Raw genomic sequence first — 57,671 nt, forward strand, 5'->3', positions numbered from 1 at the left:
CGGCAGCTCTTGTTGTATGCCAATGACAAGAGTTAGAATATTAACAAGTTTGGGTGTTTTTGTTAGTATTCAACCGTGCTCCCCTCTGATGACTAATCGGAGGGGTTTCTGGTTTTATGCAGGTACTACTTTCTCAATGTTCGCTATCGAAACATTCTCTGCAGTTGGCTAAACAATCTGGATGAAATAGACTTTAATAGGAGTGAATCCAGTTAATTGAAGAAAGCACGATGGTAAAACTCAGGAAGTACCGCAACGAGGATTTCGATAAGGTAGTAGGATTGCATCAAAAAGCGCTAGAAGCTATTGGAATGTACCGGGGAGAAGGCCCCTGGGACGATGATTTACCCTATTTGGATACGATATATGGTGGCGATAACGGCTATTTCCTGGTAGGCGACGATGGAGGTCGGATTGTGGCGATGGGAGCTTTTCGGAAAACAACCGGGCATTTGGCGGAGATTAAGCGAATGCGCGTCGATCCGGATTACCAGGGAACGGGACTGGCGCGGGAATTATACCTTCAATTGGAAAATGAGGCCGTATCGCGTGGCTATGAGAAATTCCATTTGGAGACTTCAGAACCGCAAATGGCAGCCCGGAAATTCTACCAAAAGGTTGGTTTTCGGGAAACCGGAACAGCCATCATTGATGGGACATTAAGTGTTCTAATGGAAAAGGATTTGCCTCAAAAATAAAACAGCCACCCGAAGCAGGAACGGGCAGCTGTTGGTGAACTAATTTTGGGGTCAGATTTTTATTACTCGTAAGCCTGTTGGTGAACAGTTTTCACTGCGCGCCCGCTTGGGTCGGCACTGTTCCGGAATGACTCATCCCATGCAAGAGCTTCAGCCGTGCTGCAGGCGATTGATGGTACCGACGGAACACAGGCAGCTGCCTGGTCCGACGGAAAATGCTCACTGAAAATGGCCCGGTAAAAATATTCTTCTTTCGACATCGGCGGGTTAACCGGGAAACGGAATTTGGCATTGGCCAACTGTTCGTCCGTTACCTCCTCTGCTGCGATGGATTTCAGGGTGTCAATCCAGCTGTAGCCTACACCGTCGGAGAACTGCTCTTTTTGGCGCCACACAACGCTATCAGGCAGGTAATCCTCAAATGCTTTGCGAACAACCCATTTTTCCATACGGCCGTCTTTTGCCATTTTTGCTTCGGGATTCAGGCGCATAGCCACATCCAAAAACTCTTTGTCGAGGAATGGAACGCGTCCTTCAACTCCCCAGGCGGCTAATGATTTGTTTGCTCTCAAACAGTCGTACAAGTGCAGTTTGCTCAGCTTTCGGATGGTTTCTTCGTGGAAAGATTTGGCATCGGGTGCTTTATGAAAGTAGAGGTAACCACCGAAAATTTCGTCAGCGCCTTCTCCTGAAAGTACCATTTTTACGCCCATCGATTTGATGACCCTCGACATGAGGTACATTGGAGTGGAGGCCCTTACAGTAGTTACGTCATAGGTTTCCAGGTGATAAATCACATCTTTCACCGCGTCTAATCCTTCCTGGATGGTGAAGTGAATTTCATGGTGAACGGTACCGATGTGATCAGCTACTTTTTGCGCAGCAGCCAAGTCAGGTGAACCTTCCAGTCCAATGGCAAACGAGTGCAGCTGTGGCCACCACGCATCTTTCTCATCCTGTGTTTCCACCCTGTGCGCTGCGTATTTCTTCGCGATAGCGGAAATAACCGACGAATCGAGACCACCGGACAACAATACGCCGTAAGGTACGTCGGACATCAACTGACGGTGAACCGCTGCTTCCAAAGCGTCGCGCAGCTCGTCAATAGAGGCTGGGTTGTCTTTCACGTTTTCATACTCCATCCAGTCGCGTTGGTACCAGCGTTTCATCTCGCCTTCTTTACTTGACCAGTAATGGCCCGGCAGAAACTCTTCAATCTTGTTGCAAACGCCTTCCAGCGATTTCAGCTCGGAAGCAACATAAAAGTTTCCATGCTGATCCCAGCCCATATATAGCGGAATAATACCAATATGGTCACGGGCAATTAGGTATTCATCTTTTTCTTTATCGTAAAGAGCAAAGGCGAAAATTCCGTTTAACTCTTCCAGAAAGTCTTTTCCTTTTTCCCGGTAAAGGGGAAGGATTACTTCACAATCTGATTTGGTGAGGAACTCGTACGAGTCTTTGTAGCGGTCGCGAATCCCCTGATGATTATAAATTTCACCATTCACAGCCAGAACCAAATTACCGTCTTTGCTGTACAACGGTTGTCCTCCGGATGAAGGATCGACAATGGATAATCTCTCGTGAGCCAAAATGGCTTTGTCCTCGCAGAAAATACCGGACCAATCCGGACCGCGATGGCGAATCTTCTTGGACATTTCCAAAACCTGGGGCCGCAGCTGCTGCGAATCTACTTTCAGGTCAAATACACCGACAATTCCACACATAATAAATCGATTGTTTGGTATTTAATAATTCGTTTATCTGATATCTACAATAACTCTTTTTGAAAGCTTTTGTTGTTGTAAATATACATATTTCTTTAAAAAACCACCAAACACATGACAAAATGTAATGTAAAAATGAAAAATTTAATATTAATGTAAGGATTTGTGAAAATGAAAAAGGGGACTTGGATAGATAAATCTTCTTTTTTTATATGAGAAAAATCAGATAAAAGGGGGGAGTAACGGAGATTAGGGCAAAATAAACCCGGCATTTTACGCAAACGCCGGGGGGCTAAATTTTTTTGAAGAATTTATTCGAATTTGTTGATGATTCCCTGATCAAGCATGGATTGTGTGATTCCTAAATCCTGTTCGAGAAATTCATCCAACTCTTCTTCACTGTTAAAGTCGGAAACCAGGCCATTATAGACCAATGTGATTCTATCGGGAGCCTGAAGGATTTTCAACCCGGGAAGTTCTTTATTGAAGTCTTTAACAGGATGTCCCGGCTTTTCGCCTTCATCTTCAGCAACCTGGTCCAGGTAGCTGACATAAAAATCGTGTCCTCCCTGGAGCAATACCTGGAGAATATCGTCATCATCGGCGCGGTCGTAAAACTCAGTGACAGTCAGACGATAAATTTCCATTATTCCTTCGCTATTGATATAAAGAACATCGCCGAAAGGCTTATCGGGTCGGGTCTCCAGTTCTTCGAAATCGAGTGCTTCTGCTTTCGCGAGAAAACGAGGCTGGGCGTTATGCAAAACGAATTCAGCCGGTTCATCTTCCGAAGCAAATGGTTGATGGCATATTAAAAATCGAGGTGTTTTCATCTGATTATATTTTTTAGACCTTTCAAGTATTCGTTGAAATATGTCAGCAGAATGTCTGTTAGAGTATCATTGTGACATGTTGCTGAATTCATGTTCTTTTGTGCTGCCAAGTTAGGGATTTTTGTCCCTTTGGCACTATTCGTTTGTTTCTTTGCGGTACTTTTGTTCCATGTTTTCCGATGTATACCTCTATAATCCGACGAATGAGCTGGCGATTGCGAATGGCGATCCCAATTATATGCCTCCTAAACGATTGGTTCAGTTTGAGAAGGATTTGAGCACTTTGCCAATGTTCTTTGCTTCCCCCAGGGATGTTGTCCTCGTCCACGAAGTTCCCTCTGACGATTTTGTAAACTTATGGAAAAGAACAGGGAAGGAGCTTCCAACCTTTCTGAAAGAAGATGCGGCACTTGCTGATCAACAATTTTGTCAGCAACCGAAAGGATTTTTGTATCCGTGGGGATGGAGTCCGGCGGTTCATCGAAGACTGGCGCCTTTGAAAGATAGTTGTTCCGATGAATTCCAAAACTCGCCGGTGGCCAACTGGAACCTGGATTCTCGTGATATATACAGCCGGAAAGCAGCAGCCGGAGTATTAACGAAAGTTTTAAACGCTGTCGGGAAGAACGACTGGTTGTTACCGGAAGAAAGATGTCCGGTTTCTTGCACCGAATTAGATGAAATCATCGCCTTACAAAGTCGGTGGGGACGGTTGGTCGTTAAATCTCCCTGGAGCGCATCAGGAAGGGGAATTCAAATGTTGAGAGAAAATGAGTTCAACCAATCGAATCAACAGGTTATTTCCGGATTTTTGAAACGGCAGGGCTTTGTGATGGTAGAACCATGGCTGAACAAAGTGGCCGATTTGTCACTGCAATTCTATTCGGAAGGGAAGGGAGAAGTTGCTTATCACGGACAGACTTCGTTTTTAACTGATACTTCCGGACGTTACCAGGGAAACTATATTCGTGATATACCTCCCGGTCTCTCAACTGGGGAGATCAGCTTTTTGTCAGAACATTTGCCGCTTGTCAGGCAGTTGTTGCAGGAAAAGCTTTCCGGGAGTGATTTCTCTAATAAATATGTTGGTTGGCTGGGCGTCGATATGCTTCTTTATCGTGATACTGAGAATGCTCTCCGGGTGCATCCTTGCCTCGAAATCAACTGCCGTTACAACATGGGAGCGCTGACGCTAAAATTGCGCGAATTGATTTCTCCCGAAAGTGCCGGGCGTTGGGAAATTAACTTTGGCAAACCGGGTAGGTTTAACCGTGATATGACGGAACAAATGTCCCGATTTCCGGCCAAAATAGTTGACGGGAAAATTGTCGAAGGGATTTTGCCTATGGCCCCGCCGACCGATAGTGCACAATTTAGCGCCTGGTTAAAGGTGACACGGAGCTAACTGACGGGCGTTTCAACAGGTGCGTATGGAATACTGAACCGGAAAGTCGTTCCGTTTCCGGGACTCGATTCCAGGTCGATATTACCACCCATTTGCTCGATAAGCGCTTTGCATATCGAAAGTCCCAATCCGGTTCCCTGAGCAAACGGATCGAGTTTAGTGAAGCGTTGAAATATTTTCTGGCGGTTCTCTTCCGAAATGCCAATGCCGGTGTCGCTTACATCGAATTCCAGCAGGCGCTCCCGTTGGTTGATGCCATATCCGACCTTGATTTCTCCTTTTTGCGTATACTTGATAGCATTCGAAATCAATTGCTTCAGGATTTGAGTCAACCGGTCGCAATCGGTCTTAACATCCGGAATGATTTGTTTTTCCGATTTTTCATCAATGATTAGTTCGACTTCAGGCAACAGTTGCTTCCTCATCGTTTCAGTTACATCCTGGCATATATCTTTAAGATTGCACTGAACAAAGTCGATCTCGTATCTTCCGCTTTCAATCTTCGAGATCTCTACGATATCATTGATTTGGCTGAGCATCTGATCGGTTTGCTGATGTATGATTCGTTGGTATTCGAAGCGTTCTTTCTGTTCAATATCGTCGTCGGACAACAGATAGGCAAATCCGATAATAGAGTTCAGTGGCGTACGTAGTTCGTGACTCAGGTTGGTGATAAAAGCTGTTTTCAATCGATCAGATTCTTCCGCTTTTTCTTTTACACGAATCAATTCGTTTTCAATAATCCGACTGCGTTCCAGTTCGTGTTCCAACCGGTTGTTTCTTTGTTTGAGCTCAAGTGTGCGCTGTTGAATTTCCTTTTCCCTGTTTTGGTGAGCCTCGTTGAGCAAGTTTTGCTGCTCCAGACTTTGCTGATGCTGAAAGAAATTCCTTCTCGAGTAATACTCGAGATAGTAGGAGCCGAACATGCCAATCAGATTCATGGCGGTGAAAAAGAAAATAGAGATGACCAATAGTTCCGAGAACGTCTGTTGTGCAATGACTTTTCCAACAACAAAAGCAAGCAGTACAATCCATCCTGCGATGGAGGCATACAAAAAGCGTAGTTTAATGAAGAAGTAACCGGCCGCAAACACCAGCATCAGGCCACCATAGTAACTAAAATTTTGCGGTTCGAGAATGAGCATATAACTAATTCCCGCACCGGCAACAATGTAGCAAAGGGTCAATAAGCTCTGCCATACTCTTTCAAAATATTGGGAATAGGAAAGAAACAGAGTACCGGCCATCAGGGGCAGTACTATACCAAACCGGATGAACAGGAACGTTGTTAAGCGATTGGGAATATACAGGTAGTCCACAATGCTGAATCCGGCATACAGAATCGTTAACAGCAGAAACGCAAATCGAAATTGTGGTAACGACTCGATGAAATACTGTTTCTTAAATTTGGATTCTGTCTCTTCCTGACCTGTAAACAGCAATGTAACCGGATGAAGCCTCATTCGTCTTTCAGTTGTCTGGGGGTAAAGCATGCTATTGAAAAAGGGTTAGAATTTATTTATGTACATCTTCAAGTTACGGCATTCTCCTGATTTAAAACAGTCTTCCCACAAAAAAATAACATTTTGATTAATAAAATCTCCGCGATTGAGGTAAATTTTTCATCAAACTGTATTTGGGCGGACGCACAAACTTTATAAAGTTTTCTACGGAAAACAAGGTATTGTGTAGTTTTGAACATAGCGTTTGCCTGACAAAGGAAAACCTCGGCAGTGGTAATACAAATGAGAGAAAAACAGTAATACATGAAATTTGCAGAAGAACTGGTACATGGTCGTTTAATTAAGCGTTACAAACGGTTTTTAGCTGATGTGGAGTTAGATGACGGGACTGAAGTAACGGCCCATTGTACCAATTCGGGGACAATGAAAAGTTGCCTGGAAGAGGGGGCAGAGGTGTACCTTACACCGGTCAACGATCCGAAAAGAAGGACAAAATTCACTTGGGAGATGATTAAAATCGACGGACGTTGGGTCGGAATCAATACCAATAATCCTAATAAAATTGCTTTCGAAGCGGTTCGGGACAACCGAATTCCGGAATTGAGCGGATACGATACCGTGAAGCGGGAAGTAAAATTCGGCGACAGTCGTTTCGATGTAATGGCGCAAAAAGAGGGAGAAACCTGTTTCATTGAGGTAAAGAATGTAACCATGAAAGTGGGACCAGATGCACTTTTCCCGGATGCTGTGACCACACGCGGGCGTAAGCATCTGAATACACTAGTGGAAGTGAAGAAACAGGGGATGCGTGCGGTGATGCTGTACATTATTCAGCGCATGGACGTAGAACACTTTGGTCCGGCTGATGAAATTGACCCGGAATATGGTAAGGCACTTAGAGAGGCCTACCGGGAAGGCGTAGAAATCATTCCGATGCAGGCCGAAGTGACGCCGGAGGGCATTGAACTGATTCGAAAACTCGATTTTGAATTGTAATATTCTTAACCAAACAATTGTTGAATCATATGAAAAGAAGCTTTCTTTATCTGTTGGCTCTATTGCTACTATCGTCGTGCGGGCCAAAACAAATACCGGCAGTGGGAGACCAGACGTATCTGGTTTTCGATAACCAGGTGATCAATTTTGTGCCGGGGAAATATCCGAAAGACAGCATTCAACCGGATGCCAATGGTATCATCCATCTGGGCGACGGACGCTTGTTGCTGAAGAAAATCCATGTGCCTAATTTTCAGAGGTCGGTGAAAGTAACGGCGACGGTTACCCTGAAATCGCATGGCGACCGGTGGGACAAGTCCGGTTCGCTGTTTGTGATACCGCAGAATTCGTCGACCAATTTTATGAATATATGGACCGGAAAGAAGAAGTTTCCCGAACCGGGAAAAGAACTGGAAGGTTTGCAGGGCATTGTTTCCGGTGACGATTACCAGCCGGTTCTTGAACTCCTTCGTTTCATGACGCCGTTTGGCGTAGGTTTTTACAGCGACTCTACGTCGGCACGAAAGCCGGTTTATATCGATAAATGGGCGAAGGAAGTTCAGTGGAAAGAAGATGTCACCGACCGTATCTCGCAGCTGGAAGGCGACGTGTGGATTGGTGTGTGGGTGGATACCTGGACGAAGGAAGGCTACCAGCTGAGTGCCACGCTCGACTTCGACGAAAGTTATATTCCCTGCGATGTGCAAAAGCCAACCCACGCTGAGCCGGTGCTGAATACCGTTTATTACATCGGTCCGCAGGGATACCCGGATATCTTCGCCCGAAAGAATATCAACGTCAATGTCGACATCCCGGAAGGAGCAAAAAATGTGCGTTTGCAATATATCGTTACGGGGCATGGTGGCGATGACGGTGGCGACGAGTTTGTTCAGAAAGAGAACATTATCTCGCTGGACGGGAAAAAAGTATACGATTTCATTCCCTGGCGTACCGACTGTGCATCGTTCCGGCGCTATAATCCCAGCTCGGGTGTTTGGCTCGAGAAACGAAAGGTACAATACCTTGATTGGAAAGCGGGCAAATACAAAGTAAAGGAGATGGAAGAGCCGATCGCCTCGTCTGATTATTCGCGCTCCAACTGGTGCCCCGGAACAGATGTGCCACCGGTTACTATTCCGCTGGATTCCATTGCAGCCGGCACGCATCAGATTACCTTCAGCATTCCCAAAGCACAACCTCGCGATGGAGACAAAATGAATTTTTGGCTGGTTTCGGCCTGGCTCGATTGGGACGAATAAGTTTCTATCAAAAAAAAAGAATTTGGCCCCGGATACGAAGTCGATATCCGGGGCTTTTTTGTGCATACATCCAATTCACCGGTTTTACTCCTTTTTAACGGTATATGCCGAAACCTAACCGGGGCCTCTACTCGTAGCAATTAGTAGAAGCTAAAAGTAATTGGTTATGAAAATTATGCGTTCCATATCTCCCTTTATTACTACGTATCACGTTGTCCGCGAGAAAAAGCCCGTTACGTTTGCTTACCGGACACCCAGGGGCGAGCTGTTTTTGCTGAGCCGCGATGCGATTCGGAGTGAAAACGATTTTGTACGGAATGTGAAATGGGAAGATTTGCTCGCTGTCGATGAAAGTCTGAGCGAATTGAAAAAGTTATCACCGAACTATGCCGCTTTCCGGAATACCCCAACTGAAATGTGGCAGGTGAGTAAAATTGACCGGCAAACGGAAACCGGAAGTTACATTGATCAGCACCTCGAATGGATTAGCAAAATGTACGTGGATGGCTATTTTACGGGCGGAACCTATCCACACTGGATTTATATTCCGCGGAGTTCGAAGAAGTATGCTTATGTCAATTTCACTATTGGCGGCCTGTTGGCTGTGCTCGGATTTTATATTTTCTTTTCCGGGGGACAGCTCATTAACGACAACGTGGTGGTAGCATGGCTGGCCGGTGTTATTTTCATCCTGATGGGCGTACGGGTGTTATCCCGTAGCCGGAAGCGGTAATTTATTCCTTTTTCTTCTTGAAAACCGCTCGTTTCAAGTCTGATTCGTGCCTGTATGATTACCTTTAGCCATCGAAAAATCATGATGAGAATTATGCGTCCTGTTTCTGTTATCCAATTGTTTCTGGCGTTAACCCTTTCCGGCGTTACTTTTGCCTGCCAATCAACCCATAAAAGCAATAAACCGGTTCCGGCGATGGAACGAACCGATTCCTGTCTGTCGAAACCGGGGCATACCTACGAGGTATTTGTTCCTGCCCGTTCGTCAGCGGATACTCGTTTACCTCTGTTGATTGCCATCGACCCGCATGGCTCGGGACAAACGGCAATGAAACATTTGAAGGAAGCGGCCACAACTTATCCGGCGGTGTTGGTGGCTTCCAATCTCATTCAGAATGATGACCCGCATTACATGAAGGAAATGAGTCAGTTGATTGCTGATGTACAAAAGCGTTTCCCGGTTGGAAAGCAAATCTACCTGGCCGGTTTTTCGGGCGGAGCTCGCATGGTGCTGGGATATGCAGCAAAACATCAGGTCGACGGGGTAATGGCCTGCGGAGCTTTTGCCAGCCCGGACCAACTGACGGCAATAAGCTGTCCTGTTATGGGACTCATTGGGATGGATGATTTCAATTTTCCGGAGATGGTTCAGTATATTCTCAAGCCGGCGTTAACACCTTCCAACGTCCACATCGAACTGACAGAAGCGTCGCATGCCTGGCCGGATAAAAGCAGGTTAAATAACGTGTTCGGATGGTTCCGGTTGTCGGCTGAATCAGGAAAAAAAGACAATAAGCAGCAGATTCGACGGTTTACTAAATTACAGCATGCACGAATCGATTCCTTGGCCGGAGCAGGAGCCCTGTTGCAGGCTGCCTGTATCTCCCGCAACATGGCATCGGTGAAAGCTTTTGACAATGCTGGTTCGTTCGATACCCTGACAAACGAACTTTCCCGCCGGTCTGCCTATCAGGAACAAATTTCGCAGTTAACAGCTAGCCTGCAGTTTGAATTCAATCGGCGACAGGTGTTCCTTCAATCTTTGTTTTCGAAAGACGAAAACTGGTGGAAGAAGGAGATTTCGGCTTTGCACGGAAAAATGGCTACAGAACCGAATACGATGCAGCGCATGGCCTACAAGCGTCTGGGGGGCTTTCTGGGCATTGTTTGTTACTCGTATGCCAAACAGTTGGCGGGGCAGAAAGATATTCCTCATCTGGCGAAAATACTGACGATTTACCGCCTGGCGGAACCGGATAATAAAGATATGCAGCACTACACCGAAGTGCTTAAAAGTTTAGAGGAGAAATGATTTCGTGTGGCGGACTTTTCGTGATTTAAGGTAGTGTTGATGATAATTTTGCACTTAACACACGAATGTTCGTTTCCTTAGCTGGTAATTAAGCAAAAGAAAAATAATGATTGATTTTTGGCTGATTAGGCATGGTGAGACGATTGAAAATGCGCAGGGCATTTGTCAGGGACAAACACCCGGAACCCTCAGTGAAGAAGGAATGATGCAAGCCCGGGCTTTGGCTGAATATTTAAAGAATGAAGAATTCGATGTGATATATTCCAGCGACCTGCGACGGACGATGAAGACGACGGAAGAAGTTACCCGGTTTCATCCCGGATACGAGATTATACCGGAGCCGCTTTTACGGGAGCGTTACCTGGCAGCATGGCAGGGAAAGCCGTTTCCGAAAAACTGGAATGAGATGGACTTGCCGGAAGGAGCCGAAACCTCGGAAGATTTGATTGTGCGTGCCAAAGCTTTTCTTTCCCTGCTAAAGGAAAAACATGAAGGGCAGAAGGTTTTTGCCATGAGTCATGGTGGTTTAATCCGTGCTTTCTGGACGGCATTGCACAATCTTGACAATGATTCGTATTCCCGCTGGGATGCGCCGGAGAACACCAGCATTAGTCGTTTCGAGTTAAACGAGGACGGTTCGGTTAATGGACTGGTTCGCAACCTTGCCGAACATTTGGAGACCGTACCGGTGAGCAGCAAAGGCAAAAACAAAAACGACTGGCAGTTGTAAAAAAAGAATCAGCCGACAGAAGTGGTATCTATCGGCTGACTTTGTTTGAATAAACGATACTCTTCTATTCGACTTTTCTATTGAAAACGTCTTTGTCAATCACGGATTCATCGCCAAGATAGTTCCAGTTAATTCCATTGACATATTCGCTGAATATTTTTTGCATTTGCGGCAATGTTACTGCATCGATGTGGTCGATAAAGTGAGTTGTCATGTCTATCGAACCTTTTATTTTGGCAACGCCCAACGAGTAGGCCGTGTTGTAGGTCGATTGTTTTCCCATGAAATAGTAAGTAGTATACTCACTTTTCGAATTTCTCAAATCGACGTCGGTAAAGCCGTCGTTTTTCAAAGTATCCATTTCGTTCACCATTACGGTTACCGCTTCGTTGGGTTTGGTTGTGGTGACATACACTGCAGAATAGGGGATAAAACCGGTCGAGGAGAACGCTTGCGGAGCATACGACAGATTGCGTTTGGTCCTTACCTCTTCGAATAATTTATTCCTCAGGATATTGAACGCTAACCGGAAAGCGTAGCTATCGGGAGAGGTAAAAGCCGGTGCGCCCAGCATTCCCTGGATATAATTGGTCGACAATTTTCGACTTTCGGTATTCAATGAGTTGGTATCGATGGTGGTTGCAATGGCTGCAGGCATTGGCTTAACCGGAGTTGATGGCAAGTTGCCGAAATCCTTCTCGACCATTTTCCTGATGTCCTGTTCCTTCAAATTCCCCACAATAACCAGTACCATTTTGTTGGCATTTAGTAGTTTGTTGTAGTAGTTTTTGACATCATCCTGTGTGAAAGCCTTCATTGTTTCAACGGTTCCGGGAACCTGGTAGGCATAACGTGTACCCTGAAATGTATTTTTCATACACATATCAGACAGTGTATTGTCCGGATTGCTTTTCCTGTTTTGGATACCTGCAATCAGCTTTTGCTTCAATAAGGCCAGTTCTTTTTGCTCGAATACGGGATGATTGACAGCTTCTGAAAACAACTTCCATCCCTCTGAAAAATAAGGTTTAACGCATTCCATGCTGATGGCTCCATAGTCATATCTCGCCGAACCGTTTACACTAACGCCATATTTGTCGGCCATATTCTTAAAGGCATCTTTTGCGTATTTCTGCGTACCACAATCGGAAGTAGCAGCCAGGGTTAGCGCCCCGATTCCTTGCTGTTTTGCATCATAGTTTGCGGTTCCCCCTTTGAAGAACATAATAGCTGCAACGGTTTGTTTCGACGACGGCATAAAAACAACCTTTAAGCCATTTACCGTCATTTCTTTTACCGAATTTCTGGCCTGTACCCCCAGTGATAAGGACACAAGCAACATAACGAATATATATTTTTGAATTTTCATAGTGTTTTAATTTTGATAATGGCAATTGTGATTATTTCTTCCAAAAAGTCGCAGGATGCAACAAGGCTTCCGACTTGGTATTAATCAACAATCCGGCAGCGTAGGGCTTGTCTTTAATGTATTTATCGACATAATTAATCAGATCCTGTTTGGTCACTTTCTTGATGTTCGGGATGTAATTATAGTAATAGTCCAAAGAAGCGGAACACCAGAAATAAGCCATCGTATGCGACAGATCGGAAGTTACATCCGATTCCTGCAGATGGTTAATTTCGAGCTGACGTTTGGCGTTTTCCAATTGTTGATCGGTGATGTAGTCGGGCGAGTCCCACATCGAAATTTGCTTTTTTACTGCTTCGGCGCAGGCCGCTACTTTCGTTGGATTAGGAACGACGATAGCACTAATCGGTCCGGTATATTTTAGTGTTTGATAACCAACATTTGCCTGCAGGGCCAATCCGCTATCGACCAGCATTTTTTGAAATTTGCTCGAGTTTTGGCTCAGGATAGTAGAGAAAACATCGGCAACATACGTGTCGTGCACATCGCGACGGGTATCGGGTCCCTGCCATTCCAACATCATGATAGGAACACGTGCGTAGGGTGATGTAACCACAAAATAGTTGGTGGAATCAAGCGGTTGGAATTCAGGAATGGGCCATTTCTTAAACGGGTCAAAACCTGAGGGTTTCCAACTGGAGAAAATATCTTTGACTTTAGCGAACACCTCTTTGTGGTTGACGTCGCCGCTAACGATTAGCATGGAATTATTGGGCCAGTAATATTTATGCTGAATGGTATGCATTTTTTCAGGTGTAGCGGTCCTGATGATGTGATGGATACCGATAGGATTCTTACGAGAGTATAAATTTCCCCACAGCACATGCTTCATTGAATCGGATAGTAAAAAGAAGGGATTCGATTCGAGTCGCTGAAACTCGCCGTCGACAACAATATTTTCTTTTTTGATTTCTTTCGGAAGAAACAGGGGATAACGGATGGCGGAATTCATGAAGTGCAAACCTTGCGTCCATTTGCTCTTGGGAAGGGTGAAAAAGTAATTTACCCGCTCGTTTCCGGTTGTGCCGTTGAAAACAATACCGAGCTCGTGAACTTTGGCCATAAAGGCTTCCTGGCTGGGATAGTCTTTATTGGCTTTAAAAAACATATGCTCGTACAAGTGGCTTAACCCGTTGAATTCGGGCGGTTCGGTGTAGGAGCCGTTTTTGGTTGTGATTTCAACGGTAGCTAATGGCACGCTGTGGTCTTCAATAACCAGCACTTCCAATCCGTTGGAAAGTTTAGTAGTGTAAAAATTAGATGGTTTTTGAGCCTTTGCAACTGATAACACCAGGAAGAAGCTCAAAATTAATAATGCTTTTTTCTTCATTTTATAGGTATTTTATGTAAAATATTCAAACCTTATGAAAGATAAGATTTACGTATAAGTGCAGGCTGGAGTGTTAGATAGCTGTGCTTTGGTCGAATTGAAAATAAAGCTACCGTTTTTTCTTCTAACAACAAAGAGCTGAATAACCTTAGTGAATTGCTGATTTAAATTCAATGTTTCAGGCTCGGAAATAAAACTAGTTTTGATAACAAAAGGGATGTACTTCTTGTTTGCGCTGATTGTCATTATATTTCAACTACGAGGAATATGTGTCCGGCAGGATAATGAATATCAATGGTGCTGAAAAACAGAAATCACACCATTACTAATTACTCATACCTCAATGCTTCTACCGGGTTACGCCTCGAAGCCTTAAGGGTTTGGTACCCGGTTGTTATCAATACGATTAGCAAGATCAGAAGTACTGAGACACCCGGAATCCAAATTTGCAGCGGAATTTTAAATGTTCCCGGGAACGAACGGTAAACCATGTAAGCGCCCGGCCAGGCAAGCAATAGAGAAATTCCCATCAGGATAAAGAATTCTTTATTCAGGATGAAGAATATTTGTATTACAGAACTTCCATTGATCTTCCGGATGCCGATTTCCTTGGTCCGCCGAAGAGTGGTGAATGAAACCAGCCCCAGTAATCCAATGGCCGCAATCACGATGTTGAAGAAGGTGAATATTAAAATGGAATTTTTAATTACCTGGTAGATTTTGAACGTAGACTCATTCGCGAAAGCTGAATTCAGATTATGAAATTCAAATGGGTCGTTGGGGAATGACTGATCGAACTCTGTATCCAGAATTTGTTTGACTTTCTTCAAATTTCCCGGAGCATAGCGAAAAGCAAAGGTCCAGTCGCCTGCCATATCTCCTGAGGCAAGCAAGAGTACGGCCGGCTCTATGCCGTTGTGCATGTCCTTGTAAATGTAATCTTTCATTACTCCAATTACCGTCCATCGCCCATCGTTGATGCGTTTCCCGATAGGATCTTTCCAGCCAAAACACTTGAGGGCACTTTCATTGATAAGGCAGTTTCGCCCTAAATCGGCCGGATGATTTCGTGAAAAGTCCCTTCCCTGCAAAATGGTGATGTTCATATTTTTTACAAAGTCGTAGGTAACCGTGTTGGGACGGAAGAATATTTTTTCATCGGGATTGGAGCCTTCCCAATTGAGCATCCCGCCATTGTAATTAACAAAAGGAAGGGTTTTCGACATAGATGCATTGATGATTTCGGGGTGTTGAAGCAGACGGCTCCGTAAGTCTTCAAAATTTCTGCCTTCCACTGATGACGTTAACCTCGCATACAACAAATTCTCTTTGTCGAATCCCAGGTTTTTATTAGTCATGTAGTTTATTTGGGCTGTAACGAATAAACTAATGCAGATCAGGAAAACAGTGATGGCAAACTGAATAGTTACCAACGTTTTCCGCATACTGAAATTCTCATTTCTTATTTTGAAAAAATCACCACGGAAAAGGGAGATGACCTTGTGTGAAGACATAAAGAAAGCCGGATAAATGCCTGATAATAATCCGATACCTACGGATGTCAGTATAATCAGACCGAGGATTTTCCAGTCGTATAAAAGACTGAACTGAAGATCTGTGTTAACAATACTGTTGTAAAAGGGAAGTGCCTGTTGCGTGATAATCAGTGCCAGTATAACAGCAATCGTGGTTAATATCAATGTTTCAAGTAAGAATTGAAAAATCAGCGACTGCCGGTTGCCTCCATTAATTTTTTTAACAGCAATTTCTTTACCCCTTGTGGATGCTTGTGCTATGGTCAGGTTCATATAGTTAAATGCCGACATCAGGAGGATGAATAATCCAATCAGACTAAACAGGGAAAGGACGATATAATAATCGTTTCGATCGTTGAAGCTCAAGTGAATCTTCGACATTGGGCAAAGTTGAATCTCCTCCAATTCGATGCCTTTAAATTCAGCAAAACTGTCTTTGATTTTGGATTCTACTTTTTTGTAGTCAACTCCTGGCTTCAGGAGCGCATAGTTCATGCAATCGCCTACCCACATGTCATTCCGGTGAATATTGGCTGTTCTTGCCAAAGAAGAAAATGAGATGATATAGGAAGGACGGACACTGGAATTTAGCGGAAGGTCGACATACACACCAGTCACTTTTACATCGAATTTCTTTTCTACTGTTACCGACTTCCCGATTGCTTTTTCACCTTTGAATAATTTGTCTGCCAGTTTCTTCGATAACACGATGGTAAACGGTTCTGTTAATGCCGATTTGGGAGAGCCTTCGATGAAATGATAGGTAAATACATTGAAGAAATTGGAGTCGGCACAGATACCTGTTTCGTCGTAAAACTGGTGTTCCCGATCGGCTGACAGGAACTTGCCGGAGTTCTCACGGATGACTGTGACTCGCTCAAATTCGGGATACTTTTCAAGCAGGGAAGCGGTAATGGGACGGGAATGAGGCGAGATGTCGTTTCCATCCATGGCGAAAGCTGTTTTAGAATAATGCCGCTGCACCCTGTAAATCCGATCGTAATTTACATTGGTTTTGTCCCAGCTGAACTCATAACGAATAAACAGAAATATGATGATAAAGGCGGTGAAGCCAAGTGCAAGACCGAGAACATTGATGAGTGTGAATGTTTTATTTCGCCAAAGATTGCGAAGCGATATTTTCCAATTGAGCCCGTTCATTTGAATGCAGATTAAGCAAGTTAAAATCAGTTTGATAATGTATCTGCAATCACAAATCAATTAGTATGCCGAGCAATGTAGTTGATTTGTTATCAGTGTTTTGTGTGTTGTTTTGATTGTGTTCGTTGTATGATAATCAGACGATTACTATCTTATTTTTTGACAGATTTTACTATTCATACCGCAACGCATCCACCGGATTCCGTGTCGCCGCTTTCCAGCTTTGCCAGCTAACGGTGAGCAGGGCAATTCCGATGGCTAGCATTCCCGCTACCGCGAAAATCCACCAACTCAGGTTGGTCTTGTAAGCAAAGTTCTCGAGCCATTTATTCATGGCAAACCAGGCAATCGGCGTGGCAATGATAAAAGCAATGGCTACCCATTTGATGAAATCTTTATTCAGCATGGTCATCACTTCCGATATTTTGGCTCCATTTACCTTGCGGATGCCGATTTCCTTCGTTCGGGCAATGGCAATAAACCAGGCCATGGCAAACAGATTGATAGCGCTGATGAGAATCGCTACCAGAACAAAAGCCTGCAGCATTCTGATGAGTTGATATTCCTTGAAAAACTGTTGATTGTAAAAATCATTCATTACCAGGTATTCGAACGGATAATTGGGAAATGTAGCCTGGAATTTCTTCCGGATAAATGGGATGAAAGAAGCAATATTGGCTTGCTTAAGTTTCACAAAATAGTTGCCCCAAATCATGTTTTTCGTCCAGTCGAAGAGAATCATTGGGCCGGGTTTCTCGCGCATGTTCTGGAAATTGAAATCCGAACAAACACCTCTTATTTTCAATTCGATATTTTGCAGGGCACTTTCGTCTGTTAGTTTTAGAACTCTGCCCACTGCTTCCTGAGGATTCTTATAGCCTAAAAAGTTGAGGCACGATTGATTGATGATGCACCCTTCGTCGACATTTTCGGCGTGTGGCTCAAAATCATTTCCGGCTAGAAGTTTGATGTCGAAAAGTTTGAGATAATTGACTCCCGCCACCAGAACAGCTGCTTTTCCTGACCGTTCTGTTCCTTTTTCTGAAAAGCTGAAGTTAAAGGCAGCTGTTTCTCCCGGCATCCGGTTACTTTGCGTAATACCGGATATGTTGGGATTCCGCAGAAGGTCTTGTTCGAAAGCATCCAGGTTGTTGATGCGTTGTGAGGTTCGACGGAAGTTTTGTGGAACCTTAACAGCGATGGTGTTTTCCAGGTTAAATTCCTTGTTTTTGTCTTTCAGGTAATTCACCTGTTTGTTGATACCGATAATGCCGATGATAATGACCATGACAATGGCAAACTGCCCCACAACAAACAGTTGCCGGAAGGAAATACCGGGCATCAGCGGTTTGTATTTGAGTTGGAATAGATCGAGGCTACGGAAACGTCCTATCAGGAAACCGGGAATAATGCCGTTAACAATCATGCTTAGTAAGAGGATGCTTCCCAGACCAAACCAGAATAACCGATTATGTAGTGAGAAATCGAGCGTGATGCCAAACTGGTTTTGTATAAACGGTAGAAGTAACATGCAGATCAGGAAAGCAACTGCTGTCGCTATCGCATGAATGACCAATGAGTCGGTCAGCGATTGCCCGATGAGTGTTTTCCGGTTGGCACCGAATACTTTCTTCAATCCGGTAGCTGAAGCATGATTGAGTGCCCGGGTAAAGGAAAAATGTACGTAATTGAGTCCGACAGCCAGTACAATCAGCAAGCTGATGATGAGCAGAATGTAGAGGTAGTCGGCACGGGCGTTGGTTTGCAGTTCCTGTTTCAGATGTGAGTGCAGATGAATGTCTTTCAATGGTTGCAGGTGGTAGACATGCAACTGGTTATTCTTTTCGAAATAATCCTTTTTATGGGTCATCGCTAGTTGATTCATCTTCTGCTCCAAAGCCTGTAAATCAGTTCCGGGATGCACTTTCAGATAAGTGTAAAAATCGGTTTCTCCCCATGGAGCTTTCATGGGAGGAGGAAGGTGCATCTGGTCGTGAAACGATAGCAGCATGTCGGGATGAAAGTGCGCCTGCCGGGGAATATCCTTGTAAACACCTACCACCTGGTATTCAAAAGCCGGATATTTGGTGATCGTTTTGCCAACCGGATTTTCATTGCCGAAATACTTTCTGGCTGTCGATTCCGACAGAAGAGAAGTATAAGGAGCGGTCAATACTTGCGAACGATCGCCCTGTAGTAACTGAAAAGAGAAAATATTCAGCAGTCCCGGCGATGCAAAATAAACCTTTGTATCCTTGAAAATATTTTCACCGATTTTGTATTGAGGATTACTGGTTTGGGCCAAAAACCCGGCTTCGGTTACTTCCGGGTACGATTTTTTCAATGAACTTCCCATATCCCGTTCGCATTCGGGGATGGAAATTTGAAGTTTACCATCGGAATACAGATCGGTTGTAATGCGGTAAATGTTCTTGGCATCGGGAAAGACCCGATCGTATTGCTGTTCGTATGACACGTATCCGGAAACCAGGATGAAGGTTACCAGTCCGACCGACATGGAAATGAGGAGCAGGAGAGTGGGCCTCAAATTATGCCTGAGTGTCCGGATGGTCATATGAAAATGATACAGGAAATTCATTGATTAATAGTTAGTTTGCTTCAGGGATTATCTTTAGATTTTTGAACCATCCTTCTGAATTGTTGCCAACCCAAAAGGCAATCCATCCCTTTTCCCGGGTACTGATTTGATTAACTACTAATGAAGGTTCAGATGAATGGTTGACATATACCTTCACTTCCGGATAAGTAACCTGAATCGTTGCATGAAACCATTCATCCGGCTCGGGTACCGGTGTGACTTTGTTTTCATATTTTCCCGGATGTTCACTACGGAGTTTGTACCAGCTATATTGTGGTGCCGAGATGTACTGCACCGAGTGCGTGTTTCTTTCCGGATTCTTGAAATTAAAAGGACGGAAGTAAACGGCATCGAAGGTACTGTCATTCACGCCATGAAAAGCCACTCCCACAAAACTGCGCCCTGGTGCGTTCCTTCCCTTGATGTCGAGTTCGATGGTGCCGTTTTGAAATTCAACACCTCTCAGAATGAGTAAACCATCGCCGGGTTTTGCATCCATGTGCACATTCCCGTTATAGGAAATGTCACGGTTGAACGCTGACCATTTCTGGTTGTCCTGGACTGTTGACAAATCAGGGATAATGACCTTTGTCTGCTGTGCTTCTGCCGAGAACAATATACTGATCAACAACGCCATCAATAATGTTAATCTGCTTGGTTTCATGGTTTCTACGTTTTGTCAGGTTAAGGAATTGATTATTCGGTTGTATACATATTACGGATTAATTGTTGGATTATTCATATCGCAAAGCCTCAATCGGATTTCGGGTCGCTGCCTTGTATGATTGCCAGCTGACCGTGAGCAGAGCAATAGCGAAGGATAATATCCCGGCAAGGGCAAATACCCACCAGCTCAATCCGGTTCGGTAAGCAAAATTCTCCAGCCACAAATTCATGACATACCAGGCAATGGGCGTAGCCACAACAAATGCAATGGCTACCCATTTGGCAAAATCCTTGTTCAGTAAAGTCATTACTTCGGAGATATTGGCACCATTTACCTTTCGGATACCAATTTCTTTGGTTTTGCTGATGATGGTAAAGAGACTGATGGCATACAAACCGACCGCCGCAATGGCTATCGAAAGGATGGACAGAATGAGTAATAGCTTTTTTGCCTGCTGATCTCTGCCATACTGACTAGCCAGGACAGCGTTGTGAAATTCATATTGAAGAGGTTGACTAATGTTGTACTTTTTCCATTGCTTCTGCAGGATAGCAATCACATCGGATATTTCATTCGTTCGGTATTTGACAAAAATATTTCCGTTATTTTCTGACCTCAGCATTATCAAGGGCTGAATCTTGTGATAGAGCGAACGATAGTTGAAGTCGCTAATAATTCCGATGATACGAAACCGGGAATTATTCATTAACAGTTCTTTCCCGATTAGAGAACCTTTTTTTCTGTATTCGTTAGCAGCGGTTTGGTTTAAGATGACGGCCTTATCGTCAGTCGGGTGATTCGTATCGAAAAAACGTCCTTGATTCATCTTCAAACCAAATGTTTTCAGGAACTCATCGTCTACCTGCATGGCGCTGGTGTGTACAAAATTATCTTCGTTTTGCGTCTCGAAGTATGCACTAGTCATGCCTGGGTCATCTTTCCCGAAATTGACATCGCTGGTGGTAACATCCTTTATGGCGGCATAGGCTTTCAGGTCGTTGATAAAGCTTTTGCGGTTGGCATCGTTCATGCCATACAGGTTGAACATGAGAACATTGTTGCCATCATATCCCCTGTTTTTATTCACCATATAGCTAATCTGCTTTTGAACGATGATGGAGCTGAGAATGATCAGCGCGGACAGAGCGAATTGCAGGAAAACAAAGCTGTTCTTGACGGTAAAGCGGTGGTGACTATTTTTTTCATCCTTTAAGAGATTGAGCACCTTCCTTTTGGATACATAGTAGATAGGCAAGATATTTGTGATCATATTAAATACCAGCAGCGCGAGGAAAGTAAGCAGGAATATCTTTATCAATAAAATCGGCGAAATATCAACACTCAGATTCAGGTAGTGGGCGAGTGGTTTTCCACCCACTTCATAGAGTACGATAGCCAGAAAAAATCCAACGGTCCAGAAGATGAGTGATTCATACAGGAATTGTGTGGCAATTTGGCCGCTGAAAGCTCCGGTCGTTTTCCGAATGCCAATCTCTTTCAGACGAGTGGATAAATTGGCAATGGTGAGATTCGTGAAATTAATAGATGAAATTAGCAAGACCAGTAGGGCCAGAATGATGGCCCCGTATACATATGTTTTACTGGCTGTAACAGCCGGATCGAATTTGTGATTGCTGAAATGGATGGCTGTTAGCGGTTCCACCAAATAAAAGAGATAAAGCGAATCATTCGCCTTCATATCATCCCATGTTTTTGCTTTGGCGCCATCGATTTCAGGCATGCTGTGCGTATAGACTGTCTTGGTCAGTTGAAAGCTTAATTTATCTAAGTCGGGGTTTGCTGTATTTGTTTTGATGTAGGTATAGTATGATTGAGAACCTAGATCCTGTTTTTCCGGTTGGGATTTTTCAATGGACTGAACAACCTGATATTGCAAGTGAAAGTTTTTGGGAAAATCCTTGAATACACCTGTAATTACACAGTCTTCGTCCATCAACTTGACCACTTTATCCAATGCGGCATCGGCATTGCCAAATAATTTAATGGCCAAACTTTCGGATATCGCAATATCATTTTTCGAGCCAAACAGATTAGAAGATGCTTTTTTAACCGGAAGATGAAAAAATGAGAAGAAATTCGGATCAGCAAAGAGCAACGGACCGCCTTTGATTATCTCGTCGTGGTAATGAATGTCGGCGTTTCTGTCAGGTCGGAGCCTCGTTGCCTCAGTAACTTCCGGAATGTCATGAACCACAGTTTCTGCCATGGCGGCACTGGTTACCGCATAATCAGCCTCATCTCCGTTGAGGTTTCCTTTCATGTAAATGCGGAAAATCTTGTCCTTGTCGGGAACAAATTTGTCGAAACTGGTTTCGTAATAGACGTAACCGGCAGCGAACAAAATCACTGCAAAGGAGATGCTGATACCGAAAAGCTTGGCAAATGTCAATGCACTGTTCTTTCGAGCATTGCGGAATACCATTTTGATGTTTGACAGATTGAGCATTTGATTTCTTATTATGATTTCTTTCAGCTATTTGTATCGTGTTGATTCGGTGTGATTTTGTCGCTGCCTTTCAGCTTTTATCTTCAATCTAATCCTGAAACTTCACATTGACGTTTCCACCGGATGCGTGCATGTAAACGGGGATTCCGCCACCGTTCATCGTTCCTTTTACCCGGTCTTTTTCTGATGTGCCGGAAAAGTTATGCAGATCGATGTGCACTCTGTCTGATTTCAAATCCAGGTCCATACCCAACTTATCGCCATTTTGAATCGTTGCGTCAACTCCACCGCCACTGGATGCCAGGTACAGTTTCTTACTTAAGTTGCTGATGTTAACATGTACAGAACCTCCGCTGGATGTAGCTCTAATAGCTCCCGTTTCACCATTGACAGTTACACCGCCTCCGCTACTACTGGCATCTACATCTCCGTGCACATTCTTCAGGCGTACCCCTCCGCCGGAACTGCGTGCATAAACACTTCCGTGACCTTCATCCAGCGTTACACCGCCCCCGCTGGAGCTTAAGCGAACATCACCGTTCTGGTTTATGGCCTGTACACCGCCACCGGAAGAACTTGCCTTTGTGGTTCCGGTAACGTTTTCCAAACGTATTCCGCCTCCGCTACTTGCCAGGTCATGAGTTCCACCTACATTTGAAATTTTTAATCCACCGCCACTGGACGCTACATTGCAGGACATTTCTTTAGGAACGGTAATCTTCAGGGAAATGCCAACGTTGTTCCAGAACTTGAAGTTTCGTTTGCGCTCAACGTTTGCCGTGATGACCGAACCATTTTTCTGTATATCCAGGTTAAAATCTTTCAAGACATCTTGGAGTGCCGGGTCTGTCGGAGATAGTATTTTTCCGTTTTTCCGGACAAAGGCCTGCACAGTCACTTTGTTTTGGTCGGTTCCTTCGACGACAATCCCTCCACCGGAAGATTGGGAATTCAATGTTCCCGGTTGATTCATATCGAAGGTTTTGGTTATTGTTGGCGTGCCCGTTTGAGCAAATCCGTTGCACGAAAGCAATGTTGCCATCATGACAACTAGTGTGTACTTTTTAAATTTGATTTGAGTTTTCATGATCATATTTTTAGGTTCTCATTAAAGTTACTCATATCTCAGCGCTTCTACAGGGTTTTTGGTCGCAGCTTTCCAGCTTAATTCTTTGGAAAAGTTAATCAAAAAAAATGCCCTTATCGATAAGGGCATGTATATCAAGTGATAGTATGTTGTGTAATACACGGATTTTATCAAAAACTTTGACAACCGTGTCAATTATCTTGTCATTATCGACCTGGGATTTAGTTCATCTTCTCTTTTACCATCGCTTCCAGTGCATCAATCCATAGCGGATGGTCGTTAAGGCTTTCCACCATCGTGAGCGTTTCGCCACCGTTTCCGGTGAAGAAGCGTTTGTAATCGATGCCAATTTCCACCCGGGTTTCCAGGCAGTCGGCCACAAACGACGGAGCCGCCACCAAAAGTTTTTTCACACCTTGCTTCGCTTGTTTTTCTAATAGTTTATCGGTGAAAGGTTTGATCCATTTATCCGATAGACGCGATTGAAAGGAGACCGTATAATCACCGGGTTTGAGTCCGAGTTCGTCAGCCAGCTTGCGGGAAGTAGCATAGCAGGCGGCCTTGTAGCAGAAGGTGCCGTGTGCCGGCATGCTTTCATGACAGGTACAGGTTGTGTTGCTGATTCCGGGGTGCGATTTGTCGAGATGACGTAAGGGCAAACCGTGATAGGAAAAGATGACGTGATCATGCTCCTCCGGCTTTTGTTCACGGATACGTTCGGCGAAAGCCTGGATGAAATCCGGCCGGTCGTAAAACTGGCTGATGACCTGCACATCGGGAATGATATTCCATTTCCGGACCGCCGCCCAGAACGCTTCGATAGCGGTTCCAGTAGAGGAGGAGGCATATTGCGGGAAAAGGGGCAGCAGGATGATGCGCTCGAATCCGCCTTCCTTAATTTGCTTCAATGCAGCTTTCAACGACGGATTGCCGTATCGCATGGCCACGAATACCTTATCGCCTTCTGGCAGACGCGCTTCCAGTTTTTCCTGAACACTGTTGGCAAAGACCACCAACGGCGACCCTTCTTCGGTCCAGAGCTGCTGGTACAGTTTCGTCGATTTAGGAGCCCGGAACGGAACGATAATCAGGTTCACCAGAATCTTTTGCAGTAGCCAGGGAATGTCAATCACCCGCTGGTCGTTGAGAAACTGAAACAGGTAACGGCGAACACTGTTAACCTTCGGCTCGTCGGGCGTTCCGACATTCATCAGGAGAACAGCTGTTTTCTTTTCGGCCATGAAAGCAATTTTAGGTGGTTAATTTTTGTTTAGGAAACAAGTTAATCTGTTAAACAGTTCACCCAGTCAATATCTTTTTTCAGTAATGAAAGGGTTTCTGCTTCGCGTGAACCGGATTCCGGTGTGTAGTTGTATTCCCAAATAGCTTCCGGAGGCATGCTCACCAGGATGCTTTCGGTATTTCCTCCTGAGGCCAGCCCGAACTTGGTTCCCCGGTCATACACCAGGTTGAACTCCACGTACCGGCCGCGCCGTAACCGTTGCCATTGTTCTTCCCGTTCAGTGAAGGGCATATCAGCGTATTGAGCCAGTTGTTCGGCATACATTTCCGGGTACGCACTGGCCAAATCGATGGTGAATTGCAGCAGTTTCTCGAAGGGTACCTCTTCTGTCGGTTTTAACCGGTCGAAGAAAATACCGCCCACGCCGCGGGTTTCATCGCGGTGAGGAATGAAAAAGTAGTCGTCAGCCCATTTTTTATAATCGGGATAGAACGAAGGCGAATATCGGTCGCAGATATCCTTCAGTTTCCGGTGAAATTGCTGTGCTCCGGCTTTGTCGATGTAATGCGGCGTGAGGTCGATGCCGCCGCCAAACCATTGCACCCCGTTATCCAGACTGAAATGGCGAACGTTCATGTGAATAATAGGAGCGTTCGGGTTCACCGGATGGAGAATGGAGGAGATGCCGGTGGCGGCATATGCCGAAGCTTTTTCGCCAAGCAGTTTTTCCATTTGAGCACTGTAGGTGCCTTCCACATGCGAGAAGTTGATGGCTCCTTTGGCAATCTTATCTCCGCCGGCAATTACCCGTGTCATGCCACCGCCAATGTTTTTCTTCCAGGCATCGCGACTGAACTTGGCCTTGCCGTCTGCCTGTTCGAGGCGGGCGCACATTTTCTCCTGCAGTTTGCCGTAAAGCTCTGCTATCCGGGCTGTCTCTTTCATCAATCTTCTTTTTCGGTTATCATTCGTGCTTGTTTGATGCGGTCGGCCATCCCAATACCGTTCCGGATGTTTCCGGCCAGAATCAATCCGGGGTATTTCCCTTCCAGGCGGTCGATCATTTCAAAACGTTCCTTCGAGCTGGCACCATACTGCGGAATGGCATGCCGGTAGCGGTAAATATGCTGAAGGTCCGGTTTCAGTTCCGTCAGTTTCATCATCGGGACCAGTTCCTTTTCCAGCACCTGCTGAATCTGTTCGTCGCTGTAGTCAATCATCTCCGGCTGACGGATACCTCCCATGAAGACCGATAAGACAGCGCCACCTTCCGGTGCACGGTCTTGAAAGAACGACGAGGTAAATAACACCCCCAGCATACTCTTGTTTTCCTTCGCGGGAATGAGGCCGCCAAAGGCATTGAGTGGCATTCCTTTCCAATCTTTGAATCCCAGAATGACCTGCGTAACAGTCGCGTATTCTAGTTCCCGGAAAGGAGCCAGCTCCTCATCTGCGAGGAACGGATAAAGACCGGCAAATGCATGTCCGCCAACGGTTGAAATAACCTTAGGTGCCCGAATGGTCTGCGTTTCTCCATCAGCGGTGGTTGTGACGGTGAACCCGTCCCGGTCAGGCTGAATCTTTGTGTTTTCTGCGCCCAGCGTGATGCTTTCCAATCCGACCGACTTTTCCAGCGCTTTAATTAATGATACAAGACCTCCCTGGGCCGAGAAAACCTCTCGCGTCGCTTTCGAATCACGAGGTTCTTTGGGCTCTTTCCGCTTTTTCATGGCGCCGACCACAAAGCTGCCGTAATTGTGCTCCAGGTTGAATAGCTTCGGCAAGGCAAATTCAGTGACGAGGTATTCCGGGTCACCGGCATATACACCCGAGATAAACGGGTTGACCGCATAATCGAGGAAGCTTTTCCCTAGCCGGCGACGAACCAGATCAGCTACCGATTCATTAGGTTTGGTGCCTTTCTTCCGAAACGGTTCCCCGAGAATCCGGAACTTATCGTACCAGGTAAAGAGGGGCGTGCCAATAGCCGAAATAGGGCCGGAGGGTAATGCATGCCAGTCTTTTCCTTTCCAGATGAGGCGCCGTTTGGCAGCCGGATCAGCCGTTTCGAGTGTCACATCTTTCTGCAGTTCTTCGAAGAGTTCGGCTACATCCGGATTGCCCAGCACTCCGGTATTTGGCCCGGTTTCGAAGGTGAAACCATCTTCATGGACGGTTTGAATCACACCTCCGGTGTGGGTATTCTTTTCGATGACACGAACATTCTTGCCCTGTTTCTTCAGATAATGTGCGGCGGTCAGACCGGTAAGGCCTGCGCCGATAATAATGACATCGGTATTTTGTGCGTTACTCATGCGTTAGACTGGTTTGGAAAATTTGGACTCGTTGTCGCCGCCCATCAACGGGTCGAATGTGGCGGCCACGTTGCGGATAAAAAGGTTTCCGTCTTCGGTGACGTGTATCTTTTCGTTATCGAATTGAATCAGACCATCGGTTTGCAGTTCGGTGAGCTTTGTTTCTTCATAGGCCACAGCCGACCGGACCGCATCTTCCGAGACGCGGCAGCGCTCAGCCATGTCATCCCATCGAACGTGCCGGTTGCACATCACTTCGGTCACCACTTCTCGGACGATGCGCTCATTGTCGTTCAGGCGGTAACCTTTGGCAATGGGCAGATGGCCGTCTTCTACCTGCTGCATGTAATCGTTAATAGACTTGCTGTTTTGTGCATACACCTGCTCCAGCTGACTGATTCCCGATACTCCGAAAGCGTACACTTGTCCGGTGGTGCGGCGGGTGCAGTAGCCCTGGAAATTCCGGTGCAACCGGCGCTCTTTATGGGCGATGGTCAGCTCGTCGTTGGCTAGCGCGAAATGGTCAAGACCGATGGCATGGTAGCCGCTGTCGATCAGCAATTCGCTGGCACGGTCGAACATGGCAATCTTATCTTCGTTGCCTGGAAGGCCAATCACTTCGAGACGTTTCTGGCTCTTCTTCACCCAGGGAACGTGCGCGTACGAGAAAGTCACCAACCGGTCGGGCTTCATCGTGATGGCCTTTTCGATGGCCGCAATAAAGCTGTCGACGGTTTGGTTGGGTAAGCCGTAAATGAAATCGAGGTTCACATCCACCGGTTCGTCGCCCTCTTTCAGCAGTTGAATCAGTTCGTCCACCGGAAGCTGGGAGGGATCCCGGTTAACGGCTTTCAAAACCTCAATATCGAAATCCTGGATACCGATGCTGAAGCGCCTGAATCCGGCTCCTTTTAACCGTTTCACCGATTCTTCGTCGAGATGGGCCGGGTTGCATTCGATGGCAATCTCCGGTTGTTCGATGAACGAAAAATTATCGAACAACAGCTGGTTCAATTCTTCCAGGTAATGAACCGGAATGGCGTTGGGCGTCCCGCCGCCGAAGTGAATCTGGGAAACTTTTCGTCCGGGGCCGATGTATTCTTTCACCATTTCCACCTCCTTCTTCACTGCCTCCATGTACCGCTTCACGGTTTCGTCGTTTTTCATGGGGAAGGAGTTGCAACCGCAGAAAAAACACATTTTCCGGCAAAACGGAATGTGGAAATAGAACGAGATATTTTGTGGTTCCCAACCATTCGACTCAGCCAGTGCTTTCCGATAATTGGTTTCGGTAAAGCTTTCGGTAAAGAAATTGGCCGGCGGATAACTGGTGTAACGGGGTACCGGACGATTGTATTTCTCTAATAATTCGTTATTCATTCTTGATGCATTTATGACTGTTTCCAGTCGGCATTCTTTGCCCAGTCGGCCAGAAAGCGGGCGTTTTCAAACGGAATACCGGGCATAAAGCCGTGTCCCAGGTTGAAAATCCAGTTTTGATTTTCCGCGCCAAAGCGGAGGTATTTTTTCAGTTCTTTTTCGATCTCTTCCTGTGGTGCAAACAACAACCGCGGGTCGATATTCCCCTGCAGCCCGATGTCGGAATGAACCAGTTTCCGGGCTGTGGTCAGTGGTGTTTGCCAGTCAACGCTGAGAAAGTCTGCCTCTTCGGGTGAAATACCGGCCAACCCGGTACCTATTCCTTTCGGGAAGAAGATGAACGGCAGACCGGCCTCGCGGACTACCTGCGCAATTTTCCGCACGGGCGGCAAAAAGAGTTCTTCATAAACATCGAACGGCAACAGGCCGGCGTGAGTATCGAACAGCTGGAAGACATCGATGCCGTGGGCGATTTGTCCCTTGATGTACTCGATGGACATATCGGTGAGGGCATCAATCAGCTGCTTCGTTGTTTCCTTATTTTCGTAGATAAACCGAATCGCATCGGGGAAATCACCTTTGCGTCCCAGTCCCTGTAGCATGAACAACAGCACGGTGAGCGGTGCCCCGCAAAATCCGATAAGCGGGATGTTCGACGGCTTGGTGCGGTTGATTTCGTCAATCACGGCGTAGATGTAATCCAACTTGGCCGGATCGGGAAAGAGGCCTGCTACCGGGTTTTCCCGGAAGGCGAGGGGCTCTTCAAACACAGGACCCGCATCGGTGAAATCGAGGCCCATGCCCATGGCATACGGAACCACCAGGATATCGGAAAACAGGATGGCTGCATCGACGCCTAAATCATCGACCGGAAGGAGGGTCACCTGGGCCGCCACCTCCGGATTTTGCATCATCTGCCAGAACGTGTATTGCTTTTTAATCTCCAGGTAGGAGGGCAACACACGGCCGGCCTGGCGCATGAACCACACCGGGGGCCGCTCTGTCGGTTCGCCTTTCAGGGTACGTAATAAAATGGATTCCGTCGGGTTTGTCTGCATCGGGGAATTAACCTTTCTGTTTGATTTTTTGCAATGCGTTGTAACTGGCCTCGATGGTGCGCTGAATATCTTCGTCGCTGTGAGCGGCCGAAACAAAGCCGGCCTCGAATTGCGACGGTGCCAGGTAGATGCCGCTTTCCAGCGAATGTTTGAAATAATCGGAGAAAACCTTGGTATCGCATTTCATCACATCGGCAAAGGAAGTCACCTTCTCTTCTTTCGTGAAGAAGAGGGTAAACATGGACCCGACGCGGTTTACCACGGCCGGGAAATCCAGTTCGCGGAGGTTGTTCTTCAGGCCTTCTTCCAGCATGCCGGCTTTCCGTTCCAGGTCGTCGTAAATCATCGAGTCGTTGTCCAACAAGCGGAGTTGCGTCAGTCCGGCTATCATGGCCAGCGGATTTCCCGAAAGGGTTCCGGCCTGGTAAACGGGGCCTTGCGGCGCCAGATGATCCATGATGACTTTTTTACCGCCGTAAGCTCCGACCGGCAATCCGCCACCGATGATTTTTCCTAAGGTCGTCAGATCGGGTTCGATGCCCAGCAGGCTTTGTGCGCCGCCTTTGGCTACCCGGAAACCGGTCATTACCTCATCGAAAATGAGCAGTGCTCCGTGTTGGGTACACAGGTCGCGGACGCCCTGCATGAATTCTTTCGTCGGAACTACGACCCCCATATTGCCGGTAACGGGCTCAATGATGAGCGCGGCAATGTTGTCGCCGTGTTTTTCAAAATGGGCGGCGACCGAATCCAAATCGTTGAATTGGGCCGTGAGCGTATCGTGCGCTGTTCCGGTGGTGACGCCCGGTGTGTTGGGCGTTCCGAAAGTCAAAGCTCCGGAGCCGGCAGCAATCAGGAAGCTGTCGTTGTGACCGTGGTAGCAACCTTCGAATTTGATGACCAAATCGCGGCCGGTGTAGCCACGGGCCAGGCGCAGGGCACTCATGGTGGCCTCGGTGCCCGAGTTCACCATCCGCACGCTCTCGATGGACGGCATCATCTTCCGTACTTGCTTTGCCATTTCGGTTTCCAGCAGGGTGGGAGCGCCAAAACTGGTGCCCTTCTGCATGGTTTCGGCCAGTGCTTTTAACACGTCGGGATGGGCGTGACCGAGAATCATGGGTCCCCACGAACCTACATAATCGATGTATTCGTTGCCGTCGATGTCACGGACTTTGGAGCCTTGGGCACTTTCGATGAAGACCGGATCACTCTCCACGCTCTTGAACGAACGCACCGGTGAGTTTACTCCGCCGGGGATGTACTCCAGCGCTTCCTGAAAGGCCTGTATGCTTTTGGTAAATTCCATGTATCTGTTATTTTTTATTTCCGCTCGTTTAATCCACAAAAATAACAAATATGCCGGCTCGGGGTTGTAATATTTTTGTTGTTTCAGTCGGGGCGAATGGAATTCGCCCGAATCCTGAGAAGGATTCTCTATTGAGAAGATTAGCGCCGTCGTGGCGAATGAAGATTCGGCGTAGCCTAAGAAAGATTATCTCCGTTGGGGCGGTTGGGGCGAATAGCCATTCGCCCAATCCGCTCTTTGGGGAAGCTGGATTATCCTCTCGGGCGAATTCGATTCGCTCAATTCCTCTTTCTCTGGGCGGGATTCTCTTTTCGGGCGAATGCGATTCGCCCGTACGGGCCGATCGATTATTTCAGCTTATCCTTTTCCCAGTTGCTGGGATTATTGATGATATAGTTGGAGATATTCCGGAAGGCCTTTTCGTTTCGGATGATTTTCTCGTAATAATTCCGATGCCAGATAGAGCCAGTTGGGGCGAATAGCCATTCGCCCGTATCCAGTCCGTCCGTAGCCCGATTGAATGGCAATTCGCCCGTCCTATTGCCCCTAGCCCGATCTAATAGCGATTCGCCCGCGCCGCCGCGTTCTTTAATTTCCCGGAGGAGCTGATGAATCCGCTTGGTGGTGGCGCCTTTATAGCCCCGGATGATGGCGCCGATGGTGTGGGATGGGGAATGGAATTTTCCGATTTCGTCCTTTCCGGGTTTTCTGGTTTGATAATCGATGCTGATGATGCCGTGCATGTGGTTGGGCATAATGATGAATGCGCCCAGCGAGGTATTATTCCTGATTTCGGGTGTTTTGGCCCATTCTTCTTTGGCTATTTCTCCCAATGGATTCAGAAAAAGCTCTCCGTTGATAATCCGGCCAAATATATTTTTCCGCTGAGCCGTGCAAAGCGTAATAAAATATAGTCCTTTCCCTGCGTAATCGTAGTTCTTTAAACGGATGCTTCTTCGGTGATGTATCTTGGGATCATACATCTCAATGGTTCGTTTTTGTTTATTTCATAGGTTAAAAAAAGATGAGCCTACGTAATATTTTTAAAGGGATTATTTAAAAGAAATTTATTCCTTTTTCAGTTCTTTCCATGAAAGTTTCAGGCGAGATCGAGAATTTACCTTCCTGATAAGCTTTCAAAACATTTTCATATAAATGTTCTTGATTTTTACGACTTATCTCGAGTAGTGTTCTTGTATCTTTAATCAATTCATATTGTGGTTTTGATTGGATCAACTCATATGAACTTTCGAATGTTTTGAAAGTGTTTTCATAATTATCATGTTCTCCGTTTTCTTTGTATCCCATTGCTGAATATGCAAAGTCAGAGGAGGATAAAATATCTGTACATAAGTCTGAACCTGAATAATAATATTCGTGAATAAACTTTAGTACTACATCGTCACTTTTTGCTTTTTCAATCAAAAGTCCTCTGGTGTGTAGTGAATTATATGCTTTTATGCCTAGGTTATTAACCATGACACTTAATAAGAAGTATGCGTTTGCAACTAATTTATATTTAATGTCATTATATTCTTTTTTATAATTGAATTTATCGAGTAAGTGGAAAATTGACTGTGCGATTGAATCTGCATAAAAGGTCTTTGCCCATTGATTGTTAACTGAAACACCAAAAGAAGCAGATTTCCTAAGATAGACAAATGATTGAAGTTTATTTCCGTAACTGTAAAATCTGGAACCTAAAAGGTATCCGACGTGCGGATGTTCTACATCTCCATATTTATTTTTTAAATTAAATAATTGGTCCAAGTTATAAACTTGAAGAATCAATTCGTCAAGTTCTAAGGCTTTATCCTCATTCGTTTGCATAATCATGTATTTAGTGGAATTTTAATGCCTCCTAATTAGTGTGAAACTAAAGTCATGACCCACTTAAAACGGCTGAATAACAACATTTATTATATTATTTAAGGAGGTAATCATTTACGTTTGTGATTTCATTGTCTCGTTTCCTGTCTCCCGTTTGGCTTTTTTCTCACACGAATCTTTAATTATCATCAGCCGCTTAAGCGACACAATTTAAAGATTGTTGCTATTCGCTTTTATTTTTGGTTGTTTAATTTCCTGATTCTCTCGGGAAACTTGTAATCTATAGCCTCAAATGGTTTTTTATTGTCCTTTTCAGCGGTTTGCCAAGTAAGAGCATTCATGTTTTTTAATTGATTTGGAGTGTCCGACCTTTTAATTAGTTGCCAAAAATCTTCATCAGATAAATCTTTGGCCATGGCATCTATTTTTTCATGCGCAAAAGAATCTTTATTATAGCTTCCTGGAGTCGGTTTAGGTAAGGCTTCAAATGCTTCGATATCAATTTTGAAATTAGGAATGTTTTCGATTGCCCATTCCAAATAACTCGGTTGATATTTATATACAAGACTTAATTCAACTCCTTCGTTTTTACCAAAATCTGGTTTATCGGTGGGTGTCAATATTTTCATTTTCAATAAGATTTAAACTATGTTTCGCGCGGTTTTAATAGTCTGTATATGAAGAACAGCATCCATGCTCCAACTACATAAACGAAAAACTCTGTGTAATCATAAAAATCTGTATTAAAATTACCCCAGGCTGTCCCCTCACTATAACTATAATGATGCAATCCATCGGAAGTATCATAAAGTTGGACATATATTTGTTTAGTAAAAGGGAAAAAATAATATGTCGGAGCACGTTTTATAGTATGTTCATAAAACTGGAAGGTTCCGGCAACATTATTTTTAATGATATCAATGTTTTTGATTAGTAAAAAAGCATGAATAAATGACCACACTATTAAAACTACAACTATGATTTTGTCAGCTTTACTCATTTCTGTCAATTCAGATTTTTGATTTCCTTGTAAGGTTTTCCACTAGTCTTTCATCGGTTTTTCGCCATTGAAAGTAACGTTTTTTATCATAAAACGAAAGAGCGACCAGGGTGAAATGTTGGTGGCTTTGGCGGCTATGGTTCCGGCGTAACTTTTCCAAAGTTTCGAACTTTGGAAAAGATTTCAGCTTCCCTGCGGTTTGGACGAGTCGTGGGCAAATGATCACGGCTTCGCTGAGAGTTGGACGGCCCGTGGGCAAACGATCATGGCTTCGCTGAGAGTTAGACGGCTCATGGGCAAACGATCACGGCCTCGCTGGGAGTTGGACGGCCCGTGGGCAAACGATCACGTCTTCGCTGGGAGTTGGACGGCCCGTGGGCAAAGGATCATGGCTTCGCTGGGAGTTTGACGGCTCATGGGCAAACGATCACGGCTTCGCTGGGAGTTGGACGGCTCGTGGGCAAATGATCATGTCTTCGCTGAGAATTGGACAGCTCATGGGCAAACGATCATGCCCTGTTCTCTGTGGTAGCGTCTAAAAGCGATGGGCCGATAGCGAAGAATACCGTGAGATTGACTACGAAAAAACAATAGAATGGATAATAGCTATGATTTTTCGGATATTTACCATAAATTAGTTTATCTGTTAAGTAATAAGTCAATTACAGGTTATTTATACCAGACGGATCGACAAACCAATAATTAATTTAACTTTTAATTCAAATTTATGATTCCAAAAATCAACTACAAAAGCAGGAATGCCGAAGTAGACGGTACTGCTAAACGCATGCTCAATGCCTGGACTAGCGCAGGTATAGCTGATGATGCCCACCTGACCACGATTTTTGACCTAGTGGATGCGGGTGAAAAGAAACTTCTTACAGCGATTAATCGCTCGAAAGCTGAGTCTCAACTGGAAGAAAAAGACGAAGTTCGCGATAATCAATTCCGCTTGCTGTATAATTTGGTCCAAGGAGCGCTCGGTCATCCCGACCCATTGGTCCGGACAGCCGCTGAAAAGCTGTTTGCGATATTCGACAGGTATAGCCTGGCAATCGTCAACGAAAATTATGTAACAGAGTCGGCGCTGATCGGTTCCTTATTGGAAGAACTGTCCGATGCCAGCCTGGAAACGTCTATTGCTGCGGTTTCGGGATGTGCCGAACTGATTGCTTCGCTGAAAGCTGCCCAGGACGATTTCGAGAATGTCCGTACGGCTTATGAATCCGAAAAGGACATGGATAGTAAAACGGATAATGCTACCACACTGAAAAAACAGCTCGTCCTGACCATCAACAAAAAGGTGGTGCCGTATCTCCGGGTTGTTTCGGGGAATGACGAAGCCAAATATGGTGGTTTAGCCGGCACATTGACGCAAATTATTGCCGATAATAATGCGGTAGTGAAAAAGCGTATTGCCGATGCCGAACCGGTTGCTGACTGATGCATTGGTAACTGGTTACTAAACACGAATAGATACGTTCGATTCGAAATATTACTCAACAGAATGAATCCGCCTGACTGTAAATGGTTGGGCGGTTTTTTTTGTGATTTGTTTTTTTATTTATCGTGGAAAATCCTCCTCCGGCCTTCGGCCACCTCCTCCAGCGGAGGATAGGTTGCGAATTGCAGCACTTTTGAACGGCTGTATTGGTATCTTTTGGCAAGAATACCGGAGCACTACTCTGAGCTAAGCCAATTAATCCTGCAGTTGGTTGGCGAACTGTCCCCCTATGTTTGTGCCATATGGCAGTAAGTGGATTAAGTTTATCTTTATTTCAGACCGTGTGGTGAAGGGAGGGCGGAGCCCGACCGGAACCACACGGTCTGGAGGCAAACGTTTTCTAACCAATATTTTTATTCGATGATTAATAACTCTTCTCTTGCCAGATGGGACAGGCTCAACAGTAAACAGCTGGACAATCAGTTTCAAAATAAGATCATCCAGGGACTAAACTGTTCACCGTTTGAAGCCCGGGCCATCCTGGATTCGGTTCATGAAGTGTATGGTGATTTTTTCAATATGTCACCATCGCTTTCCCCGGGACAGATTCAGTTCGTGGTAACAGGTGTGGAAAATGGCCCATCCCGGAGTTTAAAGAATGCCGAGATGGTCACAGTAACCCTGACACTTGATGCCGGGAGTGAGGATCTGGAGGTTAAAAAGGCGGGAGGAGTTGTTGGCTTACGGTTGCACCGCTTGCAGCGTATTTGCCAGGAAGCCCTCTTACAGGGAGGAGTTCTGACCATCGAGGATATTGCCAACCGTATTTTTAACTGCGGGGAGCGAACCCTGGTCAGGGACATCAAATCGCTGCGAGAGCAAGGCATCATCCTGCCGTTGCGGTCAACAATTAAAGATATAGGCAGAACGTTAAGTCACCGGGTAATCATTGTAAATAAGTGGCTCCAGGGAATGGAATATACCCAGATTGCCAAGAGTACTAACCACAGTCCGATGGCTGTATCCAATTATGTAAGACGTTTTAAACAAGTGGTGACACTAGCCCGGGAAAACTACGATGTTCATTCCATCGCTTTTATGGTGCATATTTCCCGGCCGCTGGCAGAAGAATACATCAACCTTTGGAACCACGCCGACATAATTCAATCCCGCAGGGAAGAACTGGCGGGAACATTAAAAAAATAAACAGGTTGTAAAACAATTAAATCCGTTTGCTATGTTACGAAAACCGGATTCATGGCACCGATACCACTCGGCCCGTCAGCGCTTTATAAAACCAATTATAGAAGATTTTTTTCACAGGGACTTCCCCAATACCTTCGGCCCTAATATCCGAAGTGTCATTGCCGACAAACTCTTAGCTGTTTTTGAGTCAAACAATCGGGATATCAAGACCATTAAACCGGGGCAAGTACTGTGGAACGCTGTCCATAAAGATACAAGAGCTGACAGCAGCAACAGAAAACTGGTTCCTGTAGTACTGACCATTGTTGATGATGGAGACATTCAACAGCTCGAAAAAAAACAGGATATCAGAGAAAACAGACAAAGAGTCATTGCCCGCATCACTCGAGAAGCTTACCTGCAGGAAGGTTTACTTTCCACCAGGGACATCAGCCTGCTATTGGCCGCTGACCCCTCACTTATATCACAGGAAAGAAAAACGTATGAACAGAAACACTCATGTAGTTTACCGCATACCGGAACTTTGCATGATATGGGCTCCTGTATTACGCACAAATACCAGATTGTATACAAATACGTGGCAGAGAAAAAAGACCCTTGTATTATTGCCAAAGAAACAAATCACTCGCTCTGCGCTGTAGACCATTATCTGAAAGATTACAACAGGGTAAAATTACTCTACATGGATGGTAAACCACCTGGATACATTAAAGCTGCGACTGCTATGCCGATAAATGTTATCAATCAATACATCGATATCATAAACCAACATGTCAAAAATAGAGACGCATCTTAATCTTATATCATGCTAAAGAACAAGCTAAAATATTTGTTTGGCCAGATGGCTTTATCTTTGGAGGGGGAATCAAAGGGGGAGGATTTTAGGTACCTGTATTTCCTTTATTTTGAGTAATCCAGTTATCAATTTCTGTCAAAACCAGGTCCATTCGGTTTAATACCATCTCATCAGTAAAACGTAAAACAGTGAACCCGGCTTGATTTAAGTCGAGATCTCTTCGCTTGTCGCGCATCAATTGTTCGTCATCCTGGTGTGTTATACCATCTACTTCGATAATGAGTTTTAATTCTTTGCACATGAAATCGGCGATGTAATTGAGGATAGGTCTTTGTCTCCGAAATTGATATCCTTTCATTTTCCCGGCTTTTAAGCCATATTTCCAGAGGGCTGCTTCGGCTTTGGTGCCTTTTTTTCGCATGTGCCGTGCAAAGTTTTTCAGTTTTCTATTGTAACCAAGATTGGGCGATAGATTAGTATTCATCAAAGGTTCTGTTAGTTTGGGATAAGTAAGTTAGTTTTTTTCGGTGGAAAACCGACCTTTGCCGATATCGGAAATTGCATAAATCCTCCTCCGGCCTTCGGCCACCTCCTCCAGCGGAGGACATGTTGCGAATCATAGCACTTTTGAACAACAGTATCGGTGTTTTTCTGCAAGAATACCGGAGCACTATTTTGAACTATTTAATCCTGCAGTGGGTTGGCGAACTGTCCCCCTTTGCCGGGGAAATAAAAGGGGGAGGATTGATTACCAGTCAGCTTTCAACCGGGCATGAAAAATTTAAACTATGAAAAATCCTCCTCTGGCCTGTCAGCCACCTCCTCCAGCGGAGGACAGGTTGCGAATTGCAGCGCTTTTAAACAACAGTATTGGTATTTTTCGGTAAGAACACCGGAGCAATATTCTGAGCTAAACCATTTAATCCTGCAGTGGGTTGGCGAACTGTCCCCCTTTGGAGGGGGAATAAAAGGGGGAGGATTTAAGCGAGAACAATTTGGCTGAAGCCTGGGGTAATTGGTCGGGAAGAGTATCTTTTCCAAAGTTCTAAACTTTGGAAAAGGTGAAAAAAACTCCCGGGCTTTTACAACCCGGGAGCCAGACTATCTAATCTTTGACTTGTCTTACAAATCTTTTACAATATCCTGCGAGTGGTAGGTGATGATGATGTCGGAACCGGCGCGTTTAATCGAAGTCAGAATTTCGCGTACGATACGTTTTTCATCAATCCAGCCATTGGCGGCTGCTGCTTTTACCATCGAGAATTCGCCACTCACGTTGTAGGCAGCGATGGGCATGTTGAAATTGGTTTTCACGCGCTGAATGACGTCGAGGTAACTCAACGCCGGTTTCACCATCACGATGTCGGCGCCTTCTTCGATATCCAGCGCTACTTCGCGCAGGGCTTCGTTGGCATTGGCCGGGTCCATCTGGTAGGTCTGGCGGTCGCCAAACTGCGGCGCACTTTCGGCGGCATCGCGGAACGGTCCGTAAAATGCCGACGCATACTTGGCCGAGTAAGCCATGATGGGCAGGTTATGGAAACCGTTTTCATCGAGCTCCTGGCGGATGGCGCCTACGCGGCCGTCCATCATATCGCTTGGTGCGACCATGTCCACGCCTTCGTTGGCCAGCGAAACACATTGTTTGGCCAGTGTAACCAGCGTAAGATCGTTGTCTACGTCGCCATCGACAACTGTTCCGCAGTGACCGTGCGTCGTGTATTCGCAGTTGCAAATATCAGCAATGATGTACAAGTCCGGAACGGCTTTTTTCAGGGCGCGGGTGGCTTGCTGTACAATACCGTTGTGCTCGCAGGCTACCAAACCGGTTTCGTCCTTGTGTTCGGGTATCCCGAAAAGGAGAACTGCCTGGATACCGATACCATACAGGCGCTTGCACTCTTCCACCAACTGATCGACGGATAGCTGGTAGTTCCCCGGCATCGATTGGATGGGGTTGCGGACATTGGTACCCGGACAAACGAAAAGCGGCATGATGAGGTCGTCGCGGGTTAAAACGGTTTCACGAACCAGGTTCCTCAGAACCGGTGTTTTGCGCAGACGGCGCAGACGAGTGGTAGGAAATGCCATAATAATTGATTTTTTATGTTATTCGTTAAATGCTATGTTGTAATGACCGGCAATGGCGGCCATTAATCCTTCTGAATTACTCATGGAAGCGACCACAACGGGTTCGATTCCGTGCTTTTTTGCCGCTTTGGCGGTGGTATACCCAATGCAGGCAAGCCGCAAAGCGGAAGATGCCACCGTATTTTTTGTCAGTTGCCTGAAGTTATCGATGCCCGACGGACTGGTGAAGATGATCAGTTCATAATCGTCTGCTTCAATACGTCGCAGAATATCGCCGTTCATTACTTCCGGCATCACGGTTTGGTACACTTCCATCCGCTCAACCTTTGCTTTGCCGGCAAGTTTCTCTTCGATGAGGTGACGGGCTAAGTTACCAACCGACAGCAACACTTTTTCGCCTTCCGAAACTTGCTCATACAACTCTTCCGAAAATTCATCGCCGGTTTGTCCGTGATTGACGAACCGGGCAGAGTGGCTGTATGGTGTCAACTTGCTCGCTGTTTTCTTTCCGACCGTGGCAATCTTCATTTTTCCCGGCAGGGAATAGTTGCCCTGAACGGTTTTTAGCTGTTCAAAAAAGCAGCGAATGCCGTTGGGACTGGTGAATACCAACCAATCGAATTCGTCCAGGTGCTCCAGCGTATTGTTCATCTTTCCGCTTAGCGGAACCGGTTGGATTTCGATCATCGGGAGTTCCAATAACGTGGCGCCTTCTGCGGCGAACCATCGCTTCAGGTCCTCCGACTTGCCTTTGGGCCGGGTGGAGATAAATACCTTATGTTGCAATTGGCTATGACTCATGTTTCCTTCTTTCTGCTATTCTACCGGACGAATATTCTGCAAAATGGTTTTTCCGCCTCTCTCCAGCAGCGTTGTAGCCAGTTGGACACCGAGTTGCTCACCGTCTCTTTCATCTCCCGTAAGGGAATCCTCCAGGTATTCCGCCCCGTCGACGGACGACACAAAACCCGTAATGGTCATTTGTCCGTTTTCGCGGCGGGTATAGCAACCAATGGGTACTTGACAACCGCCTTCGAGGGTGCGCAGAAAAGCGCGTTCGGCTGTTCCGGCCAACCATGTTTCTTCGTGGTTGATGCCGGCCATTAGTTCGTTGATATATGTATCGTCTTCCTTGGTTTCGATGGCTATGATACCCTGCGATGGTGGCGGCATCAGCTGGTCGGGCTCCAGAATTTCGGTGATGTAATCGTCGAGGCCGATGCGCTGCAAACCGGCAGCGGCCATAATCATCACGTCGCAATAACCTTCCTCCATCTTGCGAAGGCGGGTGTTAACGTTGCCGCGAATATCGTTGATTTGAAAATTGGGATTATGTCGCAGGAGCGAAGCCCGGCGACGCAGGCTCGATGTTGCCAGAATATCTTCGGTCGTGAGTTCATTCAGCTTTTTCCCTTCGCGGCTGACCAGTGCGTCGCGGTATTCGGCGCGTTCGAGCACTGCAGCCAGTTTCAATCCTTCCGGAAGGGTGGTAGGGAGGTCTTTCAAACTGTGAACAGCTAAATCAACATCGCCGGCGACCATGGCCATTTCAATTTCCTTGGTAAACAATCCCTTGTCACCAATTTTGGAAAGGGCGACGTCCAGTATTTTATCTCCTTTGGTATGAATGATTTTGATTTCGACGGGCAGGTCCGGATAAGTCGATTCGAGCGCTTCCTTTACGGCATTCGCCTGATACAACGCAAGCTGACTTCCGCGTGTTCCTATCCTGACAGTTTTATTTTTCATAAAATAAGAGCTTTCAGCAGATTGATTCCGGTCGGGCCGGAATGGGATTATTCGTTTACCTTGAATAGTTCGTTGATGATGCGCAGTGATTCGGCGTCGCGGCCGTTGTCTGTAATCTCTTTCAGATTCTTGATGAGAATGCGGGCATAACGCTGCGTGAGATGATTGGTGTATTCATCCACCTGACGTTGCACATCTTCCGAATCAATCTTCTTGTAACCACTCAGCTCTTCCTGGTTGACCCGCTGCAAATTGGCTTTGATAGCCTTGATGGCCGGACGCAGCGAACGGCTGGCGTACCAGTCACAGAACTCGGCAACCACCTCATCGATGATGGGACGGGCACTCTCAACTGCTACCAAACGCTTTTCGGTATTTTCGGCAATGTTCTGCTTCAGGTCATCGACGCCAAACAGTTGCACTCCGGGCAAAGTTCCCACGCTTTCTTCCACATTCCGGGGCACCGACAAATCGATGAAGATCTGTTGATGTCCATTTGGCTCTTTATGCACGTTAGTCACCATTTCTTTGTCGATGAGATATTCGGGCGATGAGGTAACTACCATGACGATATCGTGCGATGCCAAATGATTGGGATAGTGTTCAAAAGGAATGGTACTGCCGTTGTAGCGCTTTGCCAGGTGTTCGGCTTTTTCGAGGGTGCGGTTGCTGACCGAAAAATCGGTTACGCCTTTTTTTACAAGGCTTTGCAGTGCAATTCCGGCTGTGTCGCCGGCACCGATGAGCAGTACTTTCTTTTGCGAAAGGTCGTCGACCAGGTTGTTGCAAACTTCGACTGCTGCGGCACTCACCGAAGTTGCACCTACTTTGATGGCAGTCTCGGTACGTACGCGTTTGCCTGCTTCGAATGATTTCTGGAAAAGCCGCATCAACACGGCGTCGGTCATGTTGGCTTTGGTGCAGTGCAGGTAAGCGTCTTTCACCTGTCCAATAATCTGATCTTCACCAATCACCATGGAATCAAAACCAGCAATAACCTCGAACAGATGCCGGGCAACATCTTCGTCTTTTTTCCGGTAGAAATATTCGGCGTGTGAATTTTCCGGTTTTTTAAACTGGTTGACTTGCGCTAAGATGAGTTCAAAAGCTTTTTTTGACGGGTATTTACTCTGTGAAAAATAAATTTCCGTCCGGTTACAGGTCGACAGAACCACCATGTCGGTGATGTCAGTCGCTTGCTGCACCTCTTCGTAAAAAGGCTGAATTTCCTCTGTCAGGAATGTATATTGTCCCCTGATGTCCAGGGATGCCGTCTTATGGCTGATACCTAAAAGGCCAATCATTTGTTGCTGCTTTGTGGACAACTGCCATACAAAAATACAGATTATCAGGAATATGGCGAACTGTCCTGTCGGTCAATTATAATTCAAGCAATTACTTTCTTCACGTAGGAAGAGCTTTGGGATGATTTAGCCAAAGATTGGCGGAGGCCGGGAGAATAAGCGGAAAGTGAGATGATGCTCCGGAAACTGAGTAGGTGCGTCTACTATTTTATGCACAATTCCAGCGGTGTAGGACTTTTCGTCAGATGCTTGCATTTCTGCTTGATCGAAATGAATGCCTGCAATGTCACTGAAAAGATGAACGGTATCCCCGGAAGTTACATCGCTTTCTTCTGCAATGTTAATCGTGTTTGCCGCGATTGAATCTACTGTGTTTTCTTCCACATTCGGTTTACCCAACAACCACGATCCCAATCCTACGACGTAAAGTACGACGAGGAAAAGATAAGGCAATGTGTTCGATAAGACTCCGAAAAAAAACACCGGCAGATTATTTAATTATCAATGTATTATTGTCACCCCTGTTAACTGTTTAAATTAAAGGAGTTCTGCAAACTTACTAAATCTGGCCGAGACTCTTTCTTTAAGAATGCTTAAAATTGAATTAGCCCAAACTTATGTTTGCTGCGTAGAAAACAAGTTGATCGGGATAAAGTTTTGCCTGTGTATTTTACTTTTCTCTATTTCTATTGGGTATAAATAACAACTGCATTAACTCAGATTTCAATGGCCGTTTGGCGCGATGTTTTGATTGACTCTGAAAAGATTGTTCGGATCGTATTTGCTTTTGATTTTAACCAATCGGTCATAGTTGTGTTTGTAGCTTGTCTTTATCCTGCCTTGCCCTTCGTTCATTATAAAGTTTAGATAGGCACCACCGGAGGAGAAAGGATGAACTGCTTCCCAGTAGTCCTTGCACCAGTTGGTAATCTTTTCAGCATTTGCCGGGTCTGGATCAATACCTACGATAACGCCTGCATATTTTGCATCCCGATAAGCCCATGGAGTTTCGTCTTTACCGACCCGGCTCGCTGCTCCGCTAATTGGATACAGGTGCATCTGAGAAAGCGGCGTCGGTATGGCCTTACCGAATTCCATATGTTTAGCAATGGCTTTTGAATCCAGTTCATTGAAGAAATCAGCTTTCCAATACCATTGCAAACCGGGTGGCATTAAGCCATCAAACATCGATTGTAATGCGGGAAATGGCATGGCACCCAGGTGCTCGAATATGGGAGCATGTTCCAAGACAGGTTTAAATGCTTCTTCCGCTTTATCCAAATTGCCTGTATAGCACCATATAATTCCACAGAAATGTTTGTTATGTAAAAACTCAGGGAATGGTGCTCCCGGAATGACCAATGTTGCGATGAAACCATTTAAATCGTCAGGTGCGTTTTGAATGAATTTATCGTACCATTTCATAATCTCCTCTGTTTTTTCAATAGGCCAGAGTGTTGGTCCGCCGTAAACCGTTTTTACCGGATGTGCCTGGAATTTAAACGAAGTCACAACTCCAAAGTTTCCTCCACCTCCACGAATGGCCCAGAATAGATCAGGATGTTGGTCTTTATTTACGGTAACAAACGATCCGTCGGCCAATACCATGTCAGCTTCCAGTAAACTGTCGATTGTCAATCCGTATTTTCGGGACAAATAACCAACGCCGCCACCCAAAGTCAGGCCTCCGACTCCGGTTGTAGAAACCATTCCGCCGGGAACGGCTAATCCAAAAGCATGCGTTGCATGATCAAGTTCTCTCAAAATGTTACCTCCGCCAACTCTGACTGTTTTGTCCGCGGTATTTACGCGAACATACTTGATGCCAGATAAATCAATGACCAGGCCGTCGTCGCATGATCCCAGACCTCCGCCGTTATGTCCACCACCTCTGACTGCAATCAAAACATTGTTTTCTCTGCCAAAATTCACACAATGAATTACATCGGCAGCATCCACACAGTTGACAATCAGCCCGGGATGTTTATCGATCATTCCGTTGTAAACTTTTCGAGCCTCTTCGTAATTTTCATCTTGAGGAAGGACCAATGTTCCACTGATTTGTGAAGCTAACTCCTCAATTATAGTGGGTTCTATATCTTTAATTGTAGCTGTCATTGTTTCTGTTTTTTGCGGTTAAATGCAGAAGCTGATTATTGAGCGACAATCATGCCCTTTAGAGACCACAAAATTGCCAGTACATCCTTTTTCGAACCTTCATCAATTTGATGTTTGTCGAGGATAAGCATAATATCATCTACTACCTCCATATATTCCTCAGGTCGAATATTCATGCCCTTATGAGCAGCGGGCATTTCTTTACCGGAATATTGAGCTTGTCCACCACTTCCGGCACTAAAGAAATCGATGGTGTGTTGCCGGATAAGTGCCAAATGTTCGGGTTGCTCTTTCAAAGGCAAGAAACGTTTCCGAACAACCGGATTATTCATGTGGGTTTCAATTACATCATCTACGATGGATGCGATTCCCTCGGTCTTTCCCAACCGTTCAAAGAGTGTTGGTTGACCATTGCCTTTTGTGTTGTCACCGTTTTTCATATGCAAAGACTTTAGATTATTATTGATTAGATAGATTTACTCTTTTTATAATATTGATATGTGAGATCCTGTAACAGATAAACTGTCGTTAATGAGTTTATTATCTGTTGCATAAGCAATTTAAGACAAGAATGTCTTAAATACTGGTAATTTTGGTTTTTATGCTGGTAATTTTGGTTCAGGAAATCTTCAGGGGAGACGAAAACGGTTTATCAGTGGTTTGTATGTAATCGGAAGGCAAAATACCGAATCTCTTTTTAAAGCATTTGGAGAAATAGGAGGGACTGTTAAAGCCTGTTTCATATGCTATTTCGGAAATATTCCCGGACTTTTTATTGAATAATCTTAAAGCTTTGTTTAGACGATATGAAAGCAGGAAATTATTGGGCGAAATTCCCATCAGCTCCATCATCTTGCGGTACAGCTGAGATTTACTAAAGCCCAGATGCAGATTGAAGTCATTAACTTTTAATTGCGTATTTCCAGACTCCTTTTCAGCGAAGTCGATCAGCTCGTTAATGAAATGTTCGTCGGAAGGCGAGATGGTTTCTACTTGCTTGTTCTTAACAAAGTGGTTGGAATTTTCACGTACATATAAATCCTTTACTTCCGATGAAACTACTATGTCAGCTTTGGAAGTATCAGTCATTCGTTCAGCAGATTGGACAGTTTCCTCAAAGAGCTCTTTTTTCTCTGTAATTGGAGAGCCTGCGCAGAGTCCGATTTTCAGTTTTACATGACACGGGTTTTGTTTACAGATCAGCTTTTTGAAAATAGCCTGGTTTTCTATTGCAGACTGAACCGCATCGGTGACAGATTTAAAAGAGACCAAAAAGCCATTATGGTAATGCCTTACAATACTTCCATTGAACTCTTCAAATACTTCCGGAATTTTCTTGTTGTATTCTGCTAATGATTTATTCAGTCTGATCAATTCACTTAATTTCAGGGAAGACACCTTGAGTTTAGCAACCATAATGGTTCTGAAAGCAGGATCGTCAATGATATTTAGTTCAGTATTCCTTGTATTTTGCGGGTCTTCGATTCTTCCCAGAAATGATTCCACCAGGTCCACATCGACTTCAGTAACAATGTGAGGTACATTCCCATGGGCATTGTGATGCATGTCTTTGAGAGCCTGTTTGTTTGGAGCCTCGATCAGGCAGAAGGCAGTTTTTCTTCTTTCGTCGAACCAGTAGGTGAGCCCCCGGCAATTGTAGTTGTCCTGTATCTTTAAATCTTGCTGGTGTAATTGTGCTACGTGTTCTGCTGTGACTGTTTCTGAAACATCGTGTCGGTCCATGTAAATTGGCATACCCCTGTTTTTTTATCTTTGTACTTCTCCGATAAACTTTGTTTTCCCTACTTTTTCAACGAACTACTCGCAACTTGCTATGCGTGTCAGGCAAAAGATCTGGTTTCTTGTCTATTAAATTTAAGACTTTTTATTCGGATATCTATAAGTTTCGGAAAATGAAGGAGTAAGGGGAAATCTGTTCCGTCAGATTAAATAAAACATTTCGATATATTTGATCGCTTTTTTTGAAAAATATCCTTTAGATGATTGGAGTAATTACTATAAAACAAATTTGTAACCAATTTTGTCGGCTCCTGACTAAATAAGCAAAACCAACATTCATGCACACCAAAGAGGAACACTTTAAAGATTTGATTGCCGGGAACGAAGAGCGGTTGGTGCGAATCTGCCGGTACTACCATTCCAATGCCGAAGGGCAAAAGGATTTGTACCAGGAGATATTGGTCAACATCTGGAAAAGCCTCGACAAGTTTCGTGGCGAATCGTCGATCAATACCTGGATTTACCGCATCGCCGTTAATACGGCCATCAGCTTCAGTGGAAAATCGTACCGACAATCTAAATTGATGATCAACACCGACAGTTCGGCAATGAATATCCTGTACGATCACAGTGAACTGGAAGGTAAGCTGGAGCAGGAAGCTTTGTTCGAACAGCTGCAGGTAGAGCTCAACCAGCTTTCGATTATCGACAAAGCTTTGATTTCGCTTTTGCTGGAAGGATTGACAATGAAGGAAATTGCCAGCGTGATTGGTATTACCGAGCCGAACGTGAAAGTGAAAATCCACCGGATTAAGAATCAGCTGAAAGAGAAGCTTGTTTGTGATGCATGATGTTGGAAACGCTGTCGGAAAGGGCAGAAAAAAGAGTGTTACATGTTAAAATTGAGACCTGTCATGAATACAAAAAATAATAGCGACAAAAACAATCATTTACTGGATATCAATGGATTGATTCCCGGTTTGCAGAAAGAAGATCGGCGCAACGAACGAATCATGCGGAACTTCCAGTGGCTCATGTGGATTATGATACCGGTTTACTTTGGGTTGCTGGTGGTGAATCCTGATAAAGACCTGATTTGGAGTGATCGGGTGGGTGGTTTCATTTATGTGCTGGCTTTTTTGCTGATTGGATTGATCATGAGGCATTATTACAAGGAGTACAAAGCGGTCGATTATTCGTTGCCTACTACCGAGATGTTAAGAAAGGCCATCAAACGGTACAAGTTGTTACGTCCTCAGAAATTATACATCTTGATTCCCGTCCTTTTAATCGACGTTGGGTATGTCTTTCTTTCTTTGAATCATTTCAAAGATGTAGATTACCTGGACCGCGTGTTGATTTACCAGGCTGTTTACCTGGGAGCTATCATTATTGGAGCCGGTATTGGTGTACTTATCTGGCGAAAGCGACAGAAACCTTTGCGCGATGCAGCCGTGGAATTGCTGCGGGAAATTGAATCGGAATAAGGAAATTTAGCCACACGAAATAAGAGAGCCGGAAGCCATCAGCACATTGCATGACTTCCGGTTTATTTTTCCTGGTTCATCCGTTTTTTAATTTCTTTTCTCATCACAAAAGTGCCTGCAATGATGGCAACGGAAATACCCAGCCAGCCGTAGTGCCGTAACACGTTTGGTTTCATGAAAATGGTGTACAGATTCCAGATGGCAAAAAGAGCCATTACAATAATGAGAACAATCTGCCACCGTAATTTATTTTGGTCACTCATTGGTCAGTCTTTTTATATTCAAGTTTTAAAACCGCAAAGTTAAGTGATTTTTTAATGCTCTGCCTGTGAACCGATAGTTTCTCCTTCGTACTTTTTCAGGCTTTTTTGTGCGGCATGCCGGCCCATACTGACCAACTCTTTTGCCCGGTAAAAATCAAACGTGCTGCAAGATTCGTGTGATATTTCCATCAAGATATCCGGCGGATGATTCTCCAGGTTGGTTTGCCCGATGTGGTAGGTCATCATCGCAATGGTTTTGTTGATGAGGTCGAAATATCCCAGCTTCTCTTCTTTGTTGTCTGATGACGAAAGATGCAACTGTTGGTAAAATTCCTTTATTTTTTCCTGGTAAACCGACCGGTTGTTCTTCTCTTCTTTTTTCGAAACGGCAGGTTTGTCTACCGGAACATCGGCGTTTACATTGACGGCAATCAGGAGATCGTCTTTTTCCCGTTTAACGTGATTGAGCGGAATATTATTGATAATGCCCCCATCGACCAGCAAACCGTTTTTTGTTTTTACAGGCGTGAAAACAGTTGGAATGGCCATGGATGCTCGTATCGCTTCAAATACACTTCCTTTCCGGAAAACGACTTCTTTCTTATTCAGAATATCAGCCGCAATAGCGGCATAGTGGATGCTCAGTTCCTCAATTTTGGCATCAGGAATGAATTCCTTCATCTTGTTCAGTACCTTGTCGCCTTTGATGAGTCCCTGCGAGCTGAGGGTAAAATCGACCAGATTGAAAACCTTGAATTTGTCGAGCGTGTACAGCCATTCTTTGTACTCCTCCATTTTGCCCAGGGCATAAACGCCACCTACCAATGCCCCCATCGAAGTTCCGGCAATGGAGCTGATTTCAAATCCTTGTTTTTCGAGCTCTTCTATAACGCCAATGTGAGCGATTCCACGGGCTCCACCACCCGACAAGACCAGGGATACTTTTTGTTTCATACGTTTCCTGAAAAGGAGAGTGATTAAATACTTATGTTCAAATAAAGATAATCATTTTCAGTTTGCCTGAAAGCGCAAGCTACACCCCGCCCACTTCATTTTATTCATTCCTGTAATTCTGAAAAAAATTTTTCCAATGAAAAACTATGATCATTTAAAAACTCGTTAATTTCATCAATGAATTCGGGCTGTTTTCGTTGACGATTGACGGTTAAATGTATAACTATTGAATCCCGGTCGGGTGGGTATCCTGTTGTAATGGTCCAGCACAGTGCATTAGGACACTCTAACAGAGCAAATCGAACTCCACCCTTTATTTGGCTTATACTCAATGAGAATTCTCCCCATATTCCACCGATTTTCAATTTATCACCTTCGGGATTATCAATCGCAAATAGTTCATTGCTAATCTTTTCGAGGTTGCTTAATTGTATGTGCTTTTGAATGAGGTGTTCCGTTGTTTTTACTTTAATTATTCTGAAAAACTCCATATTTCTTTTATTGAGAAAATTGATCTAATTGAGACCAATTAATGACTTTCCTCTTTTTTAAAGTCACATTTGGTGTGGGCAATATCTCAAATGTTTTTGAGAAAACAGGGCATACCAATAAATATTCCAATCAGTAGGGTGAATCGAGGAAACATCATTTACTGATTTCCTGGTTAACCGACTGAAGCCACTCGTAGAGCTCCTGCGCTTGCTGCGACTGGTTGTCAATCCGGATATCACCGATTTGTTGAAGAAGGACGCGTTCGTACCGGTTGGTAGAGCGGTTGAGCATGTAACCCACGTAAACTGCACTACCGGCATCGTACATTTCGGTAACCGGAGTGCTAATTGGGCCATTGGCTGCTAAAGGCAATAACGAAAATTTGGCTTTTAGGATTTCCGGGTCTATTTGGTAACAAATGCTGTCCGTATTCTGCAGATTCTGCTCCATATCGGTAGCAGAAATCGTTCCGGTGGAATCAGGAAAGTTCCAGTTGTCGGGTAAGTTGTAGCAATGAAGGTCCCCTGATGAGTCAATCAGCCATCCGTGATGCTGGTAGCCCCAGGCATAATTCACATATTCGAATTGAAACAACACTTTCTGCCGGAGGGCGTATCGCGGATTATCTGATGGCACATGATCACATCCGGTAAGCAGAAGTACTATGAATATCAACAATGCTCTTCTCATGGCGGTTAGGTTTTTTCTACCCGTGAGATGCATTCGGTCTTTTGGAAGTTGCGCTTTTGTACTAATTCTTAGCCTCAAATTTTTTTATCTCTCCTGATTATACTTTTGCCATATCTCGAATTGGTATTTTAACGCTTTTACTTTTTTCGGGAATTTTGTTGCGAGGTTGGTCATTTCTCCGGGATCTGTTTCCAGATTGACCAAAAACAAGGAATCTCTCGGTGCAAATTTCTCTCCGGAAATCACTGGGTTGCCAAGCAATTTCCATTTACCATTTCTCGCCGCCCAGTGTTTTCCGTTTTGCCAGCAGAAAGCAGGATGCAACGTCGCGCGCCTTTTATCGTTCAGGATGGGGACGAGGCTTTTCCCGTCAAGGTTATGGGTATCGAGTTTGATTTTGCACAGCTCAGCCAATGTAGGCATCCAGTCTCCATTTATGGCGACCTGGTTACGCACCTCTCCAGGATGTAATCGGGCTGGCCAGCTAATCGCTGCCGGAACCCGGATTCCTCCTTCAAACAAACTAAATTTTGAACCGCGCAGAATGCCGGCACTACCTCCGCCAAAATGCGCCCGTTCTTCGGTTGAGTACCCATTGTCCGACTGAAAAACGATGATGGTATTTTCGCGTAAGCCCAGTTCTTCCAACTTATTCAGGAGCTGACCTATTTTTTCGTCCATGGTCGAAATAAAAGCTGCGTACAAATCCCTTGGGTATTTAACTCCTTTCTCCCGGTAATATTTTAGCCATTTAGGCGAGCCCTGATACGGGTAGTGTGGCGTATTCATGGCATAGTACATAAAGAACGGATGGTCTTTGTTCTCGTCCAGGAATTTTGACGCTTCCTGAACCATTAAGTCGGGGAAATAACGGCCTGGATAAAACACTTCCTTTCCGTTGCGATACAAGTCGTGCCGGTTAGGACCGTCCCAGTAGAAGAAATGGGAATAATTGTCGATACAGCCCACAAAATGACCAAATGAATAGTCGAATCCCTGGGCATTCGGTTGTTTGTCTTTGGCATGGCCTAAATGCCATTTTCCGATGTGCGCCGTTTTGTATCCTGAATCTTTGAACATTTCGGCCATGGTATACTGGCTTCCCGGCATTCCGGCTTCGAGACTTCTTGCGCTAACATTGCCGGGCACGCCAGCTCGTTGCGGTGTTTTCCCCGTAAGCAGCCCAGCTCGCGATGGTGAACAGATAGGAGCTCCGTAAAACTGAGTGAATTTGACGCCGCTTTTCACCAACTTGTCCATATTTGGAGTCACTAAATCGGTAGCACCAAAACAATTCAGGTCGATGGCACCCTGGTCGTCCGAGTAAATAATGATTACGTTGGGGTGGGGAGTTGGTGGATTTTTGGCATGGGCCGATAGACTGCTTCCGGCAAGCAGGAGTGACCCGGTTATGGTTCGTGCTAATAGATTCATTCCAAAAAGGTTTATTTAGAAGTGTAGCCTAAATTAAGGAATGATTCGAATTAACCCAAATACGTTTCCAGGATTATCTAATTCGAGCTGTTGGGCTTCATTTTTCTTTCTTTGTTTTTCAGTTCACTTCAAATCCGCAGTGAAATATCCTTTTTTCCCGTTGTACAAATTGCACCAAATGGAAAGTTTCACAGGTTTCACGTTCAATGGCATTCTTCGTCGGGGATTCAGAAAAAACTCTACCTGGCCAATGGAACACGTTTCGTCCGATTTCAGATTGTAGCCGGTTATCTTGTAGTATTCATTTACTGTCAATTGCATGTGCAGATAGTCAAACGAATCCTGATTGGCAATCACAATGTGGTGACCCTCCAGATGTGCGGAAGCGTGGAGTTGCACCATCGAGTCGTTCTCGTTGGAGTAAGAACGATAGATGAAGAAAATTAGTGTTCCGATAATGGCGAAGGATACGAGGTAAACGATTTTTGTTTTCATGGCAGAAAAGTTAGCCATTTATTCTTTCAATACAATCTTTAAAATTCCGTAAGCGCCGCGGCTACCATAAAGAGCTGTTGCAATGGCTCCTGACTGGAAGTCATAATTGCTGATTCTATCCAGACTTAGCTTTTTTAGCTCTTTTTCGGGGACTGGTTTGCCATCAATTATCACAAATGGCAATGTCAGGCATTTGTCTTTTAAGCCGTGTGAGATGTGGTGAATGTAACTTAAGTTCAAGGCTAAATCATATGCCGTTTTCACTTTTTGAGGTTGGAAGTCGGTGGCGATAAATTCAGTGGAGTCAAAAAGCAAAACCCGGTCAGTGATTCTTTTGACCTGTCCCGCGGCGATGATTGACAGAAACAGGAAAGTTGAGAGGAATAATAACTTTTTCATAGTGTTGGATTTGCTATGTAGTTTTAATTCTTGGTGGCTTTTTTCCTGCGCATACTGGTCCTGGCCATAACAATGGATACCGCTACAATCACCGGAATATCGGTTTTTAGAGAAATGTAGGAAGTGAGGTCTTTCCCTGAATCGAAGTGTCCGGTTATCATCTGTTTCATCGGGTCCCATAAATCGAAGAGCAGTAAGCAAAGGGACATGATGAGGGCGGTGAGCAGGAACTGTTTTGCGAATTGCAGGATTTCTTTTTTCATAAGTCTTGCATGAGATAGTTATAGTTTGTCGGTTGAAGATGTTTAACTATACGCTTAATCTGTTATGTTTCTGTGATGAACCAAGCAATTTGATGGGTGCTTCAAAATTTAGCTGTTTAGGACTAAAGTAGAAAAAATCTAGAAATACTCAAGCCAACCTATTTCAAGATGACTCATTTTGCTCTTCAAGATTTCCATTCGCATACCGGATATGTACGTTCATCAAAAAATTCAGTGTGTTCGTCAAAAAGATTGGGTTAATTATCTTTTTTCAATTTATATTCATTATACGGTTTTGGAAGATGGATTTTGCGAGGTATATAGAAGATCAGTTTATGCGATATCTCTTTTAAGATTCATTGAAAGTAATATGGTTGAATGGACATTAGAAATGTGACAAGGTATAGCGACTATTTTTATTTGGTTTAATACAACGTTTAAAAGTCGCCGAAAGCCGCCGGACAGTTATCCGGCGGCTTGTTTTATAGATGTGGTGTGCCTTCTATTTTGCAGAATATCAATGGTGTTCTTTCAGGTAACTTCCCGCTTCAATTGTAGGGTAAAGCTCTTCGTACGTTTTTACTTTTCCCTGGATTTGCTTGTATATTAATCCCCGGTGTAGTTGTTCGAGGCTGCTACAGCCAGCAGCAGCAAATAGTTCCAGAAAATCATTGAGGGTTTCAGACTGATAGTTTCTCACTCGTTTCCATTTGTCTTCCACGACCAATCCTTTCATTAATCCAGGCTTATTGGTCGTAATGCCGGTGGGGCATTCATTGGTATCACATTTCAGAGCCTGGATACATCCCAGCGCCAGCATCATACCCCGTGCTGAGTTGCAAACATCGGCGCCCAGACTGAGTGCTTTGAATATGTCGAAAGCCGTGAATATTTTGGTGGCCGTAAAAATCCTGATTTCATCTTTAAGGTTAAATCCCCGCAGTGTATCCACGACGAAAACCAGCGCCAATTCCCAGGGCATGCCGACGTAATTGGAGAAATCGATGGGGGCAGCTCCGGTACCCCCTTCCGCGCCGTCAACGGTTATGAAGTCGGGCTTGATGCCTGTTTCAACCATCTCTTGGCATATCTCAACAAACTCGTCTTTGCTGCCAATGCTCAGCTTGAACCCGACCGGCTTGCCTTTTGAGAGTTCTCTCAACTGCTGAACAAATTCCAGCAGACCGCGGGCATTACTGAAAGCGCTGTGTCCTGGAGGCGAAAGAACCGTGGTGTGAGGTTCCACTCCTCTGATTTGCGCAATCTCTTCATTGTTTTTCTTCGCCGGCAATACACCACCATGGCCTGGTTTGGCTCCCTGAGAGAGCTTAATCTCAATCATTTTTACTTCGTCAAGAGCCGCTTGTTTTTCGAACTTTTCAGGAGAAAAGTGTCCGTCGTCGGTTCGGCAGCCAAAGTAACCCGTACCTACTTCGTACACCAGGTCTCCGCCCTGCCGGTGATAGCGCGAAATCGCACCTTCACCGGTGTCGTGGAAAAAGTTTCCGGCAGCCGCCGCTTTGTTCAGCGCCATTACCGCATTTTTGCTGAGCGCTCCAAAGCTCATGGCCGAGATGTTAAACAGACTGGCAGAATAAGGATGCTGACAAGCACTTCCGCCAACGATAACCCGGGGCGGCTCTTCCAGCTTCTGAGCGGGATAAATGCTGTGCTGAAGCCATTTGAAATTGTCCTCTTCCACATCCAGCTCGGTACCAAAGGGGTGTGTTTCGTTTTGCCGTTTAGCCCGTTCATAAATATAGGCCCGGTGGTTGCGGTCGATGGGTTTCCCATCGGTATCCGACTCAATGAAGTATTGATGGATTTCGGGAGCAATCATCTCGAACAAATAGCGGACATGACCAATTACCGGAAAGTTCCGGAGAATGGTATGTCTCTTTTGTGCCAAATCGTAGATACCAACCCCGAATAGGAAGATAACAATTCCTATCAGGGTATAAATTGGATATTTTATCAGGCAAAGCCCAATGAGTACAACGATGGTTGTAACAAGCGTAAATATGACGGATTTTCTCATATCTGATTATTAGTCGAAGTAACCTTCTATTTCTTTCTTCAGGTTTTCCCATTGTTCCCGGTTTCCGCCCAGCGATTGGATGATCTCTTTCACTTTAGATAGTCCAAAATCTTTCACTTCACTGAAGCCAATCTTCGGAGGAAGTGACAATTCACCACTGTTGACGATCGCTTCGATGATGAAGGGTTTATCAGATGATTTGGCCTTCGCCACCGCTTTTTCAACATCGCGGGCATGCTCCACTTTCATGCCGTCGCCTCCGCACAGCATGGCATATCCAACAAAATCGAAGTTATCGACATGCAAGGCATCCAGGTTGGGGGCCAAACCGGCTTCCTCCATCTCAATCTTAACGAAACTCAATTCGTCATTTTTAAACACAATGACCTTGATGGGTAGGTTATATTTTACGGCTGTAGAGAATTCGTGAAGGGTCATATTGAAGGCTCCATCGCCAATCATGGCCCAAACCTCCCTTCCGGGAAACTGAAACTGAGCTCCGATGGCGGCCGGAAGCCCAACAGCCATGGAGCCATGGTTAAACGAACCGATGATTCTTCTCCCGGAATGAAAATTCATGAAATTCGATGACCAGATAACCGAAGTTCCGGTATCGAGAGCAAAAATAGCGTCGTCAGCCGCTTGCTCACTGATACTCCCGGCAAAGATCTCCGGATGAATGGGCTCGAGTTCTCTCTCATCATCGGCTTTCTGCTCCATGGATTGTTTCCATTCGCGGAATTCATTTTTTAGGTCATCCAGAAAACGATGGTCTTCTTTCTGCGGGCACTTCGCCAACAAGTGAGTCAGGGTTTCCTTAATATCCCCATGCAGCCCCAACGTTACGGGTGTTCGGTTCCCGATGTTTTCCGGGCGAATATCTACCTGAATCACATTGGTTTCCTTTGGCAGGAAATCAGCGTAAGGAAAATCGGTACCGAGCATGATGAGCAAATCGGGTTCCATAACGGCTTTGTATCCCGAAGGATTGCCAATTAATCCGGTTAACCCAACCACATTTTTCATGGAGTGGTCAAAAATATCCGCTGCTCTCAGAGTATGAGCGATTGGCGCTTTTATCCGGTCGGAGAGCGTTTGTACGATATTTTTGGCTCCCCGGCAGCCCGCTCCGGCAAGAATGCCGATTTTTTCTGCTCCGGCAATCTGCTTCACTGCTTCCTCCAGTTGCCAGACAGGCGGGAGTGTAACCGATTCGGAACGAAAAGTATTGCGGATGTAGGCATCATTTTTGGCTTCCATCATGGCCACATCTGCCGGAAGTTCGATCCGGCAAACGCATTTTTCATTCACCGCCGTTCGTATCGCTTTTAGGATAATTTTAGGCGCTTGTTCAGGTGAGCGGATGATCGCCTGGTAACCGCACACGTCGGCAAAGATCTTTTCCAGGTTCACTTCCTGGTGGAAGTTCGTGCCCTGTACGGCGACCGGAACCTGACCGGTAATGGCCAAAACAGGAGAGCGCTCTTTTTTGGCATTGTAAAGTCCGTTAATCAGATGAAGTGCCCCCGGACCCACCGTGCTGGCACAAACGCCCAGGTTATTTCCCAGTTCACCTTGCGCAAAAGCGGCATAGGCACCATTCTCCTCGTGCTTCACCCTTATCCATTTTATCGTGTCTTGCTTGGCTATCGCAGAAATGAGTGGATTCAGCGCATCTCCGGCTACCCCAAAAATGTTCTGAACTCCTTCCTGCTTTAAGATGTGAAGAAGCTGTTCGGATACATTCATAAAATTATCTTTTTATATTGTATATGGAAGGCGTACCAATTAAGATAACAAGTAATTATGACTTTTGTTTTCCGATAGCCTGTGATGAAATGTATTTGGTCCTGCTTTAACTTTCTTTAATAAGGTTAGCCTTCTGTTAGCTGATGTGTTATGTCCGGTTATTATGGGAGTTTCGCCTCATCGCGAGTTACAGGAATGGGACGTTTATATTATCTTCAGATAGTTTCCGGGAGAGGTGGTTGGCCGTTGCCGGCCATCCGATGTATTGGGTCGATGTAGGTTTGTGTAGAGGGGGCTTTATCAGAGTCATGATTTAACGGGTATCGAAGGCGATCCGGATGGGATATTTTAGCTTTCGATGCCCGTTTTATCTTCTGTTTAAAAAAATGGCTACTTCTTCAAAATGATGGGGGTCAGTTGCTGTTTTAGTTTTTCATATTCTGACTTATCCAATACCCCCAGATCCAGTAGATCCTTCGATTCTTTCAGTTTCGCAATGGCTTCTTCCCTGGTCAAAGGTGCATGCAAGCTTTTGATCTCGCCTGACAGTACCGATTTTTCGTAATCTACGACCGACATATATTTGTAAATACCAAAAGCACGTCCATGGGGTTCTCCCAGAAGTACCGTTAGTTCCAGCGGTTTCTTCCGGCTTCCTTTATGTAAAACTTTCATCTCCGAAATAACCACTTGCTCTCCCTGCATATTGGCACCTGCATTTTCCGGTGCTTCACCCGACATGGCACTCATGATACTGGCCACACCGGCAGGTCTTCCCATGATAATCGTTGTGAAGCTGCTTTTTGTTCTGGAACGGGCCACTGCTCCACCAACCGTATTACCTGCCCCGACAGCTGCCGTGGAAGTGACCGTGCCGGAAGGAGTTCCCAGGCGTAGCGTATCCCCGATTTCCAATACGGCACCGTTTGCAGCTGTGTATTTTAGAATTCTTGTGTTGTTTCTGATTTTTTGAAAGACCGAGGCGTTTTGGCAATCATCAAAGGTTAATTCGTTGAGTTGCTGTTGGGCAAAAGATTGTGTGGTGATAAAAATGAATAGAATCAAAATTACGTTTCTCATGATTAGTTAAATTGTGGTTTTTGTTAAATTATAATTATTGTAGCTGTAAAATGATTCAAATTTGGGGCCACAATTTAACAAAAAGTATTTTAAATTACGTCTAAATTTCCTGGTTTGTTGAGGGAATCCGACACTGATACATCCTATTCCCGTTGAAATGCACTTTTCCGCAGGAGGGAAACACGCTATCTTTGTCTTACACCGACAGGTGAGACAGAGCTTTCTGCTTCATATGCTTTTTACAACCTCTGCATTGATTCGTTACCGTATCCTACTTAACCATCCGATTCGATACCGAAGATTATTTGCTA

52 protein-coding genes are annotated in these 57,671 nt (G+C 45.1%); 12 read left to right on the forward strand and 40 right to left on the reverse strand.

Features of this window, described 5'->3' with window-relative positions; all coding sequences use genetic code 11:
• Positions 1 to 230 precede the first annotated feature (230 nt).
• Positions 231 to 698, forward strand: a complete 468-nt coding sequence (locus AC060N_RS06630) for a GNAT family N-acetyltransferase (RefSeq protein ID WP_479526391.1) — start codon at positions 231 to 233, stop codon at positions 696 to 698.
• Between the two features lie 62 nt (positions 699 to 760).
• Here the strand turns inward: AC060N_RS06630 and asnB are convergent, their stop codons facing one another.
• Together asnB and AC060N_RS06640 are read right to left on the reverse strand one after the other, a co-directional pair.
• Positions 761 to 2,428, reverse strand: a complete 1,668-nt coding sequence (gene asnB / locus AC060N_RS06635) for an asparagine synthase B (protein WP_479526392.1) — start codon at positions 2,426 to 2,428, stop codon at positions 761 to 763.
• Between the two features lie 311 nt (positions 2,429 to 2,739).
• The gene (locus AC060N_RS06640; protein WP_479526393.1) at positions 2,740 to 3,261 is read right to left on the reverse strand and encodes a hypothetical protein; all 522 of its coding nucleotides are present in this window, start codon (positions 3,259 to 3,261) and stop codon (positions 2,740 to 2,742) included.
• A 169-nt stretch (positions 3,262 to 3,430) separates the two neighbouring features.
• Between AC060N_RS06640 and AC060N_RS06645 the strand changes: the two genes are divergently transcribed.
• Entirely contained in the window at positions 3,431 to 4,666 is a 1,236-nt protein-coding gene (locus AC060N_RS06645) for a hypothetical protein (RefSeq protein ID WP_479526394.1), read from the forward strand.
• Here the strand turns inward: AC060N_RS06645 and AC060N_RS06650 are convergent.
• Positions 4,663 to 6,129, reverse strand: a complete 1,467-nt coding sequence (locus AC060N_RS06650) for a sensor histidine kinase (RefSeq protein ID WP_479526395.1) — start codon at positions 6,127 to 6,129, stop codon at positions 4,663 to 4,665. The two genes, AC060N_RS06645 and AC060N_RS06650, sit on opposite strands and share 4 nt — an antisense overlap.
• Before the next feature lie 303 nt (positions 6,130 to 6,432).
• Between AC060N_RS06650 and sfsA the strand changes: the two genes are divergently transcribed.
• The 5 genes from sfsA to AC060N_RS06675 all read left to right on the forward strand — a co-directional run bounded on the left by sfsA (position 6,433) and on the right by AC060N_RS06675 (position 11,158).
• Entirely contained in the window at positions 6,433 to 7,125 is a 693-nt protein-coding gene (gene sfsA, locus AC060N_RS06655) for a DNA/RNA nuclease SfsA (protein WP_479526396.1), read from the forward strand.
• Positions 7,126 to 7,154: 29 nt separating this feature from the next.
• Positions 7,155 to 8,384: a PNGase F N-terminal domain-containing protein gene (locus tag AC060N_RS06660; RefSeq protein WP_479526397.1), complete on the forward strand. Its 1,230-nt coding sequence runs from the start codon at positions 7,155 to 7,157 to the stop codon at positions 8,382 to 8,384.
• 166 nt (positions 8,385 to 8,550) lie between these two features.
• A complete protein-coding gene (locus tag AC060N_RS06665; RefSeq protein ID WP_479526398.1) occupies positions 8,551 to 9,117 on the forward strand; it encodes a hypothetical protein in 567 nt (188 codons plus the stop codon).
• An 81-nt stretch (positions 9,118 to 9,198) separates the two neighbouring features.
• The gene (locus AC060N_RS06670; protein ID WP_479526399.1) at positions 9,199 to 10,428 is read left to right on the forward strand and encodes an alpha/beta hydrolase family protein; all 1,230 of its coding nucleotides are present in this window, start codon (positions 9,199 to 9,201) and stop codon (positions 10,426 to 10,428) included.
• A gap of 106 nt (positions 10,429 to 10,534) precedes the next feature.
• Complete coding sequence (locus AC060N_RS06675) at positions 10,535 to 11,158, forward strand: histidine phosphatase family protein (protein ID WP_479526400.1); 624 nt, start codon at positions 10,535 to 10,537, stop codon at positions 11,156 to 11,158.
• 64 nt (positions 11,159 to 11,222) lie between these two features.
• Here the strand turns inward: AC060N_RS06675 and AC060N_RS06680 are convergent, their stop codons facing one another.
• The 17 genes from AC060N_RS06680 to AC060N_RS06760 form a co-directional block, all read right to left on the reverse strand.
• Positions 11,223 to 12,527: a M16 family metallopeptidase gene (locus AC060N_RS06680; protein WP_479526401.1), complete on the reverse strand. Its 1,305-nt coding sequence runs from the start codon at positions 12,525 to 12,527 to the stop codon at positions 11,223 to 11,225.
• A 31-nt stretch (positions 12,528 to 12,558) separates the two neighbouring features.
• A complete protein-coding gene (locus tag AC060N_RS06685; RefSeq protein ID WP_479526402.1) occupies positions 12,559 to 13,917 on the reverse strand; it encodes a M16 family metallopeptidase in 1,359 nt (452 codons plus the stop codon).
• A 329-nt stretch (positions 13,918 to 14,246) separates the two neighbouring features.
• On the reverse strand, positions 14,247 to 16,613 hold the full coding sequence (locus tag AC060N_RS06690) for an ABC transporter permease (RefSeq protein WP_479526403.1): 2,367 nt from the start codon (positions 16,611 to 16,613) through the stop codon (positions 14,247 to 14,249).
• 172 nt (positions 16,614 to 16,785) lie between these two features.
• Entirely contained in the window at positions 16,786 to 19,212 is a 2,427-nt protein-coding gene (locus tag AC060N_RS06695; protein ID WP_479526404.1) for an ABC transporter permease, read from the reverse strand.
• Between the two features lie 10 nt (positions 19,213 to 19,222).
• Positions 19,223 to 19,876: a 3-keto-alpha-glucoside-1,2-lyase-like domain-containing protein gene (locus AC060N_RS06700; protein ID WP_479526405.1), complete on the reverse strand. Its 654-nt coding sequence runs from the start codon at positions 19,874 to 19,876 to the stop codon at positions 19,223 to 19,225.
• A 70-nt stretch (positions 19,877 to 19,946) separates the two neighbouring features.
• Entirely contained in the window at positions 19,947 to 22,346 is a 2,400-nt protein-coding gene (locus AC060N_RS06705) for an ABC transporter permease (RefSeq protein WP_479526406.1), read from the reverse strand.
• Between the two features lie 88 nt (positions 22,347 to 22,434).
• On the reverse strand, positions 22,435 to 23,433 hold the full coding sequence (locus tag AC060N_RS06710; RefSeq protein WP_479526407.1) for a DUF4097 family beta strand repeat-containing protein: 999 nt from the start codon (positions 23,431 to 23,433) through the stop codon (positions 22,435 to 22,437).
• Positions 23,434 to 23,654: 221 nt separating this feature from the next.
• On the reverse strand, positions 23,655 to 24,674 hold the full coding sequence (gene hemH / locus AC060N_RS06715; protein WP_479526408.1) for a ferrochelatase: 1,020 nt from the start codon (positions 24,672 to 24,674) through the stop codon (positions 23,655 to 23,657).
• A 41-nt stretch (positions 24,675 to 24,715) separates the two neighbouring features.
• Positions 24,716 to 25,621: an oxygen-dependent coproporphyrinogen oxidase gene (gene hemF, locus AC060N_RS06720; protein WP_479526409.1), complete on the reverse strand. Its 906-nt coding sequence runs from the start codon at positions 25,619 to 25,621 to the stop codon at positions 24,716 to 24,718.
• Complete coding sequence (hemG, locus tag AC060N_RS06725) at positions 25,621 to 26,991, reverse strand: protoporphyrinogen oxidase (RefSeq protein ID WP_479526410.1); 1,371 nt, start codon at positions 26,989 to 26,991, stop codon at positions 25,621 to 25,623. The genes hemF and hemG overlap by 1 nt, the downstream gene beginning before the upstream one ends.
• A gap of 3 nt (positions 26,992 to 26,994) precedes the next feature.
• Positions 26,995 to 28,371 carry an oxygen-independent coproporphyrinogen III oxidase gene (gene hemN / locus AC060N_RS06730; protein ID WP_479526411.1) on the reverse strand — a complete coding sequence of 459 codons (1,377 nt, stop codon included), beginning with the start codon at positions 28,369 to 28,371 and terminating at the stop codon, positions 26,995 to 26,997.
• 11 nt (positions 28,372 to 28,382) lie between these two features.
• Complete coding sequence (gene hemE / locus AC060N_RS06735; protein ID WP_479526412.1) at positions 28,383 to 29,429, reverse strand: uroporphyrinogen decarboxylase; 1,047 nt, start codon at positions 29,427 to 29,429, stop codon at positions 28,383 to 28,385.
• Positions 29,430 to 29,436: 7 nt separating this feature from the next.
• Positions 29,437 to 30,738 carry a glutamate-1-semialdehyde 2,1-aminomutase gene (hemL, locus tag AC060N_RS06740; protein ID WP_479526413.1) on the reverse strand — a complete coding sequence of 434 codons (1,302 nt, stop codon included), beginning with the start codon at positions 30,736 to 30,738 and terminating at the stop codon, positions 29,437 to 29,439.
• A 347-nt stretch (positions 30,739 to 31,085) separates the two neighbouring features.
• On the reverse strand, positions 31,086 to 31,721 hold the full coding sequence (locus AC060N_RS06745; RefSeq protein WP_479526414.1) for a transposase: 636 nt from the start codon (positions 31,719 to 31,721) through the stop codon (positions 31,086 to 31,088).
• A gap of 73 nt (positions 31,722 to 31,794) precedes the next feature.
• The gene (locus tag AC060N_RS06750) at positions 31,795 to 32,568 is read right to left on the reverse strand and encodes a hypothetical protein (protein WP_479526415.1); all 774 of its coding nucleotides are present in this window, start codon (positions 32,566 to 32,568) and stop codon (positions 31,795 to 31,797) included.
• A gap of 233 nt (positions 32,569 to 32,801) precedes the next feature.
• On the reverse strand, positions 32,802 to 33,197 hold the full coding sequence (locus tag AC060N_RS06755) for a hypothetical protein (RefSeq protein ID WP_479526416.1): 396 nt from the start codon (positions 33,195 to 33,197) through the stop codon (positions 32,802 to 32,804).
• A 17-nt stretch (positions 33,198 to 33,214) separates the two neighbouring features.
• Entirely contained in the window at positions 33,215 to 33,568 is a 354-nt protein-coding gene (locus AC060N_RS06760) for a hypothetical protein (protein ID WP_479526417.1), read from the reverse strand.
• Between the two features lie 727 nt (positions 33,569 to 34,295).
• Here AC060N_RS06760 and AC060N_RS06765 point away from each other — a divergent pair.
• The 3 genes from AC060N_RS06765 (at position 34,296) to AC060N_RS06775 (ending at position 37,014) form a co-directional block, all read left to right on the forward strand.
• Complete coding sequence (locus AC060N_RS06765; RefSeq protein WP_479526418.1) at positions 34,296 to 35,012, forward strand: DUF6261 family protein; 717 nt, start codon at positions 34,296 to 34,298, stop codon at positions 35,010 to 35,012.
• A gap of 420 nt (positions 35,013 to 35,432) precedes the next feature.
• A complete protein-coding gene (locus AC060N_RS06770; RefSeq protein ID WP_479526419.1) occupies positions 35,433 to 36,218 on the forward strand; it encodes a DUF1670 domain-containing protein in 786 nt (261 codons plus the stop codon).
• 31 nt (positions 36,219 to 36,249) lie between these two features.
• Positions 36,250 to 37,014 carry a DUF1670 domain-containing protein gene (locus AC060N_RS06775; RefSeq protein WP_479526420.1) on the forward strand — a complete coding sequence of 255 codons (765 nt, stop codon included), beginning with the start codon at positions 36,250 to 36,252 and terminating at the stop codon, positions 37,012 to 37,014.
• A gap of 85 nt (positions 37,015 to 37,099) precedes the next feature.
• Here the strand turns inward: AC060N_RS06775 and AC060N_RS06780 are convergent, their stop codons facing one another.
• The 9 genes from AC060N_RS06780 to AC060N_RS06820 form a co-directional block, all read right to left on the reverse strand.
• Entirely contained in the window at positions 37,100 to 37,498 is a 399-nt protein-coding gene (locus tag AC060N_RS06780) for an endonuclease domain-containing protein (protein WP_479526421.1), read from the reverse strand.
• Between the two features lie 638 nt (positions 37,499 to 38,136).
• Entirely contained in the window at positions 38,137 to 39,105 is a 969-nt protein-coding gene (gene hemB / locus AC060N_RS06785) for a porphobilinogen synthase (protein ID WP_479526422.1), read from the reverse strand.
• Positions 39,106 to 39,123: 18 nt separating this feature from the next.
• Positions 39,124 to 39,906, reverse strand: a complete 783-nt coding sequence (locus tag AC060N_RS06790) for a uroporphyrinogen-III synthase (protein ID WP_479526423.1) — start codon at positions 39,904 to 39,906, stop codon at positions 39,124 to 39,126.
• 15 nt (positions 39,907 to 39,921) lie between these two features.
• Entirely contained in the window at positions 39,922 to 40,854 is a 933-nt protein-coding gene (hemC, locus tag AC060N_RS06795; RefSeq protein WP_479526424.1) for a hydroxymethylbilane synthase, read from the reverse strand.
• Between the two features lie 47 nt (positions 40,855 to 40,901).
• Positions 40,902 to 42,158 carry a glutamyl-tRNA reductase gene (gene hemA, locus AC060N_RS06800; protein WP_479526425.1) on the reverse strand — a complete coding sequence of 419 codons (1,257 nt, stop codon included), beginning with the start codon at positions 42,156 to 42,158 and terminating at the stop codon, positions 40,902 to 40,904.
• A 126-nt stretch (positions 42,159 to 42,284) separates the two neighbouring features.
• Entirely contained in the window at positions 42,285 to 42,641 is a 357-nt protein-coding gene (locus tag AC060N_RS06805) for a hypothetical protein (RefSeq protein ID WP_479526426.1), read from the reverse strand.
• Between the two features lie 240 nt (positions 42,642 to 42,881).
• Positions 42,882 to 44,276 carry an FAD-binding oxidoreductase gene (locus AC060N_RS06810; protein WP_479526427.1) on the reverse strand — a complete coding sequence of 465 codons (1,395 nt, stop codon included), beginning with the start codon at positions 44,274 to 44,276 and terminating at the stop codon, positions 42,882 to 42,884.
• A gap of 35 nt (positions 44,277 to 44,311) precedes the next feature.
• Positions 44,312 to 44,716 (reverse strand): group I truncated hemoglobin, encoded by a 405-nt coding sequence (locus tag AC060N_RS06815; RefSeq protein ID WP_479526428.1) that lies wholly within the window; start codon positions 44,714 to 44,716, stop codon positions 44,312 to 44,314.
• 178 nt (positions 44,717 to 44,894) lie between these two features.
• Complete coding sequence (locus AC060N_RS06820) at positions 44,895 to 46,031, reverse strand: nickel-binding protein (RefSeq protein WP_479526429.1); 1,137 nt, start codon at positions 46,029 to 46,031, stop codon at positions 44,895 to 44,897.
• Positions 46,032 to 46,354: 323 nt separating this feature from the next.
• On the opposite strand from AC060N_RS06820, the gene AC060N_RS06825 reads away from it, so the two are divergent.
• Both AC060N_RS06825 and AC060N_RS06830 read left to right on the forward strand, forming a co-directional pair.
• Positions 46,355 to 46,867 carry an RNA polymerase sigma factor gene (locus AC060N_RS06825; protein ID WP_479526430.1) on the forward strand — a complete coding sequence of 171 codons (513 nt, stop codon included), beginning with the start codon at positions 46,355 to 46,357 and terminating at the stop codon, positions 46,865 to 46,867.
• Between the two features lie 63 nt (positions 46,868 to 46,930).
• Positions 46,931 to 47,503 carry a hypothetical protein gene (locus tag AC060N_RS06830; RefSeq protein WP_146141993.1) on the forward strand — a complete coding sequence of 191 codons (573 nt, stop codon included), beginning with the start codon at positions 46,931 to 46,933 and terminating at the stop codon, positions 47,501 to 47,503.
• A gap of 62 nt (positions 47,504 to 47,565) precedes the next feature.
• Here the strand turns inward: AC060N_RS06830 and AC060N_RS06835 are convergent, their stop codons facing one another.
• The 11 genes from AC060N_RS06835 to AC060N_RS06885 all read right to left on the reverse strand — a co-directional run bounded on the left by AC060N_RS06835 (position 47,566) and on the right by AC060N_RS06885 (position 57,360).
• Positions 47,566 to 47,766: a hypothetical protein gene (locus AC060N_RS06835; RefSeq protein ID WP_106541962.1), complete on the reverse strand. Its 201-nt coding sequence runs from the start codon at positions 47,764 to 47,766 to the stop codon at positions 47,566 to 47,568.
• Positions 47,767 to 47,817: 51 nt separating this feature from the next.
• Positions 47,818 to 48,720 (reverse strand): patatin-like phospholipase family protein, encoded by a 903-nt coding sequence (locus AC060N_RS06840; protein WP_479526431.1) that lies wholly within the window; start codon positions 48,718 to 48,720, stop codon positions 47,818 to 47,820.
• Between the two features lie 104 nt (positions 48,721 to 48,824).
• The gene (locus AC060N_RS06845) at positions 48,825 to 49,211 is read right to left on the reverse strand and encodes a hypothetical protein (protein WP_106541960.1); all 387 of its coding nucleotides are present in this window, start codon (positions 49,209 to 49,211) and stop codon (positions 48,825 to 48,827) included.
• A gap of 154 nt (positions 49,212 to 49,365) precedes the next feature.
• A complete protein-coding gene (locus tag AC060N_RS06850) occupies positions 49,366 to 49,902 on the reverse strand; it encodes a hypothetical protein (protein WP_479526432.1) in 537 nt (178 codons plus the stop codon).
• A gap of 84 nt (positions 49,903 to 49,986) precedes the next feature.
• Positions 49,987 to 51,336: a sulfatase-like hydrolase/transferase gene (locus tag AC060N_RS06855; RefSeq protein ID WP_479526433.1), complete on the reverse strand. Its 1,350-nt coding sequence runs from the start codon at positions 51,334 to 51,336 to the stop codon at positions 49,987 to 49,989.
• Between the two features lie 123 nt (positions 51,337 to 51,459).
• Positions 51,460 to 51,831 (reverse strand): hypothetical protein, encoded by a 372-nt coding sequence (locus AC060N_RS06860; protein ID WP_479526434.1) that lies wholly within the window; start codon positions 51,829 to 51,831, stop codon positions 51,460 to 51,462.
• An 18-nt stretch (positions 51,832 to 51,849) separates the two neighbouring features.
• Positions 51,850 to 52,230, reverse strand: coding sequence for a hypothetical protein (locus AC060N_RS06865; protein WP_479526435.1), 381 nt, complete (start codon positions 52,228 to 52,230; stop codon positions 51,850 to 51,852).
• A 23-nt stretch (positions 52,231 to 52,253) separates the two neighbouring features.
• Positions 52,254 to 52,493 carry a hypothetical protein gene (locus AC060N_RS06870; RefSeq protein ID WP_479526436.1) on the reverse strand — a complete coding sequence of 80 codons (240 nt, stop codon included), beginning with the start codon at positions 52,491 to 52,493 and terminating at the stop codon, positions 52,254 to 52,256.
• 517 nt (positions 52,494 to 53,010) lie between these two features.
• The gene (locus AC060N_RS06875; RefSeq protein ID WP_479526437.1) at positions 53,011 to 54,531 is read right to left on the reverse strand and encodes an FMN-binding glutamate synthase family protein; all 1,521 of its coding nucleotides are present in this window, start codon (positions 54,529 to 54,531) and stop codon (positions 53,011 to 53,013) included.
• 9 nt (positions 54,532 to 54,540) lie between these two features.
• Positions 54,541 to 56,280 (reverse strand): thiamine pyrophosphate-dependent enzyme, encoded by a 1,740-nt coding sequence (locus tag AC060N_RS06880; protein WP_479526438.1) that lies wholly within the window; start codon positions 56,278 to 56,280, stop codon positions 54,541 to 54,543.
• Between the two features lie 390 nt (positions 56,281 to 56,670).
• Positions 56,671 to 57,360 carry a hypothetical protein gene (locus AC060N_RS06885; RefSeq protein ID WP_479526439.1) on the reverse strand — a complete coding sequence of 230 codons (690 nt, stop codon included), beginning with the start codon at positions 57,358 to 57,360 and terminating at the stop codon, positions 56,671 to 56,673.
• Between the last annotated feature and the right edge of the window lie 311 nt (positions 57,361 to 57,671).

This window comes from Prolixibacter sp. DSM 2831 (assembly GCF_056493735.1).

Coding starts and splice junctions, on each gene's coding strand:
- hemA (WP_479526425.1), bottom strand. CDS start 42,158: ATGATTGGCCTTTTAGGTATCAGCCATAAGACGGCATCCCTGGACATC.
- AC060N_RS06630 (WP_479526391.1), top strand. CDS start 231: ATGGTAAAACTCAGGAAGTACCGCAACGAGGATTTCGATAAGGTAGTA.
- hemN (WP_479526411.1), bottom strand. CDS start 28,371: ATGAATAACGAATTATTAGAGAAATACAATCGTCCGGTACCCCGTTAC.
- AC060N_RS06670 (WP_479526399.1), top strand. CDS start 9,199: ATGATGAGAATTATGCGTCCTGTTTCTGTTATCCAATTGTTTCTGGCG.
- AC060N_RS06765 (WP_479526418.1), top strand. CDS start 34,296: ATGATTCCAAAAATCAACTACAAAAGCAGGAATGCCGAAGTAGACGGT.
- hemE (WP_479526412.1), bottom strand. CDS start 29,429: ATGCAGACAAACCCGACGGAATCCATTTTATTACGTACCCTGAAAGGC.
- asnB (WP_479526392.1), bottom strand. CDS start 2,428: ATGTGTGGAATTGTCGGTGTATTTGACCTGAAAGTAGATTCGCAGCAG.
- AC060N_RS06685 (WP_479526402.1), bottom strand. CDS start 13,917: ATGAAGAAAAAAGCATTATTAATTTTGAGCTTCTTCCTGGTGTTATCA.
- AC060N_RS06815 (WP_479526428.1), bottom strand. CDS start 44,716: ATGAAAAACGGTGACAACACAAAAGGCAATGGTCAACCAACACTCTTT.
- AC060N_RS06780 (WP_479526421.1), bottom strand. CDS start 37,498: ATGAATACTAATCTATCGCCCAATCTTGGTTACAATAGAAAACTGAAA.
- AC060N_RS06695 (WP_479526404.1), bottom strand. CDS start 19,212: ATGAATTTCCTGTATCATTTTCATATGACCATCCGGACACTCAGGCAT.
- AC060N_RS06810 (WP_479526427.1), bottom strand. CDS start 44,276: ATGACAGCTACAATTAAAGATATAGAACCCACTATAATTGAGGAGTTA.
- AC060N_RS06690 (WP_479526403.1), bottom strand. CDS start 16,613: ATGAACGGGCTCAATTGGAAAATATCGCTTCGCAATCTTTGGCGAAAT.
- AC060N_RS06700 (WP_479526405.1), bottom strand. CDS start 19,876: ATGAAACCAAGCAGATTAACATTATTGATGGCGTTGTTGATCAGTATA.
- AC060N_RS06875 (WP_479526437.1), bottom strand. CDS start 54,531: ATGAGAAAATCCGTCATATTTACGCTTGTTACAACCATCGTTGTACTC.
- AC060N_RS06755 (WP_479526416.1), bottom strand. CDS start 33,197: ATGAAAATATTGACACCCACCGATAAACCAGATTTTGGTAAAAACGAA.
- AC060N_RS06650 (WP_479526395.1), bottom strand. CDS start 6,129: ATGAGGCTTCATCCGGTTACATTGCTGTTTACAGGTCAGGAAGAGACA.
- AC060N_RS06775 (WP_479526420.1), top strand. CDS start 36,250: ATGTTACGAAAACCGGATTCATGGCACCGATACCACTCGGCCCGTCAG.
- AC060N_RS06680 (WP_479526401.1), bottom strand. CDS start 12,527: ATGAAAATTCAAAAATATATATTCGTTATGTTGCTTGTGTCCTTATCA.
- AC060N_RS06855 (WP_479526433.1), bottom strand. CDS start 51,336: ATGAATCTATTAGCACGAACCATAACCGGGTCACTCCTGCTTGCCGGA.
- AC060N_RS06750 (WP_479526415.1), bottom strand. CDS start 32,568: ATGCAAACGAATGAGGATAAAGCCTTAGAACTTGACGAATTGATTCTT.
- hemG (WP_479526410.1), bottom strand. CDS start 26,991: ATGAGTAACGCACAAAATACCGATGTCATTATTATCGGCGCAGGCCTT.
- AC060N_RS06885 (WP_479526439.1), bottom strand. CDS start 57,360: ATGAGAAACGTAATTTTGATTCTATTCATTTTTATCACCACACAATCT.
- AC060N_RS06710 (WP_479526407.1), bottom strand. CDS start 23,433: ATGAAAACTCAAATCAAATTTAAAAAGTACACACTAGTTGTCATGATG.
- AC060N_RS06860 (WP_479526434.1), bottom strand. CDS start 51,831: ATGAAAACAAAAATCGTTTACCTCGTATCCTTCGCCATTATCGGAACA.
- AC060N_RS06760 (WP_479526417.1), bottom strand. CDS start 33,568: ATGAGTAAAGCTGACAAAATCATAGTTGTAGTTTTAATAGTGTGGTCA.
- AC060N_RS06880 (WP_479526438.1), bottom strand. CDS start 56,280: ATGAATGTATCCGAACAGCTTCTTCACATCTTAAAGCAGGAAGGAGTT.
- hemH (WP_479526408.1), bottom strand. CDS start 24,674: ATGGCCGAAAAGAAAACAGCTGTTCTCCTGATGAATGTCGGAACGCCC.
- AC060N_RS06845 (WP_106541960.1), bottom strand. CDS start 49,211: ATGGAGTTTTTCAGAATAATTAAAGTAAAAACAACGGAACACCTCATT.
- AC060N_RS06790 (WP_479526423.1), bottom strand. CDS start 39,906: ATGAGTCATAGCCAATTGCAACATAAGGTATTTATCTCCACCCGGCCC.
- AC060N_RS06665 (WP_479526398.1), top strand. CDS start 8,551: ATGAAAATTATGCGTTCCATATCTCCCTTTATTACTACGTATCACGTT.
- hemC (WP_479526424.1), bottom strand. CDS start 40,854: ATGAAAAATAAAACTGTCAGGATAGGAACACGCGGAAGTCAGCTTGCG.
- hemF (WP_479526409.1), bottom strand. CDS start 25,621: ATGAAAGAGACAGCCCGGATAGCAGAGCTTTACGGCAAACTGCAGGAG.
- AC060N_RS06850 (WP_479526432.1), bottom strand. CDS start 49,902: ATGAGAAGAGCATTGTTGATATTCATAGTACTTCTGCTTACCGGATGT.
- AC060N_RS06645 (WP_479526394.1), top strand. CDS start 3,431: ATGTTTTCCGATGTATACCTCTATAATCCGACGAATGAGCTGGCGATT.
- sfsA (WP_479526396.1), top strand. CDS start 6,433: ATGAAATTTGCAGAAGAACTGGTACATGGTCGTTTAATTAAGCGTTAC.
- AC060N_RS06825 (WP_479526430.1), top strand. CDS start 46,355: ATGCACACCAAAGAGGAACACTTTAAAGATTTGATTGCCGGGAACGAA.
- AC060N_RS06705 (WP_479526406.1), bottom strand. CDS start 22,346: ATGCTCAATCTGTCAAACATCAAAATGGTATTCCGCAATGCTCGAAAG.
- AC060N_RS06870 (WP_479526436.1), bottom strand. CDS start 52,493: ATGAAAAAAGAAATCCTGCAATTCGCAAAACAGTTCCTGCTCACCGCC.
- AC060N_RS06675 (WP_479526400.1), top strand. CDS start 10,535: ATGATTGATTTTTGGCTGATTAGGCATGGTGAGACGATTGAAAATGCG.
- AC060N_RS06865 (WP_479526435.1), bottom strand. CDS start 52,230: ATGAAAAAGTTATTATTCCTCTCAACTTTCCTGTTTCTGTCAATCATC.
- AC060N_RS06835 (WP_106541962.1), bottom strand. CDS start 47,766: ATGAGTGACCAAAATAAATTACGGTGGCAGATTGTTCTCATTATTGTA.
- hemL (WP_479526413.1), bottom strand. CDS start 30,738: ATGGAATTTACCAAAAGCATACAGGCCTTTCAGGAAGCGCTGGAGTAC.
- AC060N_RS06770 (WP_479526419.1), top strand. CDS start 35,433: ATGATTAATAACTCTTCTCTTGCCAGATGGGACAGGCTCAACAGTAAA.
- AC060N_RS06660 (WP_479526397.1), top strand. CDS start 7,155: ATGAAAAGAAGCTTTCTTTATCTGTTGGCTCTATTGCTACTATCGTCG.
- AC060N_RS06640 (WP_479526393.1), bottom strand. CDS start 3,261: ATGAAAACACCTCGATTTTTAATATGCCATCAACCATTTGCTTCGGAA.
- AC060N_RS06830 (WP_146141993.1), top strand. CDS start 46,931: ATGAATACAAAAAATAATAGCGACAAAAACAATCATTTACTGGATATC.
- AC060N_RS06840 (WP_479526431.1), bottom strand. CDS start 48,720: ATGAAACAAAAAGTATCCCTGGTCTTGTCGGGTGGTGGAGCCCGTGGA.
- hemB (WP_479526422.1), bottom strand. CDS start 39,105: ATGGCATTTCCTACCACTCGTCTGCGCCGTCTGCGCAAAACACCGGTT.
- AC060N_RS06745 (WP_479526414.1), bottom strand. CDS start 31,721: ATGTATGATCCCAAGATACATCACCGAAGAAGCATCCGTTTAAAGAAC.
- AC060N_RS06820 (WP_479526429.1), bottom strand. CDS start 46,031: ATGCCAATTTACATGGACCGACACGATGTTTCAGAAACAGTCACAGCA.